Origin of the sequence: Kitasatospora sp. NPDC058115 (genome assembly GCF_042884635.1) — a bacterium.
GTDB lineage: Bacteria > Actinomycetota > Actinomycetes > Streptomycetales > Streptomycetaceae > Kitasatospora.
Genome location: NZ_JBHVTL010000038.1, coordinates 1 through 57,272, shown reverse-complemented (window position 1 = coordinate 57,272; position 57,272 = coordinate 1). Strand labels below are relative to the sequence as shown.

Below are 57,272 nucleotides of genomic sequence, written 5' to 3'. Positions count from 1 at the left end.
TTCCTGCCGGCCACCAAGGCGACTCCGAAGGAGATGCTGCCCGTCGTCGACAAGCCGGCGATCCAGTACGTCGTCGAGGAGGCGGCCTCGGCCGGCCTGTCCGACATACTGATGGTCACCGGCCGCAACAAGCGCGCCCTCGAAGACCACTTCGACCGGGCCTACGAGCTGGAGGAGCTGCTCGCCCGCAAGGGCGACGAGGACCGTCTGCGCCGGGTGCGCGAGTCCGTCGAGCTCGCCAACATGCACTACGTCCGCCAGGGCGACCCGAAGGGCCTCGGCCACGCCGTCTCGGTCGCCGAGCAGCACGTCGCCGGCCAGCCCTTCGCCGTCCTCCTCGGCGACGACCTGATCGACCCGCGCGACCCGCTGCTGGCCCGCATGATCGAGGTCCAGCAGGAGCTCGGCGGCTCGGTCGTCGCGCTGATGGAGGTCGACCCCTCCCAGATCCACCTCTACGGCTGCGCCGCGGTCAAGCCGAACGGTTTCGGCGAGGACGTGTTCCAGGTCACCGACCTGGTCGAGAAGCCGGACACCGCCGACGCGCCGTCGAACTACGCCGTCATCGGCCGCTACGTGCTCGACCCGTTGGTCTTCGACGTGCTGCGCGAGACCCAGCCGGGCCGCGGCGGCGAGATCCAGCTCACCGACGCCCTGCGCGAGCTGACCAACCGTTCCGCCGAGACCGGCGGCCAGGTGCACGGCGTGCTCTTCAAGGGCCGCCGCTACGACACCGGCGACCGCGCGGACTACCTGCGCGCCATCGTCCGGCTGGCCTCCGAGCGCGAGGACCTCGGCCCGGACTTCCGCAGCTGGCTGCGCGAGTTCGTCGCCTCCGAGCTGCAGGACTGACACACCGACAGAGAGCGAGCGCGCCGATGACCGGGTCCACGGAGAGCGGTACCACCCCCGCAGCCTGCTGCGACGACTCCGCGGACCCGGCGGCCCGCTCCGCCTCCGCCGCCCGTCCGGACGGTCTGTGGACCGTGGACGAGCACCTCGCCGACGTCCTGGCCGCCGTCGGCCCGCTGCCCGCGATCGAGCTCCAGCTGCTCGACGCCCAGGGCTGCCGGCTGGCCGAGGACGTCCACGCCGAGGGGGACCTTCCGCCCTTCGACAACAGCTCGATGGACGGCTACGCCCTGCGCACCGCCGACACCGTGGGCGCGAGCGACGCCTACCCCTCGGTGCTCGCGGTGGTCGGCGACATCGCCGCCGGCGCCGGTGACCTCCCGAAGGTCGGCCCCGGCCAGGCCGCCCGGATCATGACCGGCGCGCCCGTCCCGCCCGGCGCCCAGGCCGTCGCCCCGGTCGAGTGGACCGACGGCGCCACCGGCACCGGCCGCCCCGCCGACGCGATGACCGCCGCGGCCGGGGGCGAGGAGGTCCGGGTGCTGCGCCCGGTCGCCGAGGGCGCCCACATCCGCCGCCGCGGCAGCGACGTGGAGGCCGGTACCCGGGTGCTGGCCGCCGGCACCCGGCTCGGCCCCGCCCAGCTCGGCCTGCTCGCCGCGGTCGGCCGGGCCACCGCCACCGTCCGCCCGCGCCCGCGGGTGGTGGTGCTCTCCACCGGCAGCGAGCTGGTCCAGCCCGGCGAGCCGGTCGGCCCCGGACGGATCACCGACTCCAACAGCTTCACCCTCACCGCCGCCGCCCTGGACGCCGGCGCGATCGCCTACCGGGTCGGCGGCGTCCCCGACGACGCGGCCCGGCTGCGCGCCGTGCTGGAGGACCAGCTCGGCCGGGCCGACCTGATCGTCACCAGCGGCGGCGTCAGCGTCGGCGCCTACGACGTGGTCAAGGAGGTCTTCGCCGAGTACGGCGGGGTCGACTTCCGGCGGCTGCGGATGCAGCCCGGCAAGCCGCAGGGCTTCGGCCGGATCGGCCCCGGGGCGGGCGTGCCGCTGATGGCGCTGCCCGGCAACCCGGTCAGCGCGTACATCTCCTTCGAGCTGTTCGTCCGCCCGGTGATCCGCACGATGCTCGGCGCCGAGGACGTCCACCGCCCGGTGGTCCGGGCGCACTGCCCGGTGGCGCTGCGCTCGCCCGCCGGGCGCCGGCAGTTCCTGCGCGGCCGGTACTCGGCGCGCGACGGCCTGGTCGAGCCGGTCGGCGGCGCGGGTTCGCACCTGGTCGGCGCGCTGGCCAGGGCGGACTGCCTGATCACCGTGCCCGAGGACGTCACCGCGCTGCCCGCCGGCAGCGAGGTCGACGTGGTGCTGCTCGGCGGCTGAGCGCCGGGCCGTCCGGGTGAACTCCCGTCCGGGGCGGGCCGTCTCACCGACGTGGCCCGTCCCACGCCCCGGCCGGGACGGGGGGTACGGTAGCGCGGTATTCGACCTGCGCGCCCCTGGAGCCACCCGTGACCACCTCACCCCCCGGCGACCGCCTCACCCACGTCGACGAGCAGGGCGCGGCCCGGATGGTCGACGTCACCGGGAAGGCCGTGACCGCCCGGACCGCCGTCGCGGCCGGCCGGGTCAGGGTCTCCCCGCGCGTGGTCGAGCTGCTTCGCGGCGAGGGCCTGCCCAAGGGCGACGCGCTGGCCGTGGCCCGGATCGCCGGGATCATGGGCGCCAAGAAGACCCCCGAGCTGATCCCGCTCTGCCACCCGATCGCGGTCTCCGGCGTCGAGGTCGAGCTGACCGTCGCCGACGACGCGGTGGAGATCACCGCGACCGTGCGGACCGCCGACCGGACCGGCGTCGAGATGGAGGCGCTGACCGCCGTCGCGGTGGCCGGGCTGACCGTGATCGACATGGTCAAGGCGGTCGACAAGGGCGCCGCCGTGGAGTCCGTCCGGGTGCTCGCCAAGACCGGCGGCAAGAGCGGCGACTGGACCGCCCCGGAGGCCTCCGCATGAGGGCGCTGGCGGTCACCGTCTCCAACCGCGCCGCGGCCGGCGTCTACGCCGACAAGGGCGGCCCGCTGCTGGCCGAGGGCCTGCGCGCGATGGGCTTCACGGTCGACGGCCCCCGGGTCGTCCCGGACGGCGAACCGGTCGAGGCGGTGCTGCGCGAGGCCGTGGCGGCCGGCTACGACGTGGTGCTGACCACCGGCGGGACCGGGATCTCGCCGACCGACCTCACCCCCGAGATGACCGCCCGGGTCCTGGAGCGCGAGATCCCCGGCATCCCCGAGGCGATCCGCGCGCACGGCCGGGGGACGGTTCCCACCGCCGCGCTCTCCCGCGGGCTGGCCGGGGTCGCCGGACGTACCCTGGTCGTCAACCTGCCGGGCTCGACCGGCGGCGTCCGGGACGGTCTGGCCGTCCTGGCCCCGCTGCTCGCCCACGCCGTCGACCAGCTCGGCGGCGGGGACCACCCCCGGCCCGACGCACCAGCTTCCGGGAGCGCGCACTGAACGCCGGCTGGCCGGTAGAGCTCCACGAGGGGGACGTCGTGCTGCGCCCGATCCGGGCCCGCGACCAGCGCGAGTGGCAGGAGGTCAGCCGCCGCAACCGGGACTGGCTGCGGCGCTGGGAGGCCACCGTGCCGCCCGGCCCGGCCGGCCTCGCGGCGGGCCCGCGCCCGACCTACCGGCAGATGGTGCGCTACCTGCGCGGCGAGGCCTCGGCCGGCCGGATGCTGCCCTTCGTGGTGCTCTACCGGGGCCGGCTGGTCGGACAGTTGACCGTCGGCGGGATCACCTGGGGCTCGATGTGCTCGGCCAACGTCGGTTACTGGATCGACGAGGGGGTGGCCGGCCGGGGGATCATGCCGACCGCCGTGGCGCTTTCGGTGGACCACTGTTTCCGCACCCTGGGGCTGCACCGAATCGAGGTGTGCATCCGGCCGGAGAACGGCCCGAGCCGGCGGGTGGTGGAAAAGCTCGGCTTCCGCCCGGAGGGAATGCGGCCGCGCTATCTGCACATCGACGGCGACTGGCGGGACCACCTGGTGTTCGCACTCACCGCCGAGGAGGTCCCGGAGGGGATGCTGGAACGCTGGCGCTCCCTCAGCTCGGGTCGCCGTCGGGGAAATTGAATGTATGTTCGAATGAAATATCGATATGGCATCGGCGCGGCGACGGACGGGCACAAATACCGGCAAAATAGTCGGAGAATCAGCTTGATCACACGACACGCCGTGCCAAATTGCTACCGGCCCTTCCTCCACGCCCGTACGGTGTGAATCGTGAGCAGTAGCGGCCTTATCTACGCCGTCATCGTAGGGGCCTGGGCCGCCTATCTGGTGCCGATGTGGCTCCGCAGGCAGGACGAGCTCAACGAGGCGCGCCCGACGGAACGCTTCAGCACCGCCATCCGCCTGCTGGCCGGGCGTTCGGCGCTGGAGCGGCGGGCGTCCCGGGCCCTGGGCGACGAACCGCGTGACGACGAGCAGAGCGAGGACGGCCCCCCCGAGCGGGACGCGGCCGCCTCCGACGACCCCGCGGCCGCCCCCGGCGGCCCGGCGGACGAACCGGCGCCCCCCCGCCCGGCGGGCCGGGCCGAGGCGCGTCCGGGACCCGAGGGGGGCGGCGGCGAGCGCCGGGCGCGGCTGCTGGCCCGCCGGCGCCGCATGGTGACCGTCCTCTTCCTGGCCTTCGCGCTGGGTGCGGTGGTCGCGGCGGTGGCCGGACTGGCCTTCCTGTGGGTCCCCGCGCTCCCGGCCGTCCTGCTCACCCTCTACATCGGCCACCTGCGCCGGCTGGAGCGCCAGCGGTACGCGGTGAAGCTGGACCGGGTCCGCGCGGCCCAGGCCGCCGAGCGGCTGCGCAAGCGCGAGCAGCAGCGCGCCGCGGCCGGCCGGGAGAAGTCCGCCGCCGGCCCCGGAGAGGCCCCGGCCCCGGCCGAGCCGGCGGCGGAGGCGCCCGCCGGGCGCGGCCGCCCGCACCTGCGGCTCGCCACCGAGGCCGACGCGGCCCGGGCGGCCTCCGAGGGCGCCGGGGCGGCCTCGGCCTCGGCGGTGGCGGAGGCCACCGAGCACGAGGAGTGGGTCGACGGCATGCGGGAGCGCGGCGCGGCCGGCCCGGACTCCTGGGAGCCGGTGCCCGTCCCGCTGCCGACCTACGTGACCGCCCCGGTGGCGCCCCGGGTCAACCGCGGGCTCGACCTGTCGGCCCCCGGCACCTGGACCGCCGGCCGTCCGGCCGAGTCCCGGAAGACCCCGCTGTTCGACCAGTACGCCGAGCCGCCCGCTCCGGAACCCCGGCCCCGCGCCGCCAACGAGTAGCTTCGAGGCCCCTCCCCGGGGGCCTCTTCGCTTCCCCGGGGCCGCCCCCACGGCCCCCACCAGGAGGGTGGTCACGGACCCCCTCCGAAAGGTGCTAGAGTTTCTTCTCGTTGGGGCTGTGGCGCAGTCCGGTAGCGCACCTCGTTCGCATCGAGGGGGTCAGGGGTTCGAATCCCCTCAGCTCCACCCAACGGAAGTCCCGCCCGATCGGTTGATCGGGCGGGACTTCTGCGTTGTGGGGGTGCATCGGCCGACGGGGAATCAGGCCGGGCGGTGCACGGGCCCTTGAGGGGGACTGTGAGGCGGATCACGGGCGGGAACGGCGGAGGGCCGGCCCGGACGGTTCCGGGCCGGCCCTCCGCGGAGCGGACGGGTCAGGGCTGGCCGGAGCCCGCGTACGGGCCGGGCTGGGGAGCGCCGGACTGGGGCGGGACCGCGCCGTAGCGGGCCGGACGGCGGCCGCGCGGGTGCCGGGTGAGGGTGTAGCCCGCGACACCGGCCAGGGCGGCCAGGGCGCCGCCGGCCAGGGTCCAGAACCAGCGGCTGTTCCAGCCGGAGAACCAGCCGGTGTACCAGTGCTCCTCGGGCTCCTCGGGGGCCGCCGCCTTGGCGGTCGCGGCGCCGCCGCCGGCCGGCGGGACCAGCGGGGCCTTCAGCTCGCCGCCCTCCGGCTGGGCGTTGTCCTCGTCGCCCTTGGCGGCCACGTGGAGCCGCACCGAGGCGGGCAGGCCGAGGTCGGGCTGCGGGGCGTCGGCGACCGAGAGCCGGACGTAGTAGCTGCCCGGCAGCGGGTCGCCGGACCACGGCTCGGCCCAGGAGCGGACCTCGCGCAGGGTGCAGCTGAGCGCCAGCGAGCCGGTGGCCCTCTCGGCGGTCGCGGTCTGGACGCCGTCGGTGCACGCCTGCCGGCGGCGCAGCCCGTCGAACACCTCGACGCTCCAGGTCTGCGGCTCGTCGTGCCGGTCGGCGGACGGGGCGAGGGTGATCGCCAGGTCCACCCGGGCGGTCTGGCCCTCGGCGGCGCCGAACGCCCAGTAGAGGTAGTCGCCGGTGGAGACGGAGACCGCGGCGTCCTGGCCGGGGGCCAGGTTGACGGCGGTCAGGAACGAGGTGCCGGCCTTGTTCGCCGGGGCCGGGCTGCCGCTCGCGCTCGGCGAGGGGGAGGCGGCGGTGGCGGCCGGGGCCGTCAGGGCGAGCGCCGGCAACAGGGCCAGTGCGGCCGCGGCGGTGCGGAGGAAGGACGTACGCATGGTCAGTTCTCCTGCCAGACAGCGATGCGCCAGCGCGCGATCCAGCCGAACAGCAGGCCGGTCACCAGGCCGGCCAGGGTGAGCACGAGCAGCAGGATCCAGCCCCGGCCCAGGCCCATCGCCGGGCCGTCGGGGGCGGGGGAGGCGGCGGTCAGGTCGACCGTCAGCTCCAGCGGCAGGCCGGGGTCGGCCGCGACGCCGGCCTGCGGGGCCAGCGAGTTGGAGACCACCAGGCAGACGGTGGTCTCCGGCTTGCCGCTCGGCGAGGCGGACGCGGTGGCGGTGGCGGTGGCGTAGCCCTTGGAGTCGGCGGGGGACCAGCGCAGGCCGGTGGAGACGACGTCGGTGCGGCCGCTGCCGGCGTCGGTGCCGCGGACCAGCTCCTGGCCGGCGGTGCTGGTGGCCTGCAGCAGGACGCCGTAGTCACGGGCCACCGCGCGGTCCAGCGCGACGCTGACCGAGGCGCGCAGCTCCTGGCCGGACTTCACCGGGACGCGGTAGACGCGGTGCTCGGAGAACTTCTCGCGGTCGCTGTAGACGCCGGGGGCGAGGACCGGCGCGGACGCGCAGGTGTCGGTGCCGGCGGTCTTGACCGGGGTGACCGCGTAGGTGTCGTTGGAGCGGTCGACCAGCTGCTTCACCTTCTCGGTGAGCTGCTCCTGGGTGCGCACGTCGGTGTAGGTGCCGCCGGTGGCGTTGGCGATGCAGAGCAGCTGCTGGCGGGTCTTGTCGTCGTGCGCCAGGCCGAGGGTGTCGACCACCAGGTGGATGCCCTGGGAGGCCAGCTCACGGGCCACGTCGCAGGGGTCGGGCGGGGTGCAGGTGTCCTCGCCGTCGGTGATCAGCACCACCCGGCGGGTGGTCTCGCCCTTGCCGAGGTCCTCGGCGGCGCCGCGCAGCGCCAGGCCGATCGGGGTGAAGCCGGTCGGCCGCAGGGTCGCGACGGCGGTCTTGGCCTCGGTCTTGTTGGTCCTCCCGACCGGGAAGAGCTGCTTGGTGTCCAGGCAGCCCTGGGCCTTGTCGTTGCCGGGGTAGGTGGCGCCCAGCGTGCGGATCCCGAACTCGGTCTCCGCCGGCAGGGCGTCGATGACGTCGTTCAGGGACTGCTGGGCCACCGAGATGCGGGTCTTGCCCTGGATGTCGGCCTCGCGCATGGAGCCGCTGACGTCCAGGACGAGGTCGACCCGGGGGGCTTCCTTGCCGGCGGCGCCGGCTGATGGTTCGTCGGCATGGGCGGGCAGACCGCTGAGCAGCGCCCCGCCCGCTATCGCCAGGGCGGCCAGCAGGCTGCCGAGCCTGGCCTTCGGTCGTCGTAGTCCGGTATTCACCCGCCGATCCTAGGGATCATCAGTTCGCCGTGGCCAACGTGCGGCGGTGCGCGAACGGGCATCCCCACCGGCGCGAACTCACGGGCGCCGGTGGGTGATCCGGGGCGGGGAGGCGCCGGGGTGCGCCGGTCGCACGGCCGGCCGCCGACGGAGCGTCGGGCAATGCGGGACACACCGGGTGAAAAGTCGATTGATAGGGATTTGCTCGTTAGGGTGACGAGCGGGGAGAGGGCGCCGCACCGGCGTCCACCCCGGCAGACACGTCCGCTTCAGGGGAAGGACCCGTCCGTGAGCAACCTCTTCGCGATCGCCTATCCGGATCTGGCCACCGCCCGGGTGGTGCGCGACGAAGCGGTCGCCCTGCAGAAGCAGCGGCTGATCGAGCTGGAGGACGCGGTCGTCGTCGAGCGCCGCGAGGACGGGAAGATCAAGCTGCACCAGCAGGTCAGCACCACCGGGGCCGGGGCGGCCTCGGGCGCCGTCTGGGGCGGGGTGATCGGCCTGCTGTTCTTCATGCCGCTGCTCGGTGCCGCGGTCGGCGGGGCGGCCGGGGCCGCGGTCGGCGCCACCACCGACATCGGGGTGGACGACGACTTCATGCGCCAGGTCGGGCAGCACCTCCAGCCGGGCACCGCCGCGGTGTTCCTGCTGGTCCGCAAGGCCACCGCGGACAAGGTCGTCCCGGCGCTGGCCCGCCACGGCGGCCGGATCATCCAGACCTCGCTCTCCGCCGAGGCCGAGGCCGACCTGATGGCGACCGTCGAGGCCTCCCGGACGCAGGCCCCGGCCTCCGCCTGACCCGCCCGCGACCCGTCGATCCGCCCGACCCCCGGATCCCGCCGGAACAGCCGCTCACACCGGGGCGGACGGGCCCGCGCCCGTCCGCCCCGGTGACCCCCCGGCGCTCCGGCACCCGTCCCGACGCCCCGCAGCCCCCGACTTCCTGGACGGTCCGTGGCGACACCCCCCGCCGTGACCGGAACCGCCGGCCGATCGCGCCGGACCGTGCCGGCCCGGCGCACCACCGAACTCGCGCTGGTCCTGGCCGCCGTGCTGACCGCGGTGCTCGGCTACGCCGCGGTGGGCCTGACCGTCGACGGCACGGTGCCCGCCGACGCGGGCCGGTACGGGGCCGCGCTCGGAGCGCTCGCGCTGCTGGCGCACGGCACGGTCCGCTGGAAGGCGCCGTACGCGGACCCGCTGCCGTTACCGATCGCGCTGCTGCTGAACGGCGTCGGACTGGTCGTCATCCACCGGCTGGACCGGGCCACCCCGGGCGACGCGGCGCCCGCCCAACTGCTCTGGTCCGCCCTCGGGGTGGGGCTGTTCATCCTGGTGCTGCTCCTGCTGCGGGACCACAAGCGGCTGCAGCGGTACGCCCACGTCGGGGCGCTGGCGGCCCTCGTCCTGCTGGTGCTGCCGGTCTTCTTCCCCCCGGTGTACGGCTCGCGGATCTGGATCACCGTCGGGCCGTTCTCGCTCCAGCCGGGGGAGTTCGCGAAGGTCCTGCTGGCGGTGTTCTTCGCCGCCTACCTGGCCGTGCACCGGGACGCGCTGGCGCTCACCGGGCGGCGGGTGCGGCGGTTCCGGTTGCCGCCCGGGCGGGTGCTGGCGCCGGTCCTGGTGATCTGGGCGGCCTTCGTCGGGGTGCTGGTGCTGGAGACCGACCTCGGCACCTCGCTGCTCTTCTTCGGCCTCTTCGTGGTGATGCTGTACGTGGCCACCGCGCGCACCGGCTGGATCGTCATCGGGCTGTTCCTGGCCGCCGTGGCGGCGGTCGGCGTGGGGTGGCTCTCGCCGCACGTGCACAGCCGGGTCGCCGACTGGCTGGACCCGCTCGGCTCGATCGCCGAGGGGCACGGCGCCAACCAGATCGCCCAGTCGCTGTTCGCCTTCGCCTGGGGCGGCGAACTGGGCGCCGGGCTGGGCAACGGGCACTCGGCGCTGATCGGCTTCGCCGCCAAGTCCGACTTCATCCTCGCCACCATCGGCGAGGAGCTGGGGCTGACCGGGCTGATCGCGGTGCTCCTGCTGTACGCGCTGCTGGTCTCGCGCGGCTTCCGGACCGGGATCGCGCTGCGCGACCCGTTCGGGCGGCTGCTGGCGATCGGGCTGGCGGCACTGGTCGGCCTCCAGGTGTTCGTGGTGGCGGGCGGGGTGCTGGACCTCATCCCGCTGACCGGGATGACCCTGCCGTTCGTCGCCCAGGGAGGCTCCTCGGTGGTGACCAACTGGATCATCATGGCGCTGCTGGTGCGGATGAGCGACGCCGCCCGGCGGCCGGTCCCCGCCCCCGGGGAGCCGGGGTGAGCCGGCGGCGCGGGGGCGGGCGCGGGCGACCGGGGGACGGGGCCCCGGGGCGGCAGGGGCGGCAGGGGCTGCCGGGGATCGCCGTCACCGGGCGCCGGGCCGGCACCTTCTGCCTGCTGCTGATCGTGGCGCTCTGCGCCCAGGCCACCCGGGTGCAGGTGTTCCGGGCCGAGGAGCTCAACCACAACAGCGCCAACCAGCGGCTGGTCATCGAGCGGTACGCGCAGCCGCGCGGCGGCATCCGGGTGGGCGCCGGCACCGTCACCGGCTCCGAGGCCACCGGCGGGCGGTTCGACTTCAAGCGCACCTACACCGACGGGCCGCTGTTCGCCGCGGTCACCGGCTACTCCTCGCAGACCTACGGCAACAGCCAGCTGGAGGGCACCGAGGACGCGCTGCTCTCCGGCACCGACCCCCGGCTGTCGGGCTGGGCGGTGTGGGACGCGGTCGCCCGGCGGCGCAACCCCGGCGGGGACGTCCACACCACCATCGACCGGGCCGCCCAGGAGGCGGCGGTGCGCGGGCTCGGCGGCCGGAAGGGCGCGGTCGCCGCCATCGAGCCGGCCACCGGGCGGATCCTGGCACTGGCCTCCACCCCGTCCTACGACCCCGGGAGCTTCGCCGGCGCCTCGGCCGACGACCAGGTGGCCTGGAACCGGCTGCAGACCGACTCCGACCAGCCGATGCTCAACCGGGCGCTGCGCCAGACCTACCCGCCCGGGTCGGCCTTCAAGGTGGTCACCGCGGCGGCGGCGCTGGAGAACGGGGTGGTCACCGACATCGAGGCGCCGACCGGCGCGCCGTACCCCTACGTGCTGCCGGGCACCGGTACGCCGCTGCCCAACGACACCCCGGCCTGCGACGAGCCCGGCCAGTCGCTGGACACCGCGATGACGCTCAGCTGCAACAGCGTGCTCGGCTACCTCGGGGTGCGGGTCGGCCTGGAGCGGATGGTCGCGACGGCGGAGGCGTTCGGCTTCAACGAGCCCCGGCTGGACACCCCGGTGCGGGCGGCCCGCTCCGTCTTCGACACCCGGATGGACGAGGCCCAGCTGGCGCTCTCCTCGATCGGCCAGTACGACACCGCCGCCACCCCGCTGGTGATGGCGATGGTCGCCGCGGGGGTGGCCAACGACGGCACCGTGATGCGTCCACAGCTCGTGGACCGGCTGACCAGGAGCGACGGCACCACCGTGCGGCTGATGCGGCCCGCCGTGTACCGCCAGGCGGTCGGTCCGGGCACCGCCGGGCAGGTGCGGCGGCTGATGACCGACGCGGTGGAGAACGGCACCGGGCGCGCCGCCCGGATCCCCGGCGCGGTGGTCGGCGGGAAGACCGGCACCGCCGAGCACGGGGTGGACAACAGCGGGACGCCGTACGCCTGGTTCATCGCCTGGGCGGCTCCGGCCGGCTCGGCCGCGGTGCCGCCGGTGGCGGTCGCCGTGGTGATCGCGGACGGCGGGGCGGCGGAGGTGACGGGCGGCGGGCTCGCGGCCCCGGTCGCCCGCGCGGTGATGCAGGCGGTGCTGACCGGGTGAGTGCCGCACCGGCCGCTCCGGACCGCGGTGCTAGCCGGTCGGCGGAAGATCCGCCGTCTGCGAAGTGTCCGGTTTGTGCCTGCTGGTGCGACGGTTCGTACAATGCGCGCGGCGGGACTGTTCGTTTGCGACACTGGTGTTTTCGCGGGGTACTGCCCATCTTTGTTCGGTTGGTCCCCCGATGACACCTTCGGTGTGTCGGGTGACCGGCCGCTCCAACCCTCCCCTGCCCAGAAAGACCCTCCGTTTTGGCCAGCAACACGCTCGGTGCCCGCCTGCTGAGGCGCAAGCCCGTCATCACCCTGATCGCCGAGAGCGAGGGCCGCGAGGGCCTGCCCGCCGGTGCGCCCGAGGAGGGCGGACGTTCCGGCATCCACCTGCGCCGTTCGATCGGGCTCTGGCAGCTGTCCGCGATCGGCATCGGTGCCACCATCGGCACCGGCATCTTCTTCGTACTGACCAGCGCCGTGCCCTCGGCCGGTCCGGCCGTCATCCTGTCGTTCGTGATCGCCGCGGTCACCGCCGGCCTCACCGCGCTCTGCTACGCCGAGATGGCCTCCGCCATCCCCGTCTCCGGGTCGTCCTACTCCTACGCCTACGCCACCCTCGGCGAGGGCGTCGCCTTCGCCGTCGGCATCTGCCTGCTGATGGAGTACGGCGTCTCGGCGTCCGCCATCGCGGTCAGCTGGGCCGAGTACCTCAACAAGTTCTTCGACCTGGCCTTCGGCTTCCAGCTGCCCGAGGCGCTCACCGGCGCGCCCGACGACACCCACTGGTTCAACCTGCCGGCGTTGCTGCTGGTCGCCATGGTCTGCTTCCTGCTGATCCGCGGCGTCAGCGAGTCGGTCCGGGTCAACGCGGCCATGGTGGCCGTGAAGCTGCTCATCCTGCTGCTCTTCGTCTGCGTCGCGCTGACCGGCTTCCGGTCCGGCAACCTGACCCCGTTCATGCCGCTGGGCATCGGCGGCGTGCAGGTCGCCGCCTCCAGCATCTTCTTCTCCTTCATCGGCCTGGACGCCGTGTCCACGGCCGGCGAGGAGGTCAAGAATCCCCGGCGCACCCTGCCGATGGCGATCATCATCTCGCTGGTGGTGGTCACCCTGCTCTACATCCTGGTGGCCCTGGCCGGCATCGGCGCCCAGCCCTGGCAGAAGTTCAAGGGCCAGGAGGCGGGCCTGGCCCAGATCCTCCAGGACATCACCGGGCAGAGCTGGCCGGCCCTGCTCTTCGCGATCGGCGCGATCGTCTCGATCTTCTCGATCACCCTGGTGGTCATCTACGGCCAGACCCGCATCCTGTACTCGATGGGCCGCGACGGCATGCTGCCCAAGCGCTTCGCCGAGCTCTCGCCGCGCTCCGGCACCCCGGTCTGGAACACCATCGTGGTCGGCCTCGGGGTCGGCACGCTGGCGGCCTTCGTCCCGCTGCGGGTGCTCGCCGACATCACCAGCCTGGGCACCCTGATCGCCTTCTCGGTGGTGTCGATCGGCGTGATCGTGCTGCGCCGCACCCAGCCCGACCTGCCGCGCGGCTTCAAGGTGCCGGGCTACCCGGTCGTCCCGGTGCTCAGCGTCGGTTTCTGCGCCTACCTGATCAAGGGCCTGCACGCGGACACCTTCGCGGCCGGCGGGATCGCCCTGGTGCTCGCGGTGGTGGTGTACTTCGGCTACAGCATCAAGCACTCCAAGCTGGAGCGGGCCGACCGGCAGGCCGAGTCCGGCAGCAGGGTCGGCTGAGCGCGGTGCGCCGCCGACGGGGCCGCCCGGGGGACCGCACCCCCGGGCGGCCCCGTCCGTACCGGTCCACACCGCTTGCGCCGACATGGCGACAGCGCACCGCCCCCGGCCATAACCTTCCACCATGGTGAGCACCCGCACGCCCGGCCACTCCCGCCCGCGCGGCCGCTTCACCGGCCGGGGCGCGACCCCGACGACCCCAGCCCAGGCCGTTCCCTCTCCCGCCCCCTCCTCCGTTCCCGCCGCTCCCGCTACTCCCGCCAATCCCGCCACCCGGCGCGGCCGGCTGCGCGGCGACCCGGCCCGCCGGCCGTTCCCCCACCAGCGGGGCGAGAACGGCCCGCCTCCCCCGCGCACCCGGCCGGATCCGGCCGGACTCGCCGCGCACCGCGGCGTCCAGCTGCTCGGCTGCCTGGTCGCCGCCGGCTGGGCGGCCGGCTTCCCGCTCGTCTCCGACCTGCCCAACCAGCGGCTGTGGGGCACCCTCGCCGCCCCCGCCTACCTGCTCGCCGGGCTGCTCTGCGTGGTCCTGCCGCGGCGCCTCGCCGCCCGGGCCGCGGCGGCGGCCGCCCTGCTGGGCGCGGTGCTGGTGCCGCTGGTGGTCCTGGTGCTGCAGGGCCGCCACCAGTCCGAGGTGATGGTGGTCGAGCGCTCCGCGCACCTGCTGTTCAGCACCGGCAGCCCGTACCTGCCGCACCCGGTGGTGGTCACCGACTACAACCCGTACCTGCCGGCGATGTCGCTGTTCGGGGTGCCGCACACCGTCCTCGGCGAGGGCAGCGTCCTGGCGCGGCTGGCCGGGGACGCCCGGATCTGGTTCGCGCTGGCCTTCGTCGCCTGTCTGCTGGCGAGCTGGCGGCTGCTGCGGCCCACCCGGGACCGCGCGCCGCTGCTGCCGATGGCCGTGCTCACCGCCTCGCCGCTGGTCGCGCTGGCACTGGTCGGCGGCGGGGTGGACCTGCCGCTGATCGGGCTCTGCTGTCTGGCCATGGCGCTGGCCGAGCGGGACCGGACGATCGCCGCCGGGCTGGTGCTGGCCCTGGCCGGGACCCTGAAGTGGACGGTCTGGCCGGCGCTGCCGGTGGCCGTACTGCTGCTCTGGCGGCTCTACGGGCGGCGCCCGGCCGCCCGGGCCGGACTGACCGCGCTCGGCGCGGCGTCCGCCGTCCTGGTGCCGTACGTCCTGGCGCGGACCGAGGAACTGCGCGAGCAGGTGGTGCGCTTCCCGCTCGGGCTGACCGCGGTGCAGACGCCGGCCGGCAGCCCGCTGCCCGGCAAGGTGCTGGCCGGGTTCGGGCCCACCGGGCACACCGCCTCACTGGTGCTGCTGACGGTCGGCGGGCTCGGGGTGACGGTCTGGCTGCTGGCCCGCCCGCCGGTCTCCGCGATCGCCGCCGCCGACCTGCTGGCCGCCGGGCTGGCGATCGCCTTCATGCTGGCGCCGGCCGGGCGGTTCGGGTACCTGGCGCTGCCGGCCGTGCTGGTGATCTGGCCCCGGCTGGCCGCCCGGCGGTGGAGCGCCCGCCCCCCGGCGCCGCCGTCCTGCCTGCTGACGCACCCCGGGCCCGCCCTGCCGACGAGACGGTAGGACGGGCCCGGGGCCGGCGTGCCGGGAAGCGTCAGCGGTTGCCGGCGGCCTTGATGATCGAGGCGACGGCGGGACCTGCGGCGTCCACGCCGTGACCGCCGCCCTCGACCTCGGCGGCGACCGCGAGGTTGCCCCGGTAGGCGGTGAACCAGCTGTTGGTGGTGGCGATGCCGGTGGCCTCGGCGGAGCCGGTCTTGGCGCCCGCGTTGTCGGAGATGCCGGCCATCACGTCCTTGGCGGTGCCGCCGGTGGCGGTGGCGGCCATCATCTGGCGCAGCTTGCCGGCGACGTCGGGGGTCATGTCCCGGGCGGCCTTCTGCTGCGGCAGCTCGGCGACCAGGATCGGCTGCTTGAAGCTGCCGCTCTGCACGGTGGCCGTGATCGAGGCGATGGCCAGCGGGTTCATCTGGACCTTGCCCTGGCCGATCGACTGCATGGCCTGCTCGTCCTTGTTGGTGCCGGCGTCCGGCACCACGGCGTCGAAGCTGGGCAGGCCGGTCTGCCAGTTCAGGCCGATGCCGTAGACGTCCTTGGCGGTGGTGGTCAGCGCGCCCGGCTTGAGGCTGGCCAGGCCCTGGTCGATGAAGGCGGTGTTGCAGGACTGCATGAAGTCCTGCTGCAGCGTGTTGTTCGGGAACGGGTCCGGGAACGAGTTCGGGATCTTCTTCGGGTTGCTGCTCAGGACCGGGCAGGGCACCGGGGTGTCCGGGTTGATCCCGGCCTCCAGCAGGGCGGTGGAGGTGAGGATCTTCAGCGTGGAACCCGGGGCGAGCTGGCCCTGGAAGGCCCGGTTCAGACCGGTGACCGGCGCGTTGGCGAAGGCCAGGACCTGGCCGGTGCTCGGCTCGATGGCGACGATCGAGCCCTTCTTGCCGCCCAGGTCGGTCATCGCCTTCTCGGCGGCGGCCTGCAGGGTGGCGTCGAGGGTCAGCTTGAACGGCTTCGGGGGCTTGGGGTCGACGATGGTGAACAGCCGGTCGGGGGTGCCGTTCTGGTCGGCCGGGTTGGTGATCACCACACCGGTGCCGTTGTCGCTCTGGTCCTTGTTCTGGTCCGCGAGGAGCTTGGCGACCTTGGCCTGCGCGGTCGCGATCAGCGGGGTGACCGAGGGGCTGTTCAGCGGCTTGTTGTTGCGGTCCACCACGTTGCCCGCCAGCGGGGGCAGCGGCTGCACGGAGATCGTCTCGCCCGCCGCCAGGTGCGGGTGGATCACCGACGGGGCCCAGTGCACGGCCGGGGTGTTGTCGCTCATCTTCACGACGCCGAGGAAGCCGTTGTAGTCCCAGACCCGGTTGGTGCCCTCGAACTCGGCGCGGGCCTTGAAGGTCATCAGCGTCCCGGTCGGGGCGGCCGGCGTGGCGGCGGCCGCGGGGTCGGTGGCGGTGGCGTCGCCCGGGGCGGCCGGGGTGGTGGCGGGGGCGGTGCTCTTGGCGGGGGAGGGGGTGCCGGTCGCCGAGGCGAAGGCCGCCGCGGTGGCCGGGCCGGCCGGCGCCAGGGTCAGCCCGCTCGGCTTCACCTGGTCCTGGAACGCGGTCAGCGCGGCGGTCGCGGCGGTCGGGTCGTCGGTCAGCGCCGCCGCCTTGGCGAGGTCGCCGGCCGCCCAGGCGTCCAGGAAGTCCTTCAGCCCGGCGGCGGCCTGCTCGGCGGTCGGGGGCTCGGCGACCACCGTGCGCTGCTTCTTGGCGGGTGCCTCGCCCTTGTCGTCCGAGCCGCCGACGAGGCTGTACGCCCCGTAGCCGCCGGCGGCGAGCATGGCGACGGCCACGCCGGTGATGAGGCCGGTCTTCGCGCCATTGCGCATGGTGATGTTCCCCCAAGGGTCAGGCGATCGGGCCGCAGCCGGAGGGAGGCCGGATGCGCGTTCGGAGCCCAGCCTAGGCAGCCGGGCTCCGTGCACCGACGAAGGGACCGGTTGTTGTGACGGTTCTGGTACGTGCCGCACACCACTCCGGTACAGTGCGCCGCCCCCGGCGGCGGCCCGTGCGCCGCCCCGGTGGCCGGGGCGGCGGCGCGGCCGTCAGATCCAGGTGCCGAACCACATCCGCCGGCGCCAGTCCTCCATCGGGATCGTCTCGCCGGTGTACAGGGGGTGGAAGAAGAGGAAGTTCCACATGATCAGCAGGACGATCAGCCCGCCCGCCGCGGCGCCGATGATCCGCCGGTCCCGGGAGGCCCCGGGGGGTCCGAGGACGGCGCCCACCAGCATGGTCACGGCGAGCACCAGGAACGGCACGAAGCAGACCGCGTAGAAGAGGAAGATCGTCCGCTGCTGGTAGGCGAACCAGGGCAGGTAGCCGGCGGCCAGGCCGCAGAGCACCGCGCCGGCCCGCCAGTCGCGCCGGGCCGCCCACCGCCACAGGCAGTAGACCAGGGCGATCACGCCGGTCCACCAGAGCAGCGGGGTGCCGATGCCCAGCACCTCGCGGGCGCACTCGTTCACCGTGCAGCCGGCCGCCCCCTGCTTCGGGGACTCGTAGAAGAAGGAGACCGGCCGGCCGAGCACCAGCCAGCTCCACGGGTTGGACTGGTAGGTGTGCGGGTCGCTCAGGTGGGTGTGGAAGTCGTAGACCGTCGAGTGGTAGTGCCAGAGCGAGCGCAGGCCCTCCGGGATCCACGGGTAGTCGGTGGAGCGGCCGACCGCCCAGTCGCGGCCGTAGCCGCCCTGGTTCGGCACGTTGCTGCTGGCGAACCAGCCCCACCAGGAGGTGATGTAGACGACCACCGAGGTCGCCACGATCGAGACGAAGGCGGGCACCGCGTCCCGGGCCAGCGTCCAGAGGTAGGGGCGGTCGGCACCGGCCAGCCGGCGCGAGCCCACGTCCCACAGCACGGTCAGCAGACCGAAGGCGGCCGCCACGTACAGGCCGCTCCACTTGGTCGCGCAGGTCAGGCCGACGCAGACGCCGGCCGCGATCCGGTACGGGCGCCAGCCCAGGTTCATCCGGCGGGCGAGGACCGGGTCCGGCCCGCCGTCGCCGTGCGCCGCGAGGCGGGCGGCGATCCGGGCCCGGGTGTGGTCGCGGTCCAGCAGCAGGCAGCCGAAGGCGGCGAGGATCCAGAACATCACCACCAGGTCCAGCAGCGCGGACCGGCTCATCACGAAGTGCAGGCCGTCCACCGCGAGCAGCAGGCCCGCCACGCAGCCCAGCAGGGTCGAGCGGAACAGCCGCCGGGCGATCCGGGCCACCATCAGCACCGAGAGGGTGCCGAGCAGCGCCACCGCGAAGCGCCAGCCGAAGGGGTTCATCCCGAACAGCTGGATCCCGGCGCCGATGATCCACTTGCCGACCGGCGGGTGCACCACGTACGAGGGGTTGTTCCGGTACGGGACCGGGTCGCCGGCCATGATCTGCTCGTTGGCGCCGTCCGGCCAGCTGATCTCGTAGCCGCCGTGCCAGAGCGCGTAGGCGTCCTTGGCGTAGTACGTCTCGTCGAAGATGATCGCGTTCGGCGAGCCGAGGCCGCCGAACCGCAGGACCCCGGCGAACAGCGCCACCGCGAGCGGGCCGAGCCAGCCGGACCAGCGGACCAGCCAGGACCACAGCGGCTCCGGCAGGGACAGGCCCAGCCGGAGCAGCAGCGGGGAGGGCGGCACCCGCTTCGGGGTGACGCCCGGGCCGTCCGGCATCGGCGGGACCAGGCGCTCGGCCAGGGTCGCGGCCGGTGCCGGCGCGTAGCCGAAGCGGGTCAGACCGCGCAGCCAGGCGGGGCGCGGCGGGGGTATGGAGCCGTCGTCGGGCTCGCGGGGCTCGCCGGGCCCGGCCTCGGGTCCGTCGGGCCCGCCGCCGCCGTCCGGGTCGCGGGGGCCGGGCAGGGCGGGTGACGGCTGGTCCGTCAGGACCGGCACGCCGACGTCACCCCGCGCGGTGTGGTCTGTACCAGTGGGCGTCTGCGCCGCCGTGTCGCCGTTCATCCGCCACATCGTAGGGGCGCATCGTGAGCCTGCGGAGGGTCCCTCCGAAGGTGCCCGAATCGTCACCAAAAGCGCCCGGCGGCCGGTTGCTGGAAGGATGGGGCCCGTGACAGGAGTACTGGTACTGGCAGGAACCCCCATCGGCGACGTCGCGGACGCCCCGCCCCGGCTGCTCACCGAGCTGGCCACCGCGGACGTCATCGCGGCGGAGGACACCCGGCGGCTGCGCCGGCTCACCCAGGCGCTCGGGGTGACCCCGGCCGGGCGGGTGCTCTCCTACTTCGAGGGCAACGAGGTCGGGCGCACCCCCGAACTGGTCGAGGCGCTGCTCGGCGGCGCCCGGGTGCTGCTGGTGACCGACGCGGGGATGCCGTCGGTCTCCGACCCCGGCTACCGGCTGGTGGCCGCCGCGGTCGCCGCCGGGATCAAGGTGACGGCGGTGCCCGGCCCGTCCGCGGTGCTGACCGCGCTGGCGCTGTCCGGGCTGCCGGTGGACCGGTTCACCTTCGAGGGCTTCCTGCCGCGCAAGAGCGGCGACCGCTCCCGGCAGCTGGCCTCGATCGCCGCCGAGCCGCGCACCATGGTCTTCTTCGAGGCCCCGCACCGGATCGCCGAGGCACTGGCCGCGATGGCGGAGGCGTTCGGCCCCGAGCGGCCCGCCGCCGTCTGCCGCGAGCTGACCAAGACCTACGAGGAGGTCCGGCGCGGACCGCTCGGCGAACTGGCGGCCTGGGCGGCCGAGGGCGTCAAGGGCGAGATCACCGTGGTCGTGGCGGGCGCGCCGCCGGCCGCGCCGCAGGAGCTGACGCCGGCCGAGCTGGCCCGGCTGGTGGCCGTCCGGGAGGAGGCCGGGGAGCGCCGCAAGGAGGCGATCGCGGCGGTCGCGTCCGAACTGTCGTTGCCCAAGCGGGAGGTGTTCGACGCGGTCGTCGCGGCCAAGAACGCGGCCGCGGCCGGCCCCGGCCGGGCGGCCGGCGAACCGTCCTGAAGTGCCCGCGACAAGCCGCTGAGCTGCGGGTACGTACCGTTCGCCGACGATGTGCCGCTCGGCTCGCGGGCGCGTACCGTGGAGAGAAGGCCCCGGGTCAAACACCCGTCGAGCTGAAGCTTCGGTCGAGGTTCCCGGACAGGACCCACCCTTTCGTATAGGGATTCCCAACCTGCCTCCAAGTCTTCACAAGACGGGCATCCCCCGGGGTGTTCCGGGCATTTCCTGGGATGGAAAGACCCAGCCGGGCGAGCGCCCGGCGGGCGCTGGGAGACGGCTATGAGCGAGACGATCGGTAGCCCCCGCGGTGGCAACGCCCTGAGCGACCCCGGCCCGAGCGGCACCGGCCCGAGCGGCCGGACGCACACTCCCGTCGAGACCGTCCGGGAGGCCTACTCCTTCGCGTGCCTGAGCTGCGGGTACGGCTGGGAGCAGGCGTACGACATCGAGCACCACGTGGCCCGGGACGGGCACGTGGTCGTCGAGTACCACGCCAACGGAGTCCGGGTGCCGTCGCCGCTGCTGAAGCCGACCTGCCCGGGCTGCGGCGGCCACACCGTGCGGATCATGCGCGAGGGCCGGGTGGGCGCCGCCGACCAGCCCTGGCAGCACGCCCCCGGGTTCGCCGCGCACGCCGAGCCGGCCGGCGGGCGGGCCGCGGGGACGGCCGGTCCGGCGCGGACCGCCCCGGCGGGCGGGCGCTGGGCGCGGTTCTGGGCGCGGATGCGGGGCTGAGGTCCGGGATCCGGCGGCGGGCCGGGACGGCGGTCCGGGCGGCCCCCGGGCCGCCGTCCCGCGCCCGGCCGTCCGGGGCCGTGCGCGGGCCCGACTAAGCTTGCGGACCATGGCGGCCACTGCAGAGCACAGCACCACCGGGGGCACCACCCCCGCGTACTACGTCACCACCCCGATCTACTACGTCAACGATCGTCCCCACCTCGGCCACGCGTACACCACCGTGGCGGGCGACGTGCTGACCCGCTGGCACCGCCAGCGCGGCGAGAAGGTCTGGTACCTGACCGGCACCGACGAGCACGGTCAGAAGATCCTGCGCACCGCCGAGGCCAACGGCGTCACCCCGCAGGAGTGGTGCGACAAGCTGGTCGAGGAGGCCTGGAAGCCGCTCTGGCAGCATCTGGAGATCGCCAACGACGACTTCATCCGCACCACCCAGGAACGGCACACCGCCCGGGTGCAGGAGTTCGTCCAGGACCTGTACGACAAGGGCGAGATCTACAAGGGCGGCTACTCCGGCCCGTACTGCGTCGGCTGCGAGGAGTACAAGCTCCCCGCCGAACTGCTCGACGGCGCCACCGAGGGCGAGAAGCTCTGCCCGATCCACAAGAAGCCGGTCGAGTGGCTGGAGGAGGAGAACTACTTCTTCCGGCTCTCCGCGTACGGCCCGAAGCTGCTGGAGTTCTACGCCGACAACCCCGGCTTCATCGCCCCCGAGTCGGCCCGCAACGAGGTGCTGCGCTTCGTCGAGCAGGGGCTGCAGGACCTCTCCATCTCCCGCTCCACCTTCAACTGGGGCGTCCCGCTGCCCTGGGACGAGAAGCACGTCCTGTACGTGTGGGTGGACGCGCTGCAGAACTACATCACCGCGGCCGGCTACGGCGCCGACCCGGAGCGCTTCGCCGAACTGTGGCCGGCCTCGGTGCACCTCGTCGGCAAGGACATCCTCCGCTTCCACGCGGTGATCTGGCCCGCGATGCTGATGGCCGCGGGCCTGCCGCTGCCGAAGCGGGTCGTCGCCAACGGCTGGCTGATGGTCGGCGGCGAGAAGATGTCGAAGTCCAACCTGACCGGCATCGCCCCCACCGACCTGACCTCGCACTTCGGCGTGGACGCGTACCGCTACTACTTCCTGCGGGCGATCCCGTTCGGCACCGACGGCTCGTTCTCCTGGGAGGACTTCACCGCCCGGTACACCTCCGAGCTGGCCAACGACTTCGGCAACCTCGCCTCCCGGGTGGCGGCCATGGTCGGCAAGTACTTCGACGGCGCGCTGCCGGCCGCGGCGGCGCCGGGCGAGGCCGAGCGGGCCGTCGCGGAGGGCCTCGCGGCGGCGGTCGGGACCGCCGACCGCAAGATCGGCGAGGAGCTGGACTTCGCGGGCGGCATCGCGGCCGTCTTCGACTTCGTCAAGCAGGTCAACGGCTACCTCACCGAGCAGGAGCCGTGGAAGGTCGCCAAGGACGACTCGGCCGAGGGCCGGGACCGGCTGGCGACCATCCTCTACACCGCCGCCGAGTCGCTGCGGGCCACCGCCGTGCTGCTCAACCCGGTGATGCCGAGCACCGCCGAGAAGCTCTGGGTCTCGCTCGGCGCCGAGGCGGGTCTGGGCCCGCTGGCCGCGCAGACCGTCGCCGAGGCCGCGCAGTGGGGCCGGCTGCCCGCCGGTGCCACCGTCACCAAGGGCGAGATCCTCTTCCCCCGCCTGGAGGAGAAGCCGGCCGCCTGAGGCCGGAGCAGGACGCCCCCGCCCCGGGGCGCGAACACCGTGGCGGGACGACCGAACACCGCGCCGGGACGACCGAACACCGTGGCGGGACGACCGAACGCCGGAGAAGGACGACTGATGCCGAAGAAGGACGACGACCGGTCCACCCCGCCGCCGCTGCCCGCCCCGCTGGCGGTGGCGGTCGCCGACTCGCACACCCATCTGGACATGCAGTCGGGCACGCCCGAGGAGGGCCTGGCCAAGGCCGCCTCGGTCGGGGTGACCACCGTCGTCCAGGTCGGCTGCGACGTGCCGGGCTCGCGCTGGGCCGCCGACCTGGCGGCCCGGTTCGAGCAGGTGCACGCCGCCGTCGCCCTGCACCCCAACGAGGCGCCGCGGATCTTCCTCGGCGACCCCGACGGCTGGTCCGGGCAGCGGCGGGAGCCCGGCGGTCAGGCCGCGCTGGACGCGGCGCTCGCCGAGATCGACGCGCTCGCGGCGCTACCGCAGGTCCGCGCCGTCGGCGAGACCGGCCTCGACTACTTCCGCACCGGGCCGGAGGGCGTGGAGATCCAGAAGGAGTCGTTCCGCCGCCACATCGCGATGGCCAAGCGGCACGGCAAGGCCCTGGTGATCCACGACCGGGACGCCCACGAGGACGTCATCGCCGTCCTGCTGGAGGAGGGCGCCCCCGAGCGGACCGTCTTCCACTGCTACTCCGGCGACGCCGGGATGGCCAAGGTCTGCGCCGAGCACGGCTGGTACCTCTCCTTCGCCGGCCCGGTCACCTTCAAGGCCAACCAGCCGCTGCGCGACGCCCTGGCGGTCACCCCGCTCGACCGGGTCCTGGTCGAGACCGACGCTCCCTTCCTCACCCCGCACCCCTACCGCGGCCGCCCCAACGCCCCCTACCTGATCCCGGTCACGGTGCGCTCGATGGCGGACACCCTGGGTCTGTCCGAGGACGAGCTGGCCGGCGCCGTCGCGGAGAACACGGCCCGGGCGTTCGGGTACTGATCCGGTCGAACGGATGTCGGGTTCCGGAGGAACGATTCGGCACTCGTGACGGCTCCCTAGGCTGGCTAGCATGAGTGCAGTGAGGGAGGTGGCCATGACCGCCATGTCGATCGACGGACCCGTCGAGGATCATCACGACTCGTCGCACCCGCTGTCCCAGCTGCGGACGTACGAGCAGGTCAAGAACCTCGACCTGCCGTTCGATTGGGATCTTGTGGACGGAGTCATCGTGGTCCGGGGGCAGACGAATCAGTGGCACGACCAGGTGCGGGACGAGCTGTACTCGGCGCTCCGCAGTGCGCGGGTCGCGCCTTACGCGGCGAACGTCGAGCGCTGCGTACTGCTGGACGAGGACAACACCACCAAGCCGGACGTCGTGGTGTTCGACAAGACCGGCATCGACGTCTTCGAGCTGGAGTGCCTCCCGCCCGAGGCCGTGGTCCTCACCGTGGAGGTCGTCTCGCACGGGACCCGGGCCAACGACCGCTTCCGCAAGCCCGGGCAGTACGCCGACAAGGGCATCCCGTACTACTGGCGGGTCGAGCGGGGCGTCGACGACCTCCCGATCGTCCACGAGTTCCACCGGGACGAGGAGAAGGGCGTCTACCTGCCGGTCGCCCAGCACGAGGGCGTGCTGCGGACGGCCGTCCCCTACCCCGTGGAGATCGACCTCGCGGCGGTCGTCGAGCTGTGAGGGGGCCGCGCGCCCGTATCCTTGGCGGGTGAGCACCACCGATCCCACCTCTGACAGTCACCTGCTGGGCGCCGCGGACATCCGGGCGCTGGCGGACGCGTTCGGCGTGAAGCCGACCAAGCAGCGCGGGCAGAACTTCGTCATCGACGGCAACACCGTGCGGCGGATCGTCCGGGCCGCGGAGGTGACCGGCGAGGACGCGGTGGTCGAGGTCGGGCCCGGGCTCGGGTCGCTGACGCTCGCGCTGCTGGAGACCGCCCGGCACGTCACCGCCGTGGAGATCGACCCGGTGCTGGCGCGGCACCTGCCGGACACCGTCGCCGCCCGGATGCCCGGCAGGGCCGACGCGTTCGACCTGGTGTTCAGCGACGCCATGCTGGTCACCGAACTGCCCGGGCCGGCGCCGACCGCGCTGGTCGCCAACCTGCCGTACAACGTGGCCGTGCCGGTGCTGCTGCACATGCTCGCCACCTTCCCCAGCATCGAACGCACCCTGGTCATGGTGCAGAGCGAGGTCGCCGACCGGCTCGCCGCCAAGCCGGGCAACAAGGTCTACGGCGTCCCCTCGGTCAAGGCCAACTGGTACGCCGACGTGAAGCGGGCCGGGGCCATCGGCCGCAACGTCTTCTGGCCCGCCCCCAACGTCGACTCCGGGCTGGTCTCGCTGATCCGCCGCGAGCCGCCGAACACCACCGCGAGCCGCGCGGAGGTGTTCGCGGTCGTCGACGCCGCGTTCGCCCAGCGCCGCAAGACCCTGCGGGCCGCGCTGGCCGGCTGGGCCGGCTCCGCCGCCGGGGCCGAGCAGGCGCTCGCCGCCGCCGGGATCGACCACAAGCTGCGCGGTGAGATGCTCACCGTCGAGCAGTTCGCCGCCATCGCCGAGCACAAGCCGGAGTAAGGGTCTTCCAGTGAGCGTCACGGTCCGCGTACCCGCCAAGGTCAACGTCCAGCTCGGGGTCGGCGGACTGCGCGCCGACGGCTTCCACGACCTGGCCAACGTCTTCTTCGCGGTCGCCCTCGGCGACGAGGTGATGGCGACGGCGGGCGAGCCCGGCACGGGCGTCACCCTCAGCTGCACCGGACCGGACGCCGACGCCGTCCCGCTGGACGACAGCAACCTCGCCGCCCGCGCCGCCCGGCTGCTCGCCGACCGCCACGGCCTCGCCGCGCCCGACGTCCGGCTGCACATCGCCAAGGCCATCCCGGTGGCCGGCGGCATGGCCGGCGGCAGCGCCGACGGTGCGGCGGCGCTGGTCGCCTGCGACGCCCTGTGGGGCCTCGGCACGCCGTTCGAGGTGCTGCTGGAGCTGGCCGCCGAACTCGGCTCGGACGTGCCGTTCGCCCTGGTCGGCGGCGTCGCCCTGGGCCGCGGCCGGGGCGAGATCCTGGAGCCGCTGCCCGTCACCGGAAGCTACCACTGGGTCTTCGCGGTCGCCGACGGCGGCCTGTCCACCCCCGCCGTCTTCCGCGAGTGCGACCGCCTGCGCGAGGAGGCCGGCACCGGCTCCGGCGACACCGAGGTGCCCACCCCCGACGCCGACCCCGCCCTGCTCGCCGCCCTCGCCGGCGGCGACGCCGTCGCGCTGGCCGCCGCGCTCGCCAACGACCTCCAGCCGGCCGCCCTGTCGCTGCGCCCCGCCCTCGCCGACACCCTGCGGGCCGGCAGCGAGGCCGGTGCGCTCGGGGCGCTGGTCTCCGGCTCCGGGCCGACCTGCGCCTTCCTGGCCAAGGATGCCGAGGACGCCCGGGCCGTCGCCGCCGCGCTGCGCGCCTCCGGCAGCTGCCGGACCGCGCACGCGACCCACGGCCCGGTGCCCGGCGCCGCGGTGGTCGTGGAGGCGTGACGGGCGGTCGAGCGGGCGGGGACCCGGGGCGGGCCGACTAGGCTGGGAGGCTCCGGGCTCCGCCCGAGCCCGGACCGTCGAACCCAGGAGCGAAGCACACGTGGCCGTCAACCTCGCCACCATCGAGTCCGTCACGAAGGTCTACGGCACCCGGGCCCTTCTGGACGGGGTCAGCCTCGGCGTCAGCGAGGGCGACCGGATCGGCGTCGTCGGACGCAACGGCGACGGCAAGACCACCCTCATCCGGATGCTCGCCAAGCTGGAGGAGGCCGACGGCGGCCGGATCACCTGGTCCGGCGGCCTCCAGCTGGCCGTCCTCACCCAGCACGACTCGCTGGACCCGGCCGCCACCATCCGGCACGAGGTCATTGCCGACCGCGCCGACCACGAGTGGCTCGGCGACGCCCGCATCCGCGACATCATCGAGGGCCTGTTCGGCGGCCTCGACCTGCCCGGGTTCCCCGACGGCCTGGACACCGTCATCGGCCCGCTCTCCGGCGGCGAGCGCCGCCGGATCGCGCTCGCCAAGCTGCTGCTCGGCTCGCCGGACCTCATCGTCCTCGACGAGCCCACCAACCACCTGGACGTCGAGGGCATCGCCTGGCTCGCCCGGCACCTCCAGAACCGCCGCTCCGCACTGGTCTGCGTCACCCACGACCGCTGGTTCCTCGACCAGGTCTGCACCCGGATGTGGGACGTCCAGCACGGCTCCGTCCACGAGTACGAGGGCGGCTACTCCGACTACGTCTTCGCGCGCGCCGAGCGCTCCCGGATCGAGGCCGTCGAGGAGCAGAAGCGCCAGAACCTCGCCCGCAAGGAGCTCGCCTGGCTGCGCCGCGGCGCCCCCGCCCGCACCTCCAAGCCCCGCTACCGGATCGAGGCCGCCAACGCGCTGATCGCCGACGTCCCCGAGCCGCGCGACAAGAGCGAGCTGATGAAGTTCGCCAACGCCCGCCTCGGGCGGACCGTCTTCGACTTGGAGGGCGTGACGGTCAAGGCCGGCCCGAAGCTGCTGCTGGAGAACCTCAGCTGGCAGCTCGGCCCCGGCGACCGGATCGGCCTGCTCGGCGTCAACGGCGCCGGAAAGACCTCGCTGCTGCGGGCGATGCGCGACGCGTACGCCTCCGAGGGCGACGTCCAGCCGACCTCCGGGGTCATCAAGGTCGGCAAGACCGTGCGGCTCGCGTACCTCTCCCAGGAGGTCGCCGAGCTGGACCCGGCCACCCGGGTGCTCCAGGCCGTCGAGCAGGTCCGCTCGCGGGTCGACCTCGGCAAGGGCCGGGAGATGAGCGCCGGCCAGCTCTGCGAGCAGTTCGGCTTCGGCAAGGACAAGCAGTGGACGCCGGTCGGCGACCTCTCCGGCGGCGAGCGGCGGCGGCTCCAGCTGCTCCGGCTGCTGATGGACGAGCCCAACGTGCTGTTCCTCGACGAGCCCACCAACGACCTCGACATCGAGACGCTCAACCAGCTGGAGGACCTGCTCGACGGCTGGCCCGGCTCGATGGTCGTCATCAGCCACGACCGCTTCTTCATCGAGCGGACCACGGACGTGACGTACGCGCTGCTCGGTGACCGGCGGATGCGGATGCTGCCGAACGGCGTCGACGAGTACCTGGAGCGGCGGACCGCGATGGCCGCCGCCGCGGCCGCCGCCGCTTCGGCCGCGGCCGCCGTCTCCGGCGCCTCCGCGCCGGCGGCCGGTGCCGAGGCGCCCGCGCTGTCCGGCGGGGACCTGCGGGCGGCCAAGAAGGAGCTGCAGAAGCTGGAGCGGCAGATCGCCAAGCTGGACGAGAAGGAGTCCAAGCTGCACGCCCAGCTCGCCGAGCACGCCGCCGACTTCTCCAAGGTCGCCGAGCTGGACGCCCAGCTGCGGGCGGTCCGGGAGGAGAAGGAGGAGCTGGAGATGAGCTGGCTGGAGCTGGCCGAGCAGGTCTGAGCCCGGCTCAGGAGCCGTCGGCCAGCAGCGCGTCCAGCTCGTCCGCCGCGCGGCCCAGCGCACTGCGCGCCGGGTCGTGCGGGCGGGTCGGACGCGCCGCCGCCCCGGTCGGCGGACGGTGCGCGCGGGCCGCGGCCGTCAGCGCGTCCAGCGCCCGGCCGACCCGCTCCACCTCCACCGGGTCCGGCACCCGGCCGCCGTACCGGCGCTGCGCGGCGAACGCCGCCACCGCGCCGCTCAGCCGCTCCAGGGCGGCGGTCGCGGGCAGCCACTCGGCGGCCGGGCGCCCGGCCGGGGGCGGCTCGGCGAGCGCCCGCTCCACCTCGGCCCGGGCGTCGGCCAGCGCGCGGTAGGCGGTGCGGCGCAGCCACACCTCGGCGTGGTGGCGGTCGTCGTGCGGTGCGGCGTGCGGTGCGGGGTCCGGGGGCGCTCCGTTCTGCCGGGAGCCGTTCTGGTGCGGGTTGTCCTGGCGCGAGTCGTCCTGGTGCGAGCCGTCCGGCCGGGCGACCGAGCCCAGGTAGGCCTTGAGCGCCGTCGTCGCGGCCACCAGGCGCGGCTCGATCCGGTGCCGGGGCCGCTCGGGCCACAGCAGGTAGCCGAGCAGCAGCACGATCGCGCTGGCCAGCGCGGTGTCCAGCACCCGGGGCCAGAACCCGGCCGCCCCGTCCTGCCCGCCCAGTTGCAGCAGGACCAGCGCCATTGGCGTCATGACGACCGTGTTCAGCCCGTAGTGCGCCGCCGTGGCGTACGGCAGCAGGGCCACGCACAGCGCGGCGATCGCCACCAGCGCCCACGGACCGGGCGCCGGCGCCAGCACCGCCGCCGTCACCGCCACCCCCAGCACCGTCCCGACCGAACGGCTCACCGCGCGCAGGAACACCGAGCCGAGGTCCGGCTTCAGCACGAAGGCGATCGTCATCGGCACCCAGTAGCTCCTGCTCAGCGGCATCGCGGCCGTCACCGCCGCACCGGCCGCCACGCACAGCGCGAGCCGCGCCCCGTACCGCGCGGCGGCGGGCGACACCAGCCGCACCCGCAGCCGCCACGGCTCCGGCGGCGGCACCGGCGCCGTGCCGGGCGCCGCCGTCCGGCCCGCCACGGTGCCGGCGGCCGCGCGCAGCGCCGCGTCCAGCGCCCGCCGGGACGGCGTGTCCGGCGCCCAGCCGGGCACCGCCACCTCGCCGCCACCGCGCTCCACCGCCCGGGCCAGCCGGCCCGGGACGGCGGCGACCTCGGGCGGCACCGGGCGCCGGGCCCAGAGCAGACCGGTGGCGGCCTCGGTCGCGGCGAGCGCGGCCCGGTACATCTCCTGGCCGGGGTGGGGGTGGTGGGTGGGCGGAAGCACGTCCTGCAGCTGGTTCAGACGGTCGGTCAGGAGCCGGCGGGAGGCCGCGCCGCGCGGCGTCCCCAGATCGGCGAGCATCCGGCCGAGCGCGTCGTACGCGGCGGCGAGCGCCCGGGTGGCGGGGTCGGCGGCGGGGGGCCTGCGCCGACGCGGCGGCGGACCGAGCAGCAGGACGAGCGCGGCACCCGCGGCCATCATCGGAGCCCCCGCCCACCACGGGTGCGGCAGCGGCATGCCGCTGCCGAGCGCGGCGGAGACGAGCAGCAGCAGCCCCGCCGCGGAACCCCGCGGCCCCGTCGCGCTCAACGCCCCCGAGACGAACGCCGTCACGGTCAGTGCCGCGCCCAGCGCGGGACCGCCGGCCCCGCCGTGCTGCAACGCGCTGCCCACCAGCATCCCCAGCGCCGAGGCGCCCACGGCGGTGACGATCCGTCGGGCCCGCAGCCGCACCGGCTCGACCCGGTCGTTCATGGTGGCGTGCATCGCGCCGAGCCCGGCGAACACTCCCAGGTCCACCCGGTGCGTCAGCACTCCGGCGGCCAGTGCCAGCGCCATGCCGATCGCGGCCCGCACCATCGGCGCGACCGGTGCCACCGGCCTCGCCGGACGCGCGGCCCGCGCCCACCAGGGGGCGTCTGCGGCGGTGTTGCGGCTCACGTGGGCCATCCGATCCGCGGCGGGGCCGCCGGGCCGGGCCGGTGCTGGACCGGACGGGCAGGGGCGGCCGGGGTCGCTGCTGTGCGACGCTGCGCGGCAGATGAGGACGCGTCCGGGGTGACCGGACCCGGCCAGTCTAACGGCGTCCACCGGACCGGACGTGTCAAGTTCGTACCGATCGCGTACGGGCGGGCCATGGGCCCTGCCGGTCCGACGGGGGCGGTGGCTACGATGAACGAGGCGCCACCCGTCCCGAGGCGTGGACGGTGCGGGGCCGCAGGGTTGAGTAGTTGACGTTGTGTCGCGGTGCGGCGACCTGCGGGGGCGCGCCGCGCACGGGGGAGAGGTGGATTGCTGTGCCAGGCGAGGCTGGACCGGGCGGCGCGGGCTGGGCCGACGGCCCCAACGGTGAAGTGAAGCCGTGGACGCTCGACAACAGTTGGGTCGGTCGCGTGGTCGGCCAGGTCCAGGTCGACGTCAGCGCCACCGCACTGGTGGCGGCGTTCGGCTCCAAGGACGTCAAGATCGAGCTCGACACGCTGACCACATTCAAGAAGAAGGTGGACGCGCTCCTGGCCTCGCTGGAGGGCTCGGAGGCGGCTCAGCACAAGATCAAGGAACAGAAGCTGACCGCGGGCAACCTCGGCACCGGCTTCCACGAGTCCACGGACCTGATGGCGGCGTACGACCGGACCCATGCGGCGATCTCGCAGCTCTCGAAGGCGTTCGCGGAGCAGATCGACAAGATGAGCCAGGCGGTCGCCCAGACGGCGGGCAGCTACGGCAGCAACGAGGAGCACCAGACGACGGCGGTCAACGCGGTCGCGAAGAACGCGGACACCTACACCCCGGCCGCCGGGCCCAACGGGCCGGCGGCGAAGAGCGGTGACTACTGATGGCGCGCGGGTGCGCGGGATCGACCGGAACGGGGGGTAACTGATGGCGGGCGGAACGAACTTCGAGGGCATTAACCATCCGCAGCTCAAGTCGATGGTCGTCGGCAGCGATCCGGCGAAGGTGACCAGCCGTGGCAACCAGCTGAAGGACGCCGGGCGGGTGCTTGACGACCTCAGCCGGGCCCTGGCCGCCCACGTCGGGCAGATCCAGTGGGAGGGGCCGGCGGCCGAGAACTTCAAGACCTGGGCCGGCAACCTGAACAAGTCGGCCTCGATGATCAGCGAGTACTCCAAGGGCGCCGGCGACGCGATGGTCCAGGCCGGTGAGGCCCTGGGCAGCGCCAAGACCGGTGTGCCGGAGGTGCCGACCAAGGACATCGACGTGGTCAAGCGGCACGCCACGCAGCCGTGCCTGAAGCCTTCACCGCTGAGCATCGCCGGCATCGGCAACCCGACGGCGACGACCGACGCGATCATGAAGAAGGAGGACCCGACCTGGGTCTCCTACGCGGAGGCCGCAGCGGCGCAGAAGCGGGTGGACACCGCGCACCAGGAAGCCATCCACCAGATGGAGAAGCTGGGGCAGGCGTACGAGGCGGCGACCGCCAAGCTGAACGGGCTCAAGTTGCCCGAGCTGCCGGGCACCCCCGGCGACGGCCCGAAGGCGGTCGACGGTGGAACCGAGGTTCCGGTCGGGCCGGGTGGTGGATCCTACGGCTCCGGAGGGGGCGGCCGGTCTTCCGGTGGCGGCTACAGCGGCGGGGGCAACGTCCCGGCCGGCGGTGGCGGCTACGGCGGTGGTGGCGGTTCCGTCGTGGCGCCGCGTCCGAGGACGTCGGTGCCGGACGCGCCGCAGACTCCGGGGCGTAGCGTTCCGACCCCGCCGCACGGTGGTTCGGTGCCGCTGCCGGGTGACCCCGGCACGTCCGGGGTGGTGACCCCGCCGACCACGTTCCCCGGCGACCGCCCCAGCACCGGGCTGGACAGTCTGCCTTCGGTGCCGACGCTGCCCGGGCAGACCGGGCCGGTGGGACCGTCCGGCGGTGGGCCCGTGTCTCCCCACCCCCAGGGTGGCGGCCCCGGGTACCCCGGTCTTCCGGGCGGCGGGCCGGGTCCCTTTGCCGGGGGCGGGCCGATCCCGATGGGCGGTACGGGTCCGTTCACCGGCGGGACCGTGCCGCTGAAGGGCGGCGGCGGGGGCTCGGTGCCTCCGAACCGGACCAGCACCTTCGGCGGCGGGAACCTGCCGGCGAAGGGCGGCGCTCCGGTACCGACCAACGGCGGGACCGTGTTCGGGTCGCGCGAGGCAGCCCAGGGGCGGGCCGGAGGGCCCGCCGGCGGGGGCGGCTTCGGCGGTCCGGGCGGAGGCGTGCACCCGGGCGGCGGCTACGGGGGTGGCGTGGTCGGTGGTTCGCGCGGTCGGGGTTACAGCTCGACCGGCGGCGGTGTCGTCGGCGGCGTGGTCGGTGGGGCCAAGGGGCCGGTGGCCGGCGGGGAGTTCACCCCGGGTGGCAGCGGCCTTCGCAGCCGGGCGGCCGCGGCCGGTGCGGCGGCTGCCGAGAGTGCGGCACGGCCGGGCCAGAACGGCATGATGGGCCCGGGCATGATGGGCGGCGGCGCGGGGGAGCGGCGCGAGCGTGAGCGCGGCCGTCGGGCCGACTACCTGCACGAGGACGAGGAGACCTGGACCAGCGGTACTCCGAAGAGCAATCCGGGCGTGATTGAGTAGTCCGGAACGACTGCCCGGCCACGGGGCCCACACCCGGTGGCCGGGCAGTCCTGCACGGGCCGGTGCCCGGGCCCGACGGGGAAAGTGACGAGGGAGCAGTGATGCGGCGGACGAACGTACGTGTGCGTGGGCGGGGGTTCGCCGCGGTGTTGCTGGCTGCGGGCATCGTGGCCGGGCCTGCCGTGGGCCCGGCGGCCGCGGTGGATTCGATCCGGGACCAGCAGTGGCACCTGGACACCATGAAGGCGCCGGAGATCTGGCAGACGAGCAAGGGCCGGGGGATCACCGTGGCGGTGATCGACGGGGGGTTCCGACTCGACCACCCGGACCTGGTGGGTCAGTTCCTGCCAGGAAAGGACATGAGCGGGCTGTCCGGTGGCGTCGGTGTGGACAAGAGCGGCCACGGCACGGGAATCGCCGGTCTCATCGCGGGGTCCGGGAAGGGGATGGCAGGGAAGGGCGCGTACGGTCTCGCGCCTGACGCCAAGATTCTTCCGATCAAGATCAACATCAACGACGACCCGGCGCAGCCGATCGATGCATCCGACTATCTCAAGCAGGTGAGCCAAGGCATCACCTTCGCGGCGGATCAAGGGGCGAGGGTCATCAACGTCTCGTCGGTCGCGGGTTCCTCCGGAGTCTCCACGGGAGACATCGCCGAACTGGAGAAGTCCGTGAAGTACGCCAACGGGAAGGGTGCACTGGTCGTCGCGGGTGCCGGGAACAGCGGGCAGCAGGGGAATCCCGTTCTGTATCCCGCCGCTCTTCCGAGCATCATCGCGGTGGCCGCGGCCGACCGCGCCGGAACGGCCACCGAGGAGTCCGAGCACGGCCCTCAGATCGACATCGCCGCCCCCGGGGTGGACATCTACACGTCGTGTGCCGCGGAATCCGGTTATTGCAAGAAGCACGGCACTTCCGACGCCACCGCTCTGGTCTCCGCCTCGGCGGCCCTTCTCTGGTCGGTTCATCCGGATTGGGCTCCGAACCAGATCGCCAGGGTACTGATCAATACGGCCGGAAAGCCCAAGGACGGCTCGACTCGGACCGACTTCATCGGTTATGGAATCGTCCGTCCTCGCGTCGCGCTGACCACGCCGGGTGATCCGGGGCCGGCCGATGTGAGTCCCCTGGCGGATCCGACCGAGAGCGCGGCGCCGTCGGCACCCGCCGAACCGTCGAGCCCGGTCCCGCCGCCCGCTTCCGCCTCTGCTGCGGTGTTGCCGCAGGAGGGGGCGGGTGAGAAGGAGAAGGAAGAGCCGTCACGGGCGGGGAACGGTCTGGTCGTCGGGGTGGCGGCAGGCGTGGCGGTGCTGGTCGTGGCCGGGGTGGTTGTGGTGATGGTGCGGAGGCGGCGGTCGACCGGGCCGTCCGGTGGTTCCTACGTGAGGTGAGGGGCGGCCCCCGGCGGGTGGGGGCGTGGGGGCCGGGGTGAGCGCGGGTGTCACTCGGGTGGGTGCTGTCGGGGGTGGGGCGGGGTCGCCAGGGTTGGGGGTATGGGTGCGACGGGGCAGATGCGGCGGGCCGCTGCGGCGGCGTTGATCGGTACGGCGATCGAGTTCTACGACTTCTTCATCTACGGCACGGCGGCGGCGCTGGTCTTCGGTGAGGTGTTCTTTCCCGAACTGGGCACGGTGGGAGCGCTGTTGGCGGCGTTCTCGGTGTACGCGGTGGCGTTCCTGGCGCGGCCGCTGGGGGCGGTGGTGTTCGGGCACTTCGGGGACCGGCTGGGGCGGAAGACGACGTTGGTGGTGTCGCTGCTGCTGATGGGGTTGTCGACGGCGGCGGTGGGAGTGCTGCCGGGGTTCGGGGCGTGGGGGTGGTGGGCGCCGGTGGTGCTGGTGGTGCTGCGGGTGTGCCAGGGGGTGGGGCTGGGCGGGGAGTGGGGCGGTGCGGCGCTGCTGGTGGCGGAGAACGCGCCGGCGGGGCGGCGGGGGCGGTACGGGGCGTATCTGCAGTTGGGGCCGACGACCGGGTTCGTGCTCGCCAACGGGGTGTTCCTGGTGCTGCAACTCTGGCTGGACGAGGGGGCGTTCCGGTCCTGGGGCTGGCGGGTGCCGTTCCTGGCGTCGTTGGCGCTGGTGGCGGTGGGGCTGTTCGTGCGGCTGCGGCTGGAGGAGACGCCACTGTTCCGGGGCGGGGCACGGGACGGGGCGCGGGGCGGGGCGGAGCGGGTGCCGGTGGTGGAGGTGCTGCGCGGGCACTGGCGGACGGTGCTGGTGGGCTGCGGGGCGATCACGGTGGGGTACGCGCTGTTCTACCTGACCACCACGTACGCGCTGGCGTACGCGACGACGGGGCTCGGGGTGCCGAGCACGGTGGTGCTGTCGATGCTGCTGGCCGGTGCGGCGGGGAAGGCGGTGACGGTGTGGCTGAGCGCCCGGCGCAGTGACGGGTGGGGCCGGCGGCGGACGCTGCAGGGGGCGACGGGGCTGGCGGTGGCGTGGGGACTGGTGCTGTTCCCGCTGCTGGAGACGGAGCGGCGGGAGCTGATGTTCGTGGCGCTGGCGGGGGCGATGGTGGTGCTGGGGTGCCTGCTGGGGCCGCTGGCGGCGTTCCTGCCGGAGCTGTTCCCGACCCGGGTGCGGTACACGGGGGCGGCGCTGACGTACAACCTGGGCGGGGTGGTGGGCGGGGCGACGACGCCGCTGATCGCGACCAGGCTGACCGAGGCGTACGGGACGGCGGAGCCGGTCGGCTGGTACCTGGCGGTGTGGGGAGTGGTGGCGCTGCTCTGCCTGCGACTGCTGCCGGAGACCGCCGGAACGGACCTGGCGGCGGCGGGTGCGCTGCGCGGTCGGACGGCCGCGACCGATTTCCCAATCGGCCCCCCGGCCGTGTAATGTCTTCCTTGTTCGAGCGAGCGGACCGGGCCGGAAGGCGGGGTCGGGGAGCGCGAACAGGGAACAGGCCCCTATAGCTCAGTCGGTAGAGCGTCTCCATGGTAAGGAGAAGGTCTGCGGTTCGATTCCGCATGGGGGCTCGGTCAGGACCTCCGCCTCCGGGCGGGGGTCCTTTTCGTTGTGCCCGCACGGCCGGGTGGTGGGACGGCCCGGTGAGACGGTCTGGCAGGTCGGGTACGGAATGCGCTCTGATGGAGCGTCATCGGCCGACTTCCCCAGCCGGGCGGGGCTGCGGGCGGGAAGCCGGCCTGGAGGGGTCTCATGGGTGTTCGTCTCGTCGTGGTGGACGACCACCGGCTGTTGGCCGAGGCGCTGGCCACCGCGCTCCAACTGCGCGGTCACCGGGTGCTGGCGGTGGGTTCGCCGGCCTCGTCGGCGGCCGATCTGGTGGCGGGCCGGCGGCCGGAGGTGTGTCTGCTGGGGGTGGCCGCGCCGGGGGAGCCGGGGGCGTTCGACGGCTTGCGGCGGATCCGCCGGGAACGGCCCGAGGTGGCCGTGATCGTGCTCGGGCCGGTCGGTGAACTGCGGGGCGTGGCAGGGGCGTTCGCGTCGGGTGCGGCCGGGTACGTGCCGAGCGACGAGCGGATCGAGGTGGTCGAGCGGGCGATCGCGCGGGCCCGGGCGGGGGAGGCGGCGGTCGCGGTGGAGGTGCTGCGCGGCGCGTTCGACCAGCTGCTGAGGCCGGCCGCCGAACCGGACGACGAGGCGGTGCGGCTGCTGCGGCTGCTGACCCGGCGGGAGGTCCAGGTGCTGGCCAGGATCGCGGACGGCGAGGACACCGCGGCGATCGCGGCGGGGATGCGGATCGCGGCGAGCACGGCCCGCACGCACGTGCAGCGGGTGCTGATGAAGCTCGGCGCGCGGACCCGGCTGGAGGCGGCGGCGGTCGCGGCGCGCACCGGGATGCTGGAGCGGATGGCGCGCGGCTGACCGGCGGGCGACGCGGGGACGACGCGCGGGCGGCGGGCCGTCGACGGGCCGGTGGAGACCGGCGGGAGCGGGCGGGGGAGGGGCCGGAAAGGGTCCCCGGGATGGTCCGGAGCACCCCCGGCGGCCAGGGAGAATAGGCCGCAGTCGTACGTACGTCCCCGATGGCCCGCCGACGGCGGCCCATCGCCCGCTGGAGGTCGCATCATGAGTAAGTACCTGGTCACGGGTGGCGCCGGCTATGTCGGCAGTGTGGTCGCCGCCCACCTGCTGGAAGCGGGACACCAGGTGACCGTCCTGGACGACCTCTCGACCGGCTTCCGCGAGGGCGTGCCGGCCGGTGCCGAGTTCGTCGAGGGCCGGATCCAGGAGGCCGGCAAGGTCCTGGACGCCTCCTTCGACGGTGTGCTGCACTTCGCCGCCTCCTCGCAGGTCGGCGAGTCGGTCGCGGACCCGGAGAAGTACTGGCGCAACAACGTGGCCGGCTCGCTGGAGCTGGTCGCCGCGATGCGCGCGGCGGGTGTGCGCAAGCTGGTGTTCTCGTCGACCGCCGCCACCTACGGCGAGCCGGAGTCGGTGCCGATCGCCGAGACGGCCCGCACCGCGCCGACCAACACCTACGGCGCCACCAAGCTCGCCGTGGACCACCTGATCACCAGTGAGGCCGTCGCCCACGGCCTGGCCGCCGTCTCGCTGCGCTACTTCAACGTGGCGGGCGCGTACGGCGCGTACGGCGAGCGGCACGACCCCGAGTCGCACCTGATCCCGCTGGTGTTCCAGGCCGCCCTCGGGCAGCGCGAGCACATCGCGGTGTACGGCGACGACTACCCGACCCCGGACGGCACCTGCATCCGCGACTACATCCACGTCGCGGACCTGGCCGACGCGCACCTGCTGGCGCTGGACGCCGCCAAGCCGGGCGAGCACCTGATCTGCAACCTGGGCAACGGCAGCGGCTTCTCGGTCCGCGAGGTGATCGAGTCGGTCAAGCGCGTCACCGGCCGGGAGATCCCGGTCGTGGTCTCCGGCCGCCGCGCCGGCGACCCGGCCGTGCTGGTGGCCTCCGCCGAGCGGGCCCACCGGGAGCTGGGCTGGACCCCGCGCCGGCCGAACCTGGACGACATCGTCGCCGACGCCTGGAAGTTCACGCTGGAGAAGAACGGCCTGTAGGCCCGCCGGCCCCTCCGGTCCGCCGAGCGCCGCCCCCTTCCGTCCGGACGGAAGAGGGCGGCGCTCGGCGTTTCCGCCCTCGGCGTTTCCGCCCTCGGCGTTTCCGCCCTCGGTGTTCCGGCGACCGGCGCTCACCGGAGGCGGAGCGGCCGATGGCATCAAGTCGGGCCGGATTCGCACCTCCTGACGAAACTTCACCGAATCCCCACCGAGTCGGCGCGTACCCCGTACGCTGAATTCCGGTACCGGTGGGGGCCGGCACCGCGGTCCTTCCGGATGCCCGGGAGGCGGCCGGCGCAGGACGCGCCCGGACGGCGGCGGCGGGACGTGGGGCGCGCCGTCCCGGACGAGCCCGGAGCTGAGCAGGGGGGAAGTGACGATGGGGCGGATCCGCGTCCTGGTGGTCGACGACCACCGGATCTTCGCCGAGGCACTGGCCGCGGCACTCGCCGCCGAGCCCGACGTCGAGGTCGGCGCGGCGGGCAGCGCGGCCGCCGCGGAGCGGGCGCTGGAGCGCGCCGCCACCGAGGGGCGGGCGTTCGACGTGGTCCTGGTGGACGCCGATCTCGGAGTGGCCGAGGGCGGGTCCGGGGCCGCGCGCAAGCCCCGCCAGCCGGGTGCCGATCCGCCCGACGCGCTGCGCCGCCGCCCGGCCCCCGCGCTGCCGTCCCCCCGGCGTCCCCCGGCGGCCCCGGCCACCGGCCCGGCCGGTTCCCCCGGCGGCGCGGCCCGGCACCCGGCCGCGCGCCCGGCCGGCCCGTACCCGGCGGAACCGCACCCCGCGACGGCGGCCCCGTCCGCTCCCCACGCGCCCCCGGCGGCCTCCTCGTCCGCCGCCCCGGTCCCCGACGGCATCACCCTGCTGGCCCGGGTCCGCCGTCACCACCCCGGTCTGCGGGCGATCGTCCTGGCCACCGCCGACGACCCGCAGCGGGCCGCCCGCGCCCTGCACGCCGGGGCCACCGGCTGGGTGGCGAAGGAGAGTTCACTGGCCCGGCTGCTGGCGGTGATCCGGGGCGTGCTGCGGGACGAGACCCACCTGCCGCCCGCGCTGCTCACCGGGGTGATCCGCGAGCTCACCACGGCCCGCCGGGACCGCACCGAGAGCGAGCGCCTGGTCGACACGCTCACCCCGCGGGAGAAGCAGATCCTTCGCTGCATGGTCGCGGGCCTCGGGCGGCAGGCCGTCGCCGAGCGGCTCTACCTCTCCCCGCACACCGTCCGCACGCACATGCAGAACGTCCTCGGCAAGCTCGGGGTGCACTCCACCCTGGCCGCCGTCGCGGTGGCCCGCCGGGCGGGCGTCAGCCCGTCCGAGCTCGTGACTCCCGCCGTCCCGTCGTCGGTCGCCACGTCCACCGCTCCGGGCGCCGGCTGATCAGCCCGCCCGTCGTACCCGAACACGGCCCGGGCCCTCGGGCCCGCCGGGCGGGGGCCCTGCGGCGTGCGGACGGGGGCGCGGGCGGCGCCGCCGGCTACGGGATGTTGTCGAACGGCGCGACCAGCTGCCGCAGCAGACCGGCGAGCTCGCCCTGCTGGGCGGAGGTCAGCTGGGCGAGCAGTTCGCGCTCGTGCGCGAGCAGCCCGGCGAGCGCCTGGTCGGCGCGGTCGCGCCCGTCGTCGGTGAGCCGGACGAGGACGCCGCGCCGGTCGTCCGGGTCGGGCAGCCGCTTGACCAGGCCCTTGCCGGTGAGCCGGTCGATCCGGTTGGTCATGGTGCCGGAGGTGACCAGGGTCTGGGTGAGCAGCTGGCCGGGGGAGAGCTGGTAGGGGGAGCCGGCCCGTCGCAGCGCGGTCAGGACGTCGAACTCCCAGGGTTCGAGGCCGTGCTCGGCGAAGGCGGTCCGGCGGGCGCGGTCGAGGTGGCGGGCGAGCCGGCTGACCCGGCTGAGCACTTCGAGCGGTTCCACGTCGAGGTCGGGGCGCTCTCTGCGCCATGCTGCGACCAGCCGATCGACCTCGTCCTCCATGACGATCAGTGTATCGGGGGTTGTGTCGATGTGAAGTCTCTTGACATCGAGAAATCCAGTACCGAAGCTGGCATGGATATCTTGATGTCGAGATACTTTGGGAGGCCCCCGTGCCCGCTCCCGTCTGGGACCCCGAGCAGTACCTGCGCTTCGCCGACGAACGGACCCGGCCGCTGCACGACCTGCTCGCCCGGGTGCCCGCCGTCCCCCACGAACCCGCCCCGACCGTCCTCGACATCGGCTGCGGCCCCGGCAACTCCACCGCCGTCCTGCGCGAACGCTGGCCCGCCGCCCGGATCACCGGGGTCGACAACTCCGCCGAGATGCTCGCCGCCGCCCGTGCCGACGGCGAGCCCACCGCCGACTACCTGCTCGCCGACGCCGCCGACTACGACCCGGCGGAGGCGGCGCCGGACGCCATCGTCTCCAACGCGACCCTGCAGTGGGTCCCCCGGCACATCGAGTTGCTGCCGCGCTGGGCGGAGGCGCTGGAGCCCGGCGGGGTGATCGCCTTCCAGGTGCCCGGCAACTTCGGCTCGCCCAGTCACACGGCGCTCGCCGCACTGCGCCGCAGCCCCCGCTGGCGGTCCGTCGTCGGCGAGGACGCCACCCGGTCCGGCGTCCACGAGCCCGCCGCCTACCTCGACGCGCTCGCCGCCGCGGGCTGCGCCGTCGACGTCTGGGAGACCACCTACTGCACCCTGCTCACCGGGCCGGACCCGGTGCTGGAGTGGGTCAAGGGCACCGCCCTGCGGCCCGTCCTCACCCGGCTCGGCGACGGCGCCGAGCGGGCCGCCTTCCTCGCCGAGTACGGGGCGCTGCTGCGCGAGGCCTACCCGGCCGGGCCGCACGGCACCGTCTTCCCGTTCCGCCGGATCTTCGCCGTCGGCGTGAAGCGGGCCTGAGGCGCGCCGCGCCCCGGCGGCGCTCAGGCCTTGCGCTCGCCGACCAGCTTGGGGTGCCGCTCCATCCCCTCCAGGCCGTGCCAGGCCAGGTTCACCAGGTGGGCGGCCACCTCGGCCTTCTCCGGCTTGCGCACCTCCAGCCACCACTGGCCGGTCAGCGCGACCATCCCCACCAGCATCTGCGAGTACATCGGGGCGAGGCGCGCGTCGAAGCCGCGCGCCTTGAACTCCAGGCCGAGGATGTCCTCCACCTGGGTCGCGATGTCGCTGATCAGCGACGCGAAGGTGCCCGTCGACTGGGCCACCGGGGAGTCCCGCACGAGGATCCGGAAGCCGTCGGTCGAGGTGTCGATGTAGTCCATCAGCGCGAACGCCGCCTGCTCCAGCAGCTCGCGCGAGTGCCCCCCGGTCAGCGCCCCGGTCACCATGTCGAGCAGCAGCTGCATCTCGCGGTCGACCACCACCGCGTAGAGCCCCTCCTTGCCGCCGAAGTGCTCGTACACCACCGGCTTGGACACCCCGGCCCGCTCGGCGATCTCCTCCACCGAGGTGCCGTCGTAGCCGCGCTCGGCGAACACCGTGCGGCCGATCTCCAGCAGCTGCTCCCGGCGCTGCTTGCCGGTCATCCGCACCCGGCCACCCCGCCGGCGCGGCGCCGGCGCAGCGTCGTCCGGCCCGGCGGCGGCACGCGGACGGGCCTGCGCCGGACCGGGCGCGGCGTCCGTCCGCGTGCTCTGGTGGCCGCCTGTGCTGTCTGCGCTGCTCCCGTTCACCCCTACATCATGCTGCAGGCGCGCCCTCATGCGGCGCGGCGGGCGGCGATCCGCTGCGCGTCCGGCCAGCGGACGTCCCGGACCCAGCCCGCCAGCTCGAACCAGCGGATCAGCCGGGCCGAGGAGTCGATCTGGCCGCGCAGGACGCCGTGCCGGGCCGAGGTGGGGTCGGCATGGTGCAGGTTGTGCCAGGACTCGCCGCAGGAGAGCACGGCCAGCCACCAGACGTTGCCGGAGCGGTCCCGGGAGCGGAACGGCCGGCGGCCGACCGCGTGGCAGATCGAGTTGATCGACCAGGTGACGTGGTGCAGCAGTGCCACCCGGACCAGCGAGCCCCAGAAGAAGGCGGACAGCGCGCCCTGCCAGGAGAGCGTGACCAGCCCGCCGACCAGCGGCGGCAGCAGCATCGACAGGGCGGTCCAGAGCCAGAACAGCCGGGAGATCCGCCTTATGGCCGGGTCGCGGACGAGGTCCGGCGCGTACTTGAGCTGCGGGGTCTGCTCCTCGTCGAAGAGCCAGCCCATGTGGGCCCACCACAGGCCCTTGAGCAGGGCCGGGACGCTCTCGCCGTAGCGCCAGGGCGAGTGCGGGTCGCCGTCCTTGTCGCTGAACCGGTGGTGCTTGCGGTGGTCGGCCACCCAGCGCACCAGCGGTCCCTCGATCGCCAGCGAGCCGGCCACGGCGAGGGCGATCCGCAGCGGGCGGTTGGCCTTGAAGGCGCCGTGGGTGAAGTAGCGGTGGTAGCCGACGGTGATGCCGTGGCAGGTGAGGAAGTACATGACGGTGGCGATCGCGACGTCGGTCCAGCCGAGCCCCCGGCCCCAGGCCACCGGGACGGCGGCGACCAGGGCGGCGAAGGGCACGGCGATGAACAGCGCGAGCGCGATCCGCTCGGCGGCGCCCTGGCGCTCCCCGCCCCGGGTGGCGGAGAGCTGCTGCGGGGAGGACTCCGGGGCGGGGGAGGTGGACGGGGCGGGGGCGTCGGGTCCGGGGGCGGAGGAGTCGAGGGGGCGCGCGGAATCGGCGTGCGCCTCGCCGGCCTGGATGGTCATGGGCGTCCCTTGAGGGGGGAGAGGACGGAAGCTACGTTGGCGTAACCTACGGAATCGTAGGTTGCGCTCCGCCACCGAGGGAATACGCCGCCGGGCGGCGCTTGAGTGAATTCACCCGACTGGATGGATGACATTCGGATCCCGGCGGGGCCCCCGGTGGGCCGGGCCGAGGAGGTAGATGTGACGGCCCATACCCCGTACTCTTGGCGGAGCGCGCCCCCCGGAACGGGAGCGGATGCGCCGGTCCCGGATCGTCTAAGGGCAGGACAGCTGGTTTTGGTCCAGCTTATGGGGGTTCGAATCCTCCTCCGGGAGCCATCTGCGGGCCGGTCGGCCCGGGCCGGTCCGCGGTCGACGCGCGGCGGCCCCCCGGGGGCGGAGGAGCGGCCATGCTCCGCGCACTATCCTCGAAGCGGCCAGGGCGCTGACGTGCGGGTCCCGTCGCTGGCTGCTCTGCCCTCCCCCGTGTCACCGAATGAGGAGCCTCCCCCCGTGAGTGCCAATTCGCCTGCCGCCGTTGTCGTCCTCGCCGCCGGCGGTGGCACCAGGATGAAGTCGAACAGCCTCCCGAAGGTGCTGCACGAGGTGTGCGGGCGGTCCCTGGTCGGCCACGCGGTGGCGGCGGCGGAGGAGTTGACGCCGGACCAGCTGGTCGTGGTGATCGGGCACATGCGGGAGAAGGTGGCCGACCACCTGGCGGCGCATCACCCGGGCGCCCGCGCCGTCGTCCAGGAGGAGCAGAACGGCACCGGGCACGCGGTGCGCACCGCGCTGGAGGCGCTGGCCGCCGACGGGGTCGAGCTGGACGGCACGGTGATCGTCACCACCGGCGACGCGCCGCTGCTGACCGGCGGGACGCTGGGCGCGCTGGCCGCGGCCCACACCGAGCAGGGCAACGGCGTCACCGTGCTGACCGCGGTGGTGCCGGACCCGTTCGGCTACGGGCGGATCCTGCGCGACGAGGCGGACGGCGCGGTCGCGGCGATCGTCGAGGAGAAGGACGCCTCGGACGCCCAGCGGGCGATCGACGAGATCAACTCCGGGGTGTTCGCCTTCGACGCCAAGCTGCTGGCGGACGCGCTCGCCGAGGTCACCACGGACAACTCGCAGGGCGAGGAGTACCTGACCGACACCCTGGAGATCCTGCGCCGGGCCGGGCACCGGGTGGGCGCCGTGGTCGCCGACGACTACCGCGACATCCTCGGCATCAACGACCGGGTGCAGCTCGCCCACGCCCGCCGGCTGCTGAACGACCGGCTGCTGGAGCGGGCGATGCGGGCCGGCGTGACCGTGGTGGACCCGGCGACCACCTGGTTCGACGTGCAGGTCTCCTACGAGCCGGACGCGGTGGTGCTGCCCAACACCCAGCTGCAGGGCTCCACCCACCTCGGCGAGGGCTGCGAGGTCGGCCCGAACTCGACGATCAAGGACACCCGGATCGGCGCCGGGGCCCGTGTGAGCAACACCACGGCGGACCGCGCCGAGATCGGCGACCACGCCGCCGCCGGCCCGTACGCGTACCTGCGCCCGGGCGCCCGGCTGGCCCGCAAGGCCAAGGTCGGCACCTACGTCGAGGTGAAGAACTCGGAGCTGGGCGAGGGCGCCAAGGTCCCGCACCTCTCCTACATCGGCGACGCCACCATCGGCGAGGGCAGCAACGTCGGCGCCGCCTCCGTCACCGTGAACTACGACGGGGTCAACAAGCACCGCACGGTCATCGGTGCGCACTGCCGTACCGGATCCGACAACATGTTCATCGCGCCGGTCACGGTGGGCGACGGCGCCTACACCGCGGCCGGTTCGGTGATCGCCAGCGACGTTCCGCCCGGCGCCCTCGGCGTCGGCCGGGCCCAGCAGCGGAACATCGCCGGCTGGGTGCAGCGCAAGCGCGCGGGCACCACGTCCGCGCAGGCCGCACAGGCCGCGACGGAGCGCGACGAGCGGTCCGCGACGGAGGCCTGAGCCGGCGGGCGGAGGTCCGGCGGACGGTCCCGAGGCGGACGGTTCGCGAGCGGGCGCGTAACCTTGGGGTCATACGTGCGCCATTGGGCCTACCGCCCGTGTCCAGGCGTACCGACAATTCCCCGACCCCTCTCGCCGGCTGGCGGACGCCTGCCCGCGGTACGGACGGGATCGGCGTCAGCAACGCGAGGAGACGGTGGCAGTGAGCGGGATCACGACGTCGGGCGAGAAGAAGCTGAAGCTCTTCTCCGGCCGTGCCCACCCGGAGCTGGCGAAGGAGGTGGCCGCGTCGCTGGGGACCGAACTGGTTCCGACCAAGGCCCTGGACTTCGCCAACGGTGAGATCTACGTCCGCTTCCTGGAGTCGGCCCGCGGTGCCGACTGCTTCGTGATGCAGAGCCACACGGCTCCCATCAACCAGTGGATCATGGAGCAGCTGATCATGATCGATGCTCTGAAGCGGGCCTCCGCCCGGAGCATCACCGCGATCCTGCCGTTCTACGGGTACGCCCGCCAGGACAAGAAGCACCTGGGCCGCGAGCCGATCTCGGCCCGGCTGGTCGCCGACCTGCTGCGCCAGGCGGGCGCCGACCGGCTGATGGCCGTGGACCTGCACACCGCGCAGATCCAGGGCTTCTTCGACGGCCCGGTGGACCACCTGTTCGCGCTGCCGCTGCTGGCCGACTACGTGGGCGAGCGGGTCGACCGCGGCAAGCTCACCGTGGTCTCCCCGGACGCCGGCCGGGTCAAGGTGGCCGACCAGTGGTGCGACCGGCTGGACGCGCCGCTGGCGATCATCCACAAGCGCCGCGACATGACCCAGGCCAACACCATCCTGTCGGCCGAGGTCGTCGGCGACGTCAGGGACCGGGTCTGCGTCCTGGTCGACGACATGATCGACACCGCCGGCACGATCTGCGCCGCCGCCGACGCGCTGTTCGAGGCCGGTGCCGCGGACGTCCTGGTGGCCGCCACCCACGGTGTGCTCTCCGGCCCCGCCGCGGACCGCCTGAAGAACTCCCGGGTCAGCGAGTTCGTGTTCACCAACACCCTGCCGACCCCGGCCTCGCTGCAGCTGGACAAGATCACCACGCTGTCGATCGCCCCGTCCATCGCCGCCGCGATCCGCGAGGTGTTCGAGGAGGGCTCGGTCACGAGCCTCTTCGAGGGCGTGCACTGACCAAGCCCCGTGTGCGCGGCCCCGGTTCCCAGCGGACCGGGGCCGCGGCCGATTTCGCGAGAGGGCGCCGCTCCGGTTAGACTCGTGAAACTGCTCGGCGAGGGATGCCGTGTGCCCGCTCCGCGGGTGCCCGCTCCGTGATCGACGCGCTGCCGGCTCCGGAATCCCGGGCCCCGGCAGAGGTCGTGCGCCGCCGAGTGACCCCCGAACGTTATGAGGGTGTGGTCCCGGCGGTTTTTCGCGTTGCCTGCACCCCCGCGCCAGCTTTCACGAGGAGTGCAGTCGTGTCCGAGATCCGCCTTGCCGCCGAGACCCGTACCGAGTTCGGCAAGGGTGCCGCCCGTCGCGCCCGCCGTGCCGGCTTCGTCCCCGGTGTCGTCTACGGTCACGGCCACGCGCCGGTTCACCTGAACCTGCCCGGCCACGACCTGATGATGGCCCTGAAGACCCCGAACGCCCTGCTGGTCGTGCCGATCGAGGGCAAGGACGAGTACGTGCTGCCGAAGGCCGTCCAGCGCGAGGCCATCAAGCGCACCATCGAGCACGTCGACCTGCTGCTGGTCAAGCGCGGCGAGAAGGTCACCGTCGAGGTTCCGGTCCACACCGAGGGCGAGCTGGCCCCGGGCGGAAACCTGCTGGAGCACGTCCTCCAGGCCCTGCCGATCGAGGCCGAGGCCACCCACCTGCCCGAGGCCGTCACCGTCTCGGTCGAGGGCCTGGAGGCCGGCGCCTCGGTCCACGCCAAGGACATCGCCCTGCCGAACGGCGTCTCGCTGGCCGTCGAGGCCGACGCCGTCGTGCTGCAGGTCATCGCCGCCCAGGCCGCCCCGGCCGAGGAGGAGGCCGCCGAGGCCGAGGCCGGCGCCGAGGCCTGAGCCTCTCGCACAGTCCGGACCGCTGCCCCGGTCGCTCCCGCTGGAGCGGCCGGGGCAGCGGCGTGTCCGGGATGATGGCGGTGAACATGACCACGAGGAGCGGTGGGATGAACGACGAATCGTACGAGGGGCCCTGGCTGGTGGTGGGGCTGGGCAACCCCGGGGAGCAGTACGCCCGCAACCGGCACAACATCGGGTTCATGGTGGTGGACCTGCTGGCCGCGCGGATGGGCGCGAAGTTCAAGGCCCACAAGAGCCGGGCGCAGGTCGCCGAGGGGCGGCTGGCGGGGCGGCGGGTGGTGCTCGCCAAGCCGCAGTCGTTCATGAACCTCTCCGGCGGCCCGGTCACCGCGCTGCGCGACTTCTACAAGGCGCCGGTCTCCGCGCTGGTGGCCGTCCACGACGAACTGGACATCGACTACGCGGCGCTGCGGCTGAAGCTCGGCGGCGGCGACAACGGCCACAACGGGCTGAAGTCCATCACCAAGTCGCTCGGCCCCGAGTACCACCGGGTGCGGTGCGGGATCGGCCGTCCGCCGGGCCGCATGGAGGTCGCGGACTTCGTGCTGAAGGACTTCTCCGCGACCGAGCGCAAGGACCTGGAGTGGTTCGTGGACCGCTCGGCGGACGCGGTGGAGGCGCTGCTCTCCGAGGGCCTGGAGCGGGCCCAGTCGTCGTACAACTCCTGACGTGCGGTCAGGGCCGCCCGCGGGGGAAGGGCGGTGGTCCGGCTGCGCAACAGTCGTACAACTCTTGGTCGGCCAAACCTGAATACCTGTGAGAAACCTGTGCGGATCGGATAGCGTCGGGCCAGTACGCGAACGGGTTGGGGAGTTCTCGATGCGGAGTTTGCGGCCGGTCCGGCGCCTTCGGCGGATCCGGGTGGTGCGGCTGGGGAAGCTCGGACGACGGGTGGGCACGGCGGGTGCGCTGGGCACCGCGGGCGCGCTCGGCGCTGCCGGGATGCTGCTGGGCGCGGCCGGTGCGGCGCACGCCGACCCGATCGCGGAACCCGATCCGGGTGTGGTGTCCCCGGAGCCCGTCTCGGCGCAGCTCGGTCCGGTGCTCGGCAGTTCGGTCGGCGGTGACGCGGGCCTGCTGGCCGTCGGCGGCGGGCTGGTCGTGGCGGCCGGCGGCGCGGCCCTGTGGGTCAAGCGCCACCGCGCGGGCGCCGCGGGGGAGTGAGGGCGCGATCGTGCCGCAGGGGCCGGGGACCGAGCTGATCGGTCCCCGGCCCCTCCGGTTTTTTTCGCCGGACGTGTCACCCGTTTCCGTCCGCCGGTGCGTCTGGTTGGCATGAAGCGCGAATCGATGCGGCCGGGGGGCTTCACCGGAGACGCCCGGCGGGACGATCCGTTCGACGAGTTCGTCGCGGCGCGGTACCAGGCGCTGCTCCGCGGCGCCTTCCTGATCACGGGGGACATCCACGACGCGCGGGACCTGCTGCACGACGCCCTGTCCCGGGTGTACGTGCGGCGCGGCGCGATCCGCGAGCCGGGCGCGGCCGAGGCGTACGTCCGCCGGGCGATGGTCCGCACCCACGTCTCGCGCTGGCGGCGCACCCGTCGCGAGGTGCTGACGCCGCTGCTGCCGGACTCCCCGGTGGCGGCGGCGGACCCCCGGGACGAGGAGCTGGAGGCGGCGCTCCGGTCGCTGCCGCCCCGTCAGCGGACGGCGGTGGTGCTGCGGTACTACGTCGACCTGCCGGTGGCCCAGGTGGCCGAGGAGCTCGGCTGTTCGACCGCGACGGCCAAGACCCACCTGGCACGCGCGATGAGGACGCTTCGGCAGGAGCTGGCACCGGTACGGGAGATGGTGTGTCATGAGGGGTGAGGGGAGGGGACCGGAGCCGGACGCGTTCGAGGAGGAACTCGTCGTCCGCCTCGACGCCCGGGCGGGGCAGTTGTCCGGCGGCCGGCCGCCGCTGGCGGAGCTGCGGAGCGCGGGACGGCGCCGGGCCCGTCGCGGGCTGCTGCGCCGGGTGGCCGCGGGGGCGGTGGTGCTGCTGGTCGGGGTGGGGGCGCTGACGCAGCTGGAGTCCTTCGCGGGCGCCGGGCGGCCGGTGCCGGCCTGGGGCGGCGAGAGCGGACCGGAGGACGACGACCCGGGCGGGCGGTCGGGCATCTGCCGAGGCGGGCCCGCCTCGCTGCGCGAGTACACCTGGGAGCAGATCCACGGCCTGGCACCGACTCCCCCGCTTCCGTCCGGCGACGACGGGTCGTGGGACACCCCGGCCCCGGAGATGACCTCCAAGCTGGAGCAGATCATCCGCCGCAGCCTGGTGGTGGCCAACGCGGTCAGGCGGTTCGGCGAGCGGATGTACCCGGATTCCTGGTTCGGCGCCTGCAGCGACTGGACGACCAACACGGTCTACGTGATGCGGGCGCCGGGGAGCGACCTCGACATCGCGCTCGCGAAGGCCGTCCCGCACTCCGGCGTCACCCTCAAGTTCGTGGACGTGGCCCGTTCGCGGAAGTCCTACGAGGCCGTGGCGGAGCGGATCAAGTCCACGGACGCCGGCTACTGGGCCCAGCGGAACGTGACGATCACCGACGTCTGGATCTCGCCGGACGGTGCCGGGCTGATCGTCATCACCCAGCAGGTCGAGGCGGCCCGCGCGCAGATCCTGGCCCGGTACGGGGCGGGGCTGGTGATCGAGGTGAGACCGCGCTACTGACCGGGGAGGGGAGAGGACTTCATCGGGGCGGGCCGGATCCGGGGGCGGTCCGGAACGGGGGAGGGCCCCGCGACGCGTGCAGACGCGTCGCGGGGCCCTGGGGCGTCCGGGGGTGCCGGTCAGCCGGTGTTGCGCAGGCCGGCGGCGATGCCGTTGACGGTCAGCAGCAGCGCCCGGGCCCGCAGCGGGTCCTCCTGGCGGCCGGTGGCGACTTCCTCGCGCTGCCGGCGCAGCAGCGCGACCTGGAGGTAGGAGATCGGGTCGAGGTAGGCGTCGCGGACCGCGAAGGTCTGCTTGAGCACCGGGTTGTGCTCCAGCAGCTCGTTTTCCCCGGTCAGGCGGAGCACCTCGCGCAGGGTGAGGTCGTGCTCGGCCTGGATCTGCTCGAAGACGTGGTGCAGCTCGTCGGGCACCAGCTGCTCGACGTAGTGGCGGGCGATCCGCAGGTCGGTCTTGGCCAGCGTCATGGCGACGTTGGACAGGAAGTTGCGGAAGAAGTGCCACTGGCCGTACATCTCGTCGAGCACGTCGCCCAGGCCGGCCTCGCGGGCGGCGGCCAGGCCGGCGCCGACGCCGTACCAGCCGGGGACGATCTGGCGGGACTGGGTCCAGCCGAACACCCACGGGATGGCCCGCAGGCCGTCCAGGCCGGCGCCGGAGTCGGGGCGGCGGGACGGGCGGGAGCCCAGGTGCAGCGAGGCGAGCTGGTCGACCGGGGTGGCGGCGAAGAAGTACTTCGGCAGGTCGTCCTGCTCGACCAGGGCCCGGTAGGAGGTGTGCGCGGCCTCGGAGACCCGGTCCATGGCGGCGTCCCAGCGGGCCAGCTCCTCGGGGGCCTGGCGCGGGGCGGTGTGCAGCGCGGAGGCGGCCAGCGTGGCGGAGAGGGTCAGTTCGAGGTTCTCCCGGGCCAGCGAGGGCAGCAGGTACTTGTCGGAGATGACCTCGCCCTGCTCGGTGACCTTGATCTCGCCCTCCAGGGTGCCCCACGGCTGGGCCAGGATGGCCTCGTGGGAGGGGCCGCCGCCGCGGCCGACGGTGCCGCCGCGGCCGTGGAAGAGCCGCAGCCGGATGCCGTAGCGGTGGGCGACGTCGCGCAGCCGGCGCTGGGCGCGGTGGATCTCCCACTGGGAGGTGGTGATGCCGCCGAACTTCGAGGAGTCGGAGTAGCCGAGCATGACCTCCTGGACGTCGCCGCGCAGCGAGACGAGCAGCCGGTAGGAGGGGTCGGAGAGCATCTCGTCGAGGATCCGGTCGGCCTGCTGGAGCTCGTCGGTGGTCTCCAGCAGCGGCACGATGCCGATCTTGGCGATCCCGGCGTGAAGGTCGATCAGGCCGGCCTCGCGGGCGAGCACGGTGGCGGCGAACACGTCGTCGGCGCCCTGGCACATCGAGATGATGTACGACTCGACGATCTCGTCGCCGAACCGCTCGAAGCCCTCGCGGATGGTGGTGAAGACGCCGAGGGTCTTGGCGCCGGCGGCGTCCAGCGGGGCCGGGGTGGGCGCGAGCGGGCGGCGCGAGCGCAGCTCCTTGGCGAGCAGCCGCTGACGGTACTCGCGGGGCATGTCGGCGTAGCGCCAGGCCTCCTCGCCGAGCCGGTCGAAGAGCTGGCCGAGCGCGTGGTGGTGGGCCTCGGCGTGCTCGCGCACGTCCATGGTGGCGAGCTGCAGGCCGAACGCCTCGATGGTGCGGATGGCGCGGGCGAGCCGGCCGTCGGCGATCAGCTCGCCGCGGTGGGCGCGCAGCGAGTCCTGGATCATCCGCAGGTCGGCGACGAGCTCGCGGGTGCCGAGGTAGTCGCGGCCCTCGACGTGCGGGGTGCCGCCGGCCAGGCGCTCGCGGGTGTTCTCCAGCTTGAGCCGGATGCAGGTGGCCTTGAGGCGGTACGGCTCCTCGGCGTTCATCCGCTTGTAGCGCGGGCTCAGCTCGGGAAGCAGCTGGAGGTCGGTGTTGAGCGAGGCGAGCAGTTCGACGGAGGCGCCGGCCAGCCGCTCCGAGGTGGAGAGGGTGCCGCGCAGGTCGTCGATGGCGGCGAGGGCGTCCTTGATGCCGTACTCGTGCTGGAGGTTGAGGACGTCCCAGGTGACCTGCGGGGTGACGTTGGGGTTGCCGTCGCGGTCGCCGCCGATCCAGGTGCCGAAGGTGAGCGGGCGCACGCCGTCGGGCAGCTCCAGGCCGACCCGGGCGAGTTCCTCGTGCAGCTCCTCCAGGACCTGCGGGACGGCGTCGCGGTAGAGCTCGTCGAGGTAGTAGACGGCGTTGCGGGCCTCGTCGGTGGGCTCCGGGCGGGCGATGCGCAGCTCGTCGGTCTGCCAGAGCAGGTCGATGACCTCGGCGAGGCGGCGGTCGGCCTGGCGGCGGGCGGAGGAGGTGCGGGCCGGGTCGGCCTGGGAGAGGCCGGCGGCGATCTCCTCGCGGTGGATGCGGTCGAGCAGCTCGCCGATCCGGCGGAGCTTGTTGAGGACGCTGCGGCGGGCGGCCTCGGTCGGGTGCGCGGTGAAGACCGGGCGGACGGCGAGGTGGGCCAGGGTGTCGCCGAGGTGCTTGGGGTCGGCGTCGGCCAGCTGGTCGGCGGTCTGCGCGAGCAGCGAGCCCTCGCGGGCGCGGCGGGTGGCGAACTCGCGGCCGCGGTGCACCTGCTCGGTGACGTTGGCGAGGTGGAAGTACGTGGAGAAGGCGCGCACCAGCTTGGCGGCGGTCTCCAGGTCGATGTCGGAGAGCAGTTCGGCGGTGGCCTCGCCGTTGGTGCGGCTGAGCAGCCGGACCTGTTCGACCAGGCCGAGCAGCTGGGGACCTTCCTGGCGGACCAGCGTCTCGCCGAGCAGGTCGCCGAGGCGACGGATGTCCGCGCGCAATGCGGCGTTGTCGGCGACCACGGGGGTCGGGTTGTCCGCCTGGCTGGGGACCGGAGCGGTCACGGCTGGCTCCCTCGGGGTGGTGGGGTGTTCGGCAACGGCTCATCGTCACAGGGCCGCCCCGCGTGTGGCGGGTGTGACGCGTGCGGACCGCGCTGTCCGACGCGACCAGCATAGGTGTCGTCCGGTGCGCTGTCCGCGAAGTGGCCGGATGGCGGACAGGCATGCCCCGGGACCGTATGTGGTCTGGACCACTGAAGCCGGTCGGGCGGCGGCCCGGAAGGGTTTGCGGCGCGACCCGGTGGGGGAGGGGCCGGGGCGCGCCGTAGTCTGTGGGGCATGAGCAAGTCGCCTGGGGAGCGAGCGCGGGACCGGTCGTCGTTCTTGTGGTGGCCGCGGCGGCGCAGCGCCCTCCTGGACGCCGGGCTCGCCGCGCTGGCGGCGCTGGAGTGCGCCGGCAGCTCGATCACCTACATCGGCAGCCGGGTCCACCTCGGCGCGGCGGCCGAGATCGCGGTCGGGATGTTCGCCGCGCTTGCCGGCGCCACCCTGGTGGTGCGGCGGCGCTGGCCGGTCGTCCCGGTGGTGGTCGCGCTGCTCGTGATGCCGGCCGTGCCCAGCATGGTGCTGCTGCTGGTGGCGCTGTACACGCTGGCCGAGACCTGGGAGTGGCCCTCGCGCCGCCGGCGGGTGGTGGCGCTCTCCGCGCTCGCCTACGCCGAGACGGCCGGGGTGATCCTCATGTCGATGCTCAACCCCGGCGAGCCCGCGACCGAGCAGCCGCCGTTCTGGGGCCAGGTGGTGCTGTCGCTGCTGGTGGCGGCCGGGGCGACCGCGGTGCCGGTGGTGACCGGCCTGTACGTCGGCGCCCGGCGGCGGCTGATCGACTCCCTCAAGGACCGCGCGCACGGCCTGGAGACCGAGCTGGACCTGCTGGCCGAGCAGGCCCGCGAGCGCGCCCGCCGGGCCCGGCTGGAGGAGCGCACCCGGATCGCCCGGGAGATGCACGACGTGGTGGCGCACCGGGTCTCGCTGATGGTGGTGCACGCCGGGGCGCTGGAGCGGATCGTGGCCAAGGACCCGGAGAAGGCGGCGCAGAGCGCCAAGCTGATGGGCGAGGTCGGCCGGCAGGCGCTCAACGAGCTGCGCGAGATCCTCGGGGTGCTGCGGATGTCCGAGGAGAACGCGCCGGAGCCGGACTCGCTGACCGGGCTGCCCCGGCTGGTCGACCAGTCCCGGGCGGCCGGGATGGCCGTCACCCTGACCGTCAGCGGCAGCCGGCAGGAGTTCACCGGCGAGGCCGAACAGACCGCGTACCGGGTGGTGCAGGAGGGGCTGACCAACGCCCACAAGCACGCCGGCGGCGCTCAGGTGTCGGTGCTGCTCGCCTACGCGCCGAACGGTGTGCGGGTGAGCGTGGTGAACGCCTGCCCGGGCGGTGAACGGGCCGCCGCCGCGCTGCCCAGCGGCGGCAACGGGCTGGTCGGGATGCGCGAGCGGGTGGTCGCGCTCGGCGGCACCTTCTCGGCCGGGCCGGAGCGGGACGGCGGGTTCCGGGTGGAGGCGGTGCTGCCGTCGCGGCTGGCGGTCCGCCAGGACCGGCTGGTCTAGGGTCTGTCTCCTGGGCGTGCCCCGGGCCCGGACCGTTCAGGCGTCGTCCGCGGTGCGCAGCCGTTCCGGGGTGGTGCCCAGGACCAGCGCGGTGATCGCCTGGTCGACGCCGTGGCCGAGGAACCACTCGCCGGTGTGGTCGAGGCTGTGGACCCGGCCCTCCTCGTCGATCGCCAGCAGCGCCTGCCCGTACGCCTCCTCGCCCAGCGGGGCGACCCGGACGTCCAGGGCGCGGCCGAGGTCGGCCAGGGTGCGCGGCTGGTGCAGGCCGCACAGCGGGTCGATCAGGAACGGCGTGCGGGCCAGCTGCCGGCCAGGGCCGGCCAGGTCGAAGGCGAGGCCGCCGAACTCGGCCCAGGCCTCCACCGCCGCCGGGAACACCGCGTGCTGGACACCGGCCGGGCTGCCGTACCCGACCAGGGTGTCGGCCCATTCCTCGGCCTGCCGGATCTGCCAGCGCCCGGGGTGCCAGCCGGCCGCCTTGAGCTCGGCGGCGACGTCGGCCGGGAAGCGCGGGCGGGTCCGCAGCGCGGGGCCGCCGGGCGCGGCCGGGGACGGGGAGGGGGCGGGCGGATTCAGGACGGGCTCCGGTGGCTCGGGGACGGGGGACGGGCGGTGCGTCGCACGGCCGGCGCGTGGGCGGCCGCGGGGCGGACCGGTCAGCCGGCGGCGGCCGGGCCGACCGTGACGAGCTGTACGGTGAAGTGCTCCAGGAGCGGCAGGCAGGAGCGGCACGGCGGTGCGTGGGTGCCGTGCGCGGGATCGTGCTCCTCGCGGATCCGCACGGTGGTCAGCCGGGCACCCTTGAGCGCCTTGCGCGCCTCGTGCAGGCTCATCGGCTTGCGGGCGGCGCGCTTGGAGCGCCGGCCGTCCACCGAGGTGAGGTACCGGGAGAGCAGGACCGCCTCCGGGCAGCGGCCGGTGAAGCGCTCGCGGTGCTCCGGCGGCAGCGCGTCGAGGAAGTCGCCGACCAGCGGGTGCAGCGCGGGACGGCGGTCCGACTTGTCGCCGGCCAGGGTGTGCACCTCGCCGCCCTTGAGCGACAGCGCGGCGGCGACGGCGGGCAGCAGGCTGTCGCGGTGGTGGCGCAGCAGCGGTGGCCCGGCCGGTTCCCCGGTGGTCATGGCGTCGCCCTCCTCGTCGTCCCGCTCGTCGTCCGTCCGTCCGCCTCCCGCCCGGCCCTTCCGCCCGGCCCGGTGTGGCACGGCTGTCAGGGGCCAGCCTGTCAAATGACACTGACAACCGCACATCCGGGGTGCGGCGCGCGGAGCCGACGGGCGGGCGGACACGCGATGTCGGCCGGATCCACACCGCACGATCACGACTCGTCCCCGGGTCTCCCGGATCCGCGCCCCCGGCACCCCGCCGGCGCTCCGCCACCCCGGGTGCGGCGAGGGGGCGTTCCCGGTCGCCGGACGGGCCGCGGGGGAGCCGCCGCCGCGGGCGGGCGGCGGCGGCCCCGGCGGCCCGGGCCGCGGCACGCACCCGCCACCCGCCGGCCACCCACTGGTCACGTCCGGGCGTGCCGGGCGGGGGGCCGGGCCGAGGGCGCACCCCCTACGCTGGTTTCCGACAAGCGCACCGAGAACATGCAGCAGCCAGTGGGGGCTCCCAGATGACGACAGGTCGGCCCGGCGTCGCCGCCGCACCGAACGCGGCGTACGCAGGTCAGGTGGTGCAGTTCCCGGACCCGGTCCGCGCGGAGCGGCACCCCGCCGGGGTCCGGGTGGACGAGTACGGCTACCCGGACTTCGGCCCCTACGCCGCCGCGGCGGCCGAGGTCGCCGACCCGCCGGCCGGCTTCGGCGTCGACGAGCTGCGGCTGACCGACTACGTCTCGGCCAACGCCGCGCTGTTCACCCAGGGCCACCCGCTCTGGGCCGATCTGGAGACCGCCGTCGCCACCCCGCCCGGCTGGACCTGGCACCACGCGGTCGGCGGCGCCGCGCCCGGCTGGCGGCGGATGGAACTGGTCCCGGTCGAGGTCAAGGCGCTGCTGCGGCACCACGGCGGCCTGGCCACCTCCTCCGCCGACCACGGGCGCCGCGGCACCCGGCCGCTGCAGGAGAAGCGGCCGGTGCACTTCTCGCTCGCCAAGGACGGCGGCGACCCGATCGGCGTCACCGAGGACCTCGTGCAGCGCGCCGAGGAGCGGCTGGGCCACCGGCTGCCCGGTGCCTACCGCACCTTCCTCAAGCTCGGCGGCGGCCGCGCCCCGGTCGGCGTGGCGCTCGACCCGGAGCTCGGGCTGCTGCTCGACCAGCCGTTCCTGACGCTCACCGAGGAGTACGGCACCGAGGACGTCGTCTACGCCAACAAGTGCCTGCGCGACCACCTCACCAAGGACTACCTCGGCATCGCCTACGCCCAGGGCGGCATCCTGGCGCTGAAGGTGCGCGGCGAGCGGGCCGGCTCGGTCTGGTTCTGCCTCTACGACGACGCCCGTGACACCGGGGCGCCTGAGGCGGCCGAGGACCGGGTGGGCCGGCTGCTGCTGCCCTGCGGGGAGGACTTCGACGCCTTCCTGCTGCGGCTGGCGGGGAGCCCGGCGGAGCTGGAGACGGTCGCCGGGCTGATGGTGGACGGCGGCTTCGCCCGTGCCGTTCCGGTGGGCTGACATGGCGTCCGCGGTGGTCGTCGAGGGTGTGGAACGAGCGGGGACGATGGGGACAGGGGTGAACCGGGCGTGGTGACGTACGCGCAGGCGCAGGAGCTCGCCGAGGAGTGGATCAACGGCGGGGTGCCGCGGGAGCGGCAGCGCGAGGTGCGGGTCCGGGAGTTCGACCTGGGCTTCGTCTGCTGGGCGGTGCAGCCCGGTGACGGCGCGGGCGGCGCCGAGGGCGAGGCCAGGCTGGTGATCGCCCGGGACTCCGGCGCCAGCACGCTCTGGCCCGCGCTGCCCGTCAACGAGGTGGTCCGGCAGTACGAGGAGACCTACGGGCGGCCGGTCGCGGCCAACCCGGCCGGTGCGGCCAGGCCCGCGCCGGGGCCGGTCGAGGCGACGTCCTTCCTGCTCAGCCCGCCGCAGTGGCTGCGGGAGGCCGGCGAGGCGGCGCTCACCGCGGAGGCGGAGCGGCTGGGGACGGGGGCGCCCGCCGCGTCCGCGACCCCTCCCGCGCCGCCCGTCCCGGCCGCCGCGCCGCCGGCCGCCCCGGCCGCCCCGCCGGTCGCGCCGCCCGCCGTGCCGTCGCCCGCGGTGCCGTCGTTTGCGGCGGAGCCCGGGGACGTCCCCGCGCCCGCCGTCCTGACCACGCCGCCGGTCTCCGAGCGGCCCGCCGGCGACGCGCCGACCATGCTCGCCCCGCCGCCCGGCCACGACGAGCCGGCCGGTTCGCCCGCGCCGCGGGCCGGCGCCGAGGCGGCGACCGTGCTCCTGCCGGACGGGCTGCGCACCAACGGCGCCGGGCTGCCCGGCGAGCCGAGGGCCGGTTCCGAGGCCGCCACCGTGCTGCTGCCCGAGGGCGGCCGGCCGGGCCTGGCGGGCCTGCCCGGTGCGCCGGGCGGCCCGGGCACGCCGGTGCCGGGCACGCCGGTGCCGCCGCAGGACGCCCCGATGGTGCCCGCGCCGACGGTCCTGGCGCCGCCGGACGGCCTGCCGGGCGCGCCGGGGACCCCCGCGCCGGGGACGCCCGTCCCGCCGCCGGGTGCGCCCGTGGCCCCCGCGCCGACGCTGCTGGCGCCGCCGGACGGCCTGCCCGGCCTGGCGGGTCTGCCCGGCGCGCCCGCGCCCGGCGGCCCCGGTACCCCCGCGCCTGGTACCCCCGCGCCCGGTACCCCCGCGCCCGGTACGCCCGTCCCGCCGCCCGGCGGGTCCGTCGAACACGCCCCGACCATGCTGGCCTCGCCGGACGGCCTGCCGGGCCTCGCGGGTCTGCCCGGCGCGCCCGGTGCTCCGGTGCCGCCGCCCGCCGGGCCGCCGCCCGTGGAACCGCAGGCCGCCGGCCTCGGCCGCAACCCGGCCTCCGCCCCGCCGCCGCCCCCGCCGGAGGGCCTGCGCGGCGGCCCGTCCGGTCCCGGTGCGGGCTC

The 57,272-nt window shown here is 74.4% G+C and carries 47 protein-coding genes, 3 tRNA genes and 1 pseudogene (1 of these 51 running past the window's edge); 40 read left to right on the top strand and 11 right to left on the bottom strand.

What is annotated here, in order from left to right; translation table 11 throughout:
* The 7 genes from galU to ACFVVL_RS31650 form a co-directional block, all read left to right on the top strand.
* Positions 1 to 852, top strand: partial view of a UTP--glucose-1-phosphate uridylyltransferase GalU gene (gene galU, locus ACFVVL_RS31680; protein WP_387681285.1) — the 3' portion only. Its footprint begins 69 nt before the window's first position; only the last 852 of its 921 coding nucleotides appear in the window; its start codon lies off the left edge, out of view; it ends in the stop codon at positions 850 to 852.
* Between the two features lie 26 nt (positions 853 to 878).
* Positions 879 to 2,234, top strand: coding sequence for a gephyrin-like molybdotransferase Glp (gene glp, locus ACFVVL_RS31675; protein ID WP_380295078.1), 1,356 nt, complete (start codon positions 879 to 881; stop codon positions 2,232 to 2,234).
* 188 nt (positions 2,235 to 2,422) lie between these two features.
* Complete coding sequence (gene moaC, locus ACFVVL_RS31670; RefSeq protein WP_380295104.1) at positions 2,423 to 2,863, top strand: cyclic pyranopterin monophosphate synthase MoaC; 441 nt, start codon at positions 2,423 to 2,425, stop codon at positions 2,861 to 2,863.
* Positions 2,860 to 3,363: a molybdenum cofactor biosynthesis protein B gene (locus tag ACFVVL_RS31665; protein WP_387681282.1), complete on the top strand. Its 504-nt coding sequence runs from the start codon at positions 2,860 to 2,862 to the stop codon at positions 3,361 to 3,363. The genes moaC and ACFVVL_RS31665 overlap by 4 nt, the downstream gene beginning before the upstream one ends.
* Positions 3,360 to 3,986, top strand: a complete 627-nt coding sequence (locus tag ACFVVL_RS31660; protein WP_380295102.1) for a GNAT family N-acetyltransferase — start codon at positions 3,360 to 3,362, stop codon at positions 3,984 to 3,986. The genes ACFVVL_RS31665 and ACFVVL_RS31660 overlap by 4 nt, the downstream gene beginning before the upstream one ends.
* Positions 3,987 to 4,136: 150 nt before the next feature.
* Complete coding sequence (locus tag ACFVVL_RS31655; protein ID WP_387681279.1) at positions 4,137 to 5,174, top strand: hypothetical protein; 1,038 nt, start codon at positions 4,137 to 4,139, stop codon at positions 5,172 to 5,174.
* Positions 5,175 to 5,286: 112 nt separating this feature from the next.
* Positions 5,287 to 5,360, top strand: a tRNA-Ala gene (locus tag ACFVVL_RS31650).
* A 188-nt stretch (positions 5,361 to 5,548) separates the two neighbouring features.
* Here the strand turns inward: ACFVVL_RS31650 and ACFVVL_RS31645 are convergent.
* Entirely contained in the window at positions 5,549 to 6,424 is an 876-nt protein-coding gene (locus tag ACFVVL_RS31645) for a peptidase (protein WP_387681276.1), read from the bottom strand.
* A 2-nt stretch (positions 6,425 to 6,426) separates the two neighbouring features.
* Positions 6,427 to 7,752 carry a VWA domain-containing protein gene (locus ACFVVL_RS31640; RefSeq protein WP_380293835.1) on the bottom strand — a complete coding sequence of 442 codons (1,326 nt, stop codon included), beginning with the start codon at positions 7,750 to 7,752 and terminating at the stop codon, positions 6,427 to 6,429.
* Positions 7,753 to 8,040: 288 nt separating this feature from the next.
* Here ACFVVL_RS31640 and ACFVVL_RS31635 point away from each other — a divergent pair, with 288 nt between their 5' ends.
* The 5 genes from ACFVVL_RS31635 (at position 8,041) to ACFVVL_RS31615 (ending at position 14,924) form a co-directional block, all read left to right on the top strand.
* A complete protein-coding gene (locus ACFVVL_RS31635) occupies positions 8,041 to 8,550 on the top strand; it encodes a DUF1269 domain-containing protein (RefSeq protein WP_380293837.1) in 510 nt (169 codons plus the stop codon).
* Positions 8,551 to 8,724: 174 nt separating this feature from the next.
* Positions 8,725 to 10,062 carry an FtsW/RodA/SpoVE family cell cycle protein gene (locus tag ACFVVL_RS31630; RefSeq protein ID WP_387681272.1) on the top strand — a complete coding sequence of 446 codons (1,338 nt, stop codon included), beginning with the start codon at positions 8,725 to 8,727 and terminating at the stop codon, positions 10,060 to 10,062.
* 77 nt (positions 10,063 to 10,139) lie between these two features.
* Positions 10,140 to 11,600 carry a penicillin-binding transpeptidase domain-containing protein gene (locus ACFVVL_RS31625; RefSeq protein ID WP_387681314.1) on the top strand — a complete coding sequence of 487 codons (1,461 nt, stop codon included), beginning with the start codon at positions 10,140 to 10,142 and terminating at the stop codon, positions 11,598 to 11,600.
* 248 nt (positions 11,601 to 11,848) lie between these two features.
* On the top strand, positions 11,849 to 13,336 hold the full coding sequence (locus tag ACFVVL_RS31620; RefSeq protein ID WP_380293841.1) for an amino acid permease: 1,488 nt from the start codon (positions 11,849 to 11,851) through the stop codon (positions 13,334 to 13,336).
* A 124-nt stretch (positions 13,337 to 13,460) separates the two neighbouring features.
* Positions 13,461 to 14,924 (top strand): glycosyltransferase 87 family protein, encoded by a 1,464-nt coding sequence (locus ACFVVL_RS31615; protein WP_387681269.1) that lies wholly within the window; start codon positions 13,461 to 13,463, stop codon positions 14,922 to 14,924.
* A 31-nt stretch (positions 14,925 to 14,955) separates the two neighbouring features.
* On the opposite strand, the gene ACFVVL_RS31610 is transcribed toward ACFVVL_RS31615, so the two are convergent.
* The gene (locus ACFVVL_RS31610; protein WP_387681266.1) at positions 14,956 to 16,725 is read right to left on the bottom strand and encodes a penicillin-binding transpeptidase domain-containing protein; all 1,770 of its coding nucleotides are present in this window, start codon (positions 16,723 to 16,725) and stop codon (positions 14,956 to 14,958) included.
* A 216-nt stretch (positions 16,726 to 16,941) separates the two neighbouring features.
* Entirely contained in the window at positions 16,942 to 18,837 is a 1,896-nt protein-coding gene (locus ACFVVL_RS31605; RefSeq protein ID WP_387681263.1) for a dolichyl-phosphate-mannose--protein mannosyltransferase, read from the bottom strand.
* 106 nt (positions 18,838 to 18,943) lie between these two features.
* Here ACFVVL_RS31605 and rsmI point away from each other — a divergent pair, with 106 nt between their 5' ends.
* From rsmI to ACFVVL_RS31565, 8 genes are all read left to right on the top strand, one after another.
* The gene (gene rsmI, locus ACFVVL_RS31600; RefSeq protein WP_380293849.1) at positions 18,944 to 19,825 is read left to right on the top strand and encodes a 16S rRNA (cytidine(1402)-2'-O)-methyltransferase; all 882 of its coding nucleotides are present in this window, start codon (positions 18,944 to 18,946) and stop codon (positions 19,823 to 19,825) included.
* 279 nt (positions 19,826 to 20,104) lie between these two features.
* Positions 20,105 to 20,560: a hypothetical protein gene (locus tag ACFVVL_RS31595; protein ID WP_380293851.1), complete on the top strand. Its 456-nt coding sequence runs from the start codon at positions 20,105 to 20,107 to the stop codon at positions 20,558 to 20,560.
* 109 nt (positions 20,561 to 20,669) lie between these two features.
* Entirely contained in the window at positions 20,670 to 22,289 is a 1,620-nt protein-coding gene (metG, locus tag ACFVVL_RS31590) for a methionine--tRNA ligase (RefSeq protein ID WP_380293853.1), read from the top strand.
* A gap of 117 nt (positions 22,290 to 22,406) precedes the next feature.
* Positions 22,407 to 23,285: a TatD family hydrolase gene (locus ACFVVL_RS31585; protein ID WP_380293855.1), complete on the top strand. Its 879-nt coding sequence runs from the start codon at positions 22,407 to 22,409 to the stop codon at positions 23,283 to 23,285.
* A gap of 70 nt (positions 23,286 to 23,355) precedes the next feature.
* Positions 23,356 to 23,979 carry a Uma2 family endonuclease gene (locus ACFVVL_RS31580; RefSeq protein ID WP_387681257.1) on the top strand — a complete coding sequence of 208 codons (624 nt, stop codon included), beginning with the start codon at positions 23,356 to 23,358 and terminating at the stop codon, positions 23,977 to 23,979.
* A gap of 28 nt (positions 23,980 to 24,007) precedes the next feature.
* Complete coding sequence (gene rsmA, locus ACFVVL_RS31575) at positions 24,008 to 24,877, top strand: 16S rRNA (adenine(1518)-N(6)/adenine(1519)-N(6))-dimethyltransferase RsmA (protein ID WP_387681254.1); 870 nt, start codon at positions 24,008 to 24,010, stop codon at positions 24,875 to 24,877.
* A 10-nt stretch (positions 24,878 to 24,887) separates the two neighbouring features.
* A complete protein-coding gene (locus ACFVVL_RS31570) occupies positions 24,888 to 25,823 on the top strand; it encodes a 4-(cytidine 5'-diphospho)-2-C-methyl-D-erythritol kinase (protein ID WP_387681251.1) in 936 nt (311 codons plus the stop codon).
* 100 nt (positions 25,824 to 25,923) lie between these two features.
* Entirely contained in the window at positions 25,924 to 27,759 is a 1,836-nt protein-coding gene (locus ACFVVL_RS31565) for an ABC-F family ATP-binding cassette domain-containing protein (protein WP_380293863.1), read from the top strand.
* 7 nt (positions 27,760 to 27,766) lie between these two features.
* On the opposite strand, the gene ACFVVL_RS31560 is transcribed toward ACFVVL_RS31565, so the two are convergent.
* On the bottom strand, positions 27,767 to 29,761 hold the full coding sequence (locus tag ACFVVL_RS31560) for an FUSC family protein (protein WP_387681248.1): 1,995 nt from the start codon (positions 29,759 to 29,761) through the stop codon (positions 27,767 to 27,769).
* A 356-nt stretch (positions 29,762 to 30,117) separates the two neighbouring features.
* On the opposite strand from ACFVVL_RS31560, the gene ACFVVL_RS31555 reads away from it, so the two are divergent.
* The 8 genes from ACFVVL_RS31555 (at position 30,118) to ACFVVL_RS31520 (ending at position 38,764) form a co-directional block, all read left to right on the top strand.
* Positions 30,118 to 30,657 carry a hypothetical protein gene (locus ACFVVL_RS31555; protein ID WP_380293869.1) on the top strand — a complete coding sequence of 180 codons (540 nt, stop codon included), beginning with the start codon at positions 30,118 to 30,120 and terminating at the stop codon, positions 30,655 to 30,657.
* A 43-nt stretch (positions 30,658 to 30,700) separates the two neighbouring features.
* The gene (locus ACFVVL_RS31550; protein WP_387681245.1) at positions 30,701 to 32,386 is read left to right on the top strand and encodes a WXG100 family type VII secretion target; all 1,686 of its coding nucleotides are present in this window, start codon (positions 30,701 to 30,703) and stop codon (positions 32,384 to 32,386) included.
* A 101-nt stretch (positions 32,387 to 32,487) separates the two neighbouring features.
* Positions 32,488 to 33,780 carry a type VII secretion-associated serine protease mycosin gene (gene mycP / locus ACFVVL_RS31545; protein ID WP_387681243.1) on the top strand — a complete coding sequence of 431 codons (1,293 nt, stop codon included), beginning with the start codon at positions 32,488 to 32,490 and terminating at the stop codon, positions 33,778 to 33,780.
* A gap of 102 nt (positions 33,781 to 33,882) precedes the next feature.
* A complete protein-coding gene (locus tag ACFVVL_RS31540) occupies positions 33,883 to 35,229 on the top strand; it encodes an MFS transporter (RefSeq protein WP_387681240.1) in 1,347 nt (448 codons plus the stop codon).
* A 67-nt stretch (positions 35,230 to 35,296) separates the two neighbouring features.
* A tRNA-Thr gene (locus ACFVVL_RS31535) sits at positions 35,297 to 35,369 on the top strand.
* 181 nt (positions 35,370 to 35,550) lie between these two features.
* A complete protein-coding gene (locus tag ACFVVL_RS31530; protein WP_387681237.1) occupies positions 35,551 to 36,219 on the top strand; it encodes a LuxR C-terminal-related transcriptional regulator in 669 nt (222 codons plus the stop codon).
* Positions 36,220 to 36,423: 204 nt separating this feature from the next.
* Positions 36,424 to 37,386, top strand: a complete 963-nt coding sequence (galE, locus tag ACFVVL_RS31525) for a UDP-glucose 4-epimerase GalE (protein WP_387681234.1) — start codon at positions 36,424 to 36,426, stop codon at positions 37,384 to 37,386.
* Positions 37,387 to 37,765: 379 nt separating this feature from the next.
* Positions 37,766 to 38,764, top strand: coding sequence for a LuxR C-terminal-related transcriptional regulator (locus ACFVVL_RS31520; protein ID WP_380295877.1), 999 nt, complete (start codon positions 37,766 to 37,768; stop codon positions 38,762 to 38,764).
* Between the two features lie 97 nt (positions 38,765 to 38,861).
* Here ACFVVL_RS31520 and ACFVVL_RS31515 read toward each other — a convergent pair whose 3' ends face one another.
* Positions 38,862 to 39,356 carry a MarR family transcriptional regulator gene (locus ACFVVL_RS31515; RefSeq protein WP_320435994.1) on the bottom strand — a complete coding sequence of 165 codons (495 nt, stop codon included), beginning with the start codon at positions 39,354 to 39,356 and terminating at the stop codon, positions 38,862 to 38,864.
* Positions 39,357 to 39,466: 110 nt separating this feature from the next.
* Between ACFVVL_RS31515 and ACFVVL_RS31510 the strand changes: the two genes are divergently transcribed.
* Complete coding sequence (locus ACFVVL_RS31510; RefSeq protein WP_380295878.1) at positions 39,467 to 40,261, top strand: trans-aconitate 2-methyltransferase; 795 nt, start codon at positions 39,467 to 39,469, stop codon at positions 40,259 to 40,261.
* A 23-nt stretch (positions 40,262 to 40,284) separates the two neighbouring features.
* Here ACFVVL_RS31510 and ACFVVL_RS31505 read toward each other — a convergent pair whose 3' ends face one another.
* The gene (locus tag ACFVVL_RS31505) at positions 40,285 to 40,887 is read right to left on the bottom strand and encodes a TetR/AcrR family transcriptional regulator (RefSeq protein WP_350551889.1); all 603 of its coding nucleotides are present in this window, start codon (positions 40,885 to 40,887) and stop codon (positions 40,285 to 40,287) included.
* A gap of 173 nt (positions 40,888 to 41,060) precedes the next feature.
* A complete protein-coding gene (locus tag ACFVVL_RS31500; protein WP_387681228.1) occupies positions 41,061 to 42,086 on the bottom strand; it encodes an acyl-CoA desaturase in 1,026 nt (341 codons plus the stop codon).
* A gap of 244 nt (positions 42,087 to 42,330) precedes the next feature.
* Here ACFVVL_RS31500 and ACFVVL_RS31495 point away from each other — a divergent pair.
* The 8 genes from ACFVVL_RS31495 (at position 42,331) to ACFVVL_RS31460 (ending at position 48,780) form a co-directional block, all read left to right on the top strand.
* Positions 42,331 to 42,404 (top strand) — tRNA-Gln (locus ACFVVL_RS31495).
* Between the two features lie 174 nt (positions 42,405 to 42,578).
* Positions 42,579 to 44,048 carry a bifunctional UDP-N-acetylglucosamine diphosphorylase/glucosamine-1-phosphate N-acetyltransferase GlmU gene (glmU, locus tag ACFVVL_RS31490; RefSeq protein ID WP_387681225.1) on the top strand — a complete coding sequence of 490 codons (1,470 nt, stop codon included), beginning with the start codon at positions 42,579 to 42,581 and terminating at the stop codon, positions 44,046 to 44,048.
* A 202-nt stretch (positions 44,049 to 44,250) separates the two neighbouring features.
* Positions 44,251 to 45,228: a ribose-phosphate diphosphokinase gene (locus tag ACFVVL_RS31485; protein ID WP_380295885.1), complete on the top strand. Its 978-nt coding sequence runs from the start codon at positions 44,251 to 44,253 to the stop codon at positions 45,226 to 45,228.
* A gap of 284 nt (positions 45,229 to 45,512) precedes the next feature.
* A complete protein-coding gene (locus ACFVVL_RS31480; RefSeq protein WP_387681221.1) occupies positions 45,513 to 46,103 on the top strand; it encodes a 50S ribosomal protein L25/general stress protein Ctc in 591 nt (196 codons plus the stop codon).
* Positions 46,104 to 46,210: 107 nt separating this feature from the next.
* On the top strand, positions 46,211 to 46,792 hold the full coding sequence (gene pth / locus ACFVVL_RS31475) for an aminoacyl-tRNA hydrolase (RefSeq protein WP_380295889.1): 582 nt from the start codon (positions 46,211 to 46,213) through the stop codon (positions 46,790 to 46,792).
* 151 nt (positions 46,793 to 46,943) lie between these two features.
* Entirely contained in the window at positions 46,944 to 47,288 is a 345-nt protein-coding gene (locus tag ACFVVL_RS31470) for a hypothetical protein (protein ID WP_387681218.1), read from the top strand.
* A 111-nt stretch (positions 47,289 to 47,399) separates the two neighbouring features.
* Positions 47,400 to 47,936, top strand: coding sequence for a SigE family RNA polymerase sigma factor (locus ACFVVL_RS31465; RefSeq protein WP_380295893.1), 537 nt, complete (start codon positions 47,400 to 47,402; stop codon positions 47,934 to 47,936).
* Positions 47,926 to 48,780 (top strand): hypothetical protein, encoded by an 855-nt coding sequence (locus tag ACFVVL_RS31460; protein ID WP_387681215.1) that lies wholly within the window; start codon positions 47,926 to 47,928, stop codon positions 48,778 to 48,780. The genes ACFVVL_RS31465 and ACFVVL_RS31460 overlap by 11 nt, the downstream gene beginning before the upstream one ends.
* 119 nt (positions 48,781 to 48,899) lie before the next feature.
* On the opposite strand, the gene ppc is transcribed toward ACFVVL_RS31460, so the two are convergent.
* Positions 48,900 to 51,698, bottom strand: coding sequence for a phosphoenolpyruvate carboxylase (ppc, locus tag ACFVVL_RS31455; protein ID WP_380295897.1), 2,799 nt, complete (start codon positions 51,696 to 51,698; stop codon positions 48,900 to 48,902).
* Between the two features lie 276 nt (positions 51,699 to 51,974).
* Between ppc and ACFVVL_RS31450 the strand changes: the two genes are divergently transcribed.
* Positions 51,975 to 53,246 (top strand): sensor histidine kinase, encoded by a 1,272-nt coding sequence (locus ACFVVL_RS31450; RefSeq protein WP_380295899.1) that lies wholly within the window; start codon positions 51,975 to 51,977, stop codon positions 53,244 to 53,246.
* Positions 53,247 to 53,282: 36 nt separating this feature from the next.
* On the opposite strand, the gene ACFVVL_RS31445 is transcribed toward ACFVVL_RS31450, so the two are convergent.
* Both ACFVVL_RS31445 and ACFVVL_RS31440 read right to left on the bottom strand, forming a co-directional pair.
* Positions 53,283 to 53,774, bottom strand: coding sequence for an SUKH-3 domain-containing protein (locus ACFVVL_RS31445; RefSeq protein ID WP_387681311.1), 492 nt, complete (start codon positions 53,772 to 53,774; stop codon positions 53,283 to 53,285).
* Between the two features lie 131 nt (positions 53,775 to 53,905).
* Complete coding sequence (locus ACFVVL_RS31440; protein ID WP_380295901.1) at positions 53,906 to 54,370, bottom strand: YwqJ-related putative deaminase; 465 nt, start codon at positions 54,368 to 54,370, stop codon at positions 53,906 to 53,908.
* A 491-nt stretch (positions 54,371 to 54,861) separates the two neighbouring features.
* On the opposite strand from ACFVVL_RS31440, the gene ACFVVL_RS31435 reads away from it, so the two are divergent.
* Positions 54,862 to 55,863: an SMI1/KNR4 family protein gene (locus tag ACFVVL_RS31435; protein ID WP_387681211.1), complete on the top strand. Its 1,002-nt coding sequence runs from the start codon at positions 54,862 to 54,864 to the stop codon at positions 55,861 to 55,863.
* Between the two features lie 69 nt (positions 55,864 to 55,932).
* Positions 55,933 to 57,272, top strand: a pseudogene (locus ACFVVL_RS31430) (hypothetical protein); the annotation flags it as partial.

Bases quoted from the DNA above. Each gene is read 5' to 3' on its own strand.
- glp (WP_380295078.1), top strand. From the start codon at position 879: ATGACCGGGTCCACGGAGAGCGGTACCACCCCCGCAGCCTGCTGCGAC.
- moaC (WP_380295104.1), top strand. From the start codon at position 2,423: ATGGTCGACGTCACCGGGAAGGCCGTGACCGCCCGGACCGCCGTCGCG.
- ACFVVL_RS31665 (WP_387681282.1), top strand. From the start codon at position 2,860: ATGAGGGCGCTGGCGGTCACCGTCTCCAACCGCGCCGCGGCCGGCGTC.
- ACFVVL_RS31645 (WP_387681276.1), bottom strand. From the start codon at position 6,424: ATGCGTACGTCCTTCCTCCGCACCGCCGCGGCCGCACTGGCCCTGTTG.
- ACFVVL_RS31615 (WP_387681269.1), top strand. From the start codon at position 13,461: ATGGTGAGCACCCGCACGCCCGGCCACTCCCGCCCGCGCGGCCGCTTC.
- ACFVVL_RS31610 (WP_387681266.1), bottom strand. From the start codon at position 16,725: ATGCGCAATGGCGCGAAGACCGGCCTCATCACCGGCGTGGCCGTCGCC.
- ACFVVL_RS31605 (WP_387681263.1), bottom strand. From the start codon at position 18,837: ATGAACGGCGACACGGCGGCGCAGACGCCCACTGGTACAGACCACACC.
- ACFVVL_RS31595 (WP_380293851.1), top strand. From the start codon at position 20,105: ATGAGCGAGACGATCGGTAGCCCCCGCGGTGGCAACGCCCTGAGCGAC.
- metG (WP_380293853.1), top strand. From the start codon at position 20,670: ATGGCGGCCACTGCAGAGCACAGCACCACCGGGGGCACCACCCCCGCG.
- ACFVVL_RS31585 (WP_380293855.1), top strand. From the start codon at position 22,407: ATGCCGAAGAAGGACGACGACCGGTCCACCCCGCCGCCGCTGCCCGCC.
- ACFVVL_RS31580 (WP_387681257.1), top strand. From the start codon at position 23,356: ATGAGTGCAGTGAGGGAGGTGGCCATGACCGCCATGTCGATCGACGGA.
- ACFVVL_RS31550 (WP_387681245.1), top strand. From the start codon at position 30,701: ATGGCGGGCGGAACGAACTTCGAGGGCATTAACCATCCGCAGCTCAAG.
- mycP (WP_387681243.1), top strand. From the start codon at position 32,488: ATGCGGCGGACGAACGTACGTGTGCGTGGGCGGGGGTTCGCCGCGGTG.
- ACFVVL_RS31540 (WP_387681240.1), top strand. From the start codon at position 33,883: ATGGGTGCGACGGGGCAGATGCGGCGGGCCGCTGCGGCGGCGTTGATC.
- ACFVVL_RS31530 (WP_387681237.1), top strand. From the start codon at position 35,551: ATGGGTGTTCGTCTCGTCGTGGTGGACGACCACCGGCTGTTGGCCGAG.
- galE (WP_387681234.1), top strand. From the start codon at position 36,424: ATGAGTAAGTACCTGGTCACGGGTGGCGCCGGCTATGTCGGCAGTGTG.
- ACFVVL_RS31520 (WP_380295877.1), top strand. From the start codon at position 37,766: ATGGGGCGGATCCGCGTCCTGGTGGTCGACGACCACCGGATCTTCGCC.
- ACFVVL_RS31515 (WP_320435994.1), bottom strand. From the start codon at position 39,356: ATGGAGGACGAGGTCGATCGGCTGGTCGCAGCATGGCGCAGAGAGCGC.
- ACFVVL_RS31505 (WP_350551889.1), bottom strand. From the start codon at position 40,887: ATGACCGGCAAGCAGCGCCGGGAGCAGCTGCTGGAGATCGGCCGCACG.
- ACFVVL_RS31500 (WP_387681228.1), bottom strand. From the start codon at position 42,086: ATGACCATCCAGGCCGGCGAGGCGCACGCCGATTCCGCGCGCCCCCTC.
- pth (WP_380295889.1), top strand. From the start codon at position 46,211: ATGAACGACGAATCGTACGAGGGGCCCTGGCTGGTGGTGGGGCTGGGC.
- ACFVVL_RS31470 (WP_387681218.1), top strand. From the start codon at position 46,944: ATGCGGAGTTTGCGGCCGGTCCGGCGCCTTCGGCGGATCCGGGTGGTG.
- ACFVVL_RS31465 (WP_380295893.1), top strand. From the start codon at position 47,400: ATGAAGCGCGAATCGATGCGGCCGGGGGGCTTCACCGGAGACGCCCGG.
- ACFVVL_RS31460 (WP_387681215.1), top strand. From the start codon at position 47,926: ATGAGGGGTGAGGGGAGGGGACCGGAGCCGGACGCGTTCGAGGAGGAA.
- ACFVVL_RS31450 (WP_380295899.1), top strand. From the start codon at position 51,975: ATGAGCAAGTCGCCTGGGGAGCGAGCGCGGGACCGGTCGTCGTTCTTG.
- ACFVVL_RS31440 (WP_380295901.1), bottom strand. From the start codon at position 54,370: ATGACCACCGGGGAACCGGCCGGGCCACCGCTGCTGCGCCACCACCGC.
- ACFVVL_RS31435 (WP_387681211.1), top strand. From the start codon at position 54,862: ATGACGACAGGTCGGCCCGGCGTCGCCGCCGCACCGAACGCGGCGTAC.